Source organism: Limnohabitans sp. Rim8 (assembly GCF_943326455.1).
In the GTDB taxonomy this organism is placed as follows: Bacteria; Pseudomonadota; Gammaproteobacteria; order Burkholderiales; family Burkholderiaceae_C; genus Limnohabitans_A.
Genome location: NZ_CALPTI020000002.1, coordinates 54,098 through 110,251 on the forward strand (window position 1 = coordinate 54,098; position 56,154 = coordinate 110,251).

General features: G+C 58.2%; 53 protein-coding genes (2 of these 53 only partly in view). 39 read left to right on the top strand and 14 right to left on the bottom strand.

The features are described 5' to 3' along the window. From murD to lpxC, 9 genes are all read left to right on the top strand, one after another. Window positions 1–216, top strand: the 3' portion of a protein-coding gene (gene murD / locus Q1M54_RS01595; protein WP_300552965.1) for a UDP-N-acetylmuramoyl-L-alanine--D-glutamate ligase. The gene continues 1,437 nt to the left of window position 1, outside the view; only the last 216 of its 1,653 coding nucleotides appear in the window; its start codon lies off the left edge, out of view; it ends in the stop codon at window positions 214–216. 8 nt (window positions 217–224) lie between these two features. Next, a complete protein-coding gene (gene ftsW, locus Q1M54_RS01600) occupies window positions 225–1,514 on the top strand; it encodes a putative lipid II flippase FtsW (RefSeq protein ID WP_300552969.1) in 1,290 nt (429 codons plus the stop codon). Further along, window positions 1,511–2,581: an undecaprenyldiphospho-muramoylpentapeptide beta-N-acetylglucosaminyltransferase gene (gene murG, locus Q1M54_RS01605; protein ID WP_300552971.1), complete on the top strand. Its 1,071-nt coding sequence runs from the start codon at window positions 1,511–1,513 to the stop codon at window positions 2,579–2,581. Before ftsW ends, murG begins: the two co-directional genes overlap by 4 nt. Then, window positions 2,578–4,008: a UDP-N-acetylmuramate--L-alanine ligase gene (murC, locus tag Q1M54_RS01610; RefSeq protein WP_300552974.1), complete on the top strand. Its 1,431-nt coding sequence runs from the start codon at window positions 2,578–2,580 to the stop codon at window positions 4,006–4,008. The genes murG and murC overlap by 4 nt, the downstream gene beginning before the upstream one ends. After that, window positions 4,005–4,985, top strand: coding sequence for a D-alanine--D-alanine ligase (locus tag Q1M54_RS01615; protein ID WP_300552976.1), 981 nt, complete (start codon window positions 4,005–4,007; stop codon window positions 4,983–4,985). Before murC ends, Q1M54_RS01615 begins: the two co-directional genes overlap by 4 nt. Then, entirely contained in the window at window positions 4,982–5,785 is an 804-nt protein-coding gene (locus tag Q1M54_RS01620) for a cell division protein FtsQ/DivIB (RefSeq protein ID WP_300552979.1), read from the top strand. Before Q1M54_RS01615 ends, Q1M54_RS01620 begins: the two co-directional genes overlap by 4 nt. A gap of 24 nt (window positions 5,786–5,809) precedes the next feature. Beyond that, window positions 5,810–7,039, top strand: coding sequence for a cell division protein FtsA (ftsA, locus tag Q1M54_RS01625; RefSeq protein WP_019426610.1), 1,230 nt, complete (start codon window positions 5,810–5,812; stop codon window positions 7,037–7,039). Between the two features lie 144 nt (window positions 7,040–7,183). Continuing rightward, complete coding sequence (gene ftsZ, locus Q1M54_RS01630) at window positions 7,184–8,392, top strand: cell division protein FtsZ (protein WP_300552982.1); 1,209 nt, start codon at window positions 7,184–7,186, stop codon at window positions 8,390–8,392. A gap of 74 nt (window positions 8,393–8,466) precedes the next feature. Next, on the top strand, window positions 8,467–9,390 hold the full coding sequence (gene lpxC / locus Q1M54_RS01635) for a UDP-3-O-acyl-N-acetylglucosamine deacetylase (RefSeq protein ID WP_300552985.1): 924 nt from the start codon (window positions 8,467–8,469) through the stop codon (window positions 9,388–9,390). A 55-nt stretch (window positions 9,391–9,445) separates the two neighbouring features. Here lpxC and Q1M54_RS01640 read toward each other — a convergent pair whose 3' ends face one another. After that, entirely contained in the window at window positions 9,446–10,333 is an 888-nt protein-coding gene (locus Q1M54_RS01640; protein WP_300552987.1) for a DMT family transporter, read from the bottom strand. 77 nt (window positions 10,334–10,410) lie between these two features. Between Q1M54_RS01640 and pyrF the strand changes: the two genes are divergently transcribed. Together pyrF and Q1M54_RS01650 are read left to right on the top strand one after the other, a co-directional pair. Continuing rightward, window positions 10,411–11,253, top strand: a complete 843-nt coding sequence (gene pyrF / locus Q1M54_RS01645; RefSeq protein ID WP_300552989.1) for an orotidine-5'-phosphate decarboxylase — start codon at window positions 10,411–10,413, stop codon at window positions 11,251–11,253. Between the two features lie 8 nt (window positions 11,254–11,261). Next, on the top strand, window positions 11,262–12,620 hold the full coding sequence (locus Q1M54_RS01650; protein ID WP_300552992.1) for an MFS transporter: 1,359 nt from the start codon (window positions 11,262–11,264) through the stop codon (window positions 12,618–12,620). Window positions 12,621–12,637: 17 nt separating this feature from the next. On the opposite strand, the gene Q1M54_RS01655 is transcribed toward Q1M54_RS01650, so the two are convergent. Beyond that, window positions 12,638–13,816, bottom strand: coding sequence for an acyl-CoA dehydrogenase family protein (locus tag Q1M54_RS01655; protein WP_300552995.1), 1,179 nt, complete (start codon window positions 13,814–13,816; stop codon window positions 12,638–12,640). 229 nt (window positions 13,817–14,045) lie between these two features. Here Q1M54_RS01655 and Q1M54_RS01660 point away from each other — a divergent pair, with 229 nt between their 5' ends. Next, complete coding sequence (locus tag Q1M54_RS01660) at window positions 14,046–14,666, top strand: glutathione S-transferase family protein (protein ID WP_300552997.1); 621 nt, start codon at window positions 14,046–14,048, stop codon at window positions 14,664–14,666. 4 nt (window positions 14,667–14,670) lie between these two features. Here Q1M54_RS01660 and Q1M54_RS01665 read toward each other — a convergent pair whose 3' ends face one another. Both Q1M54_RS01665 and Q1M54_RS01670 read right to left on the bottom strand, forming a co-directional pair. Next, window positions 14,671–15,489 carry a CmcJ/NvfI family oxidoreductase gene (locus Q1M54_RS01665; protein ID WP_300553000.1) on the bottom strand — a complete coding sequence of 273 codons (819 nt, stop codon included), beginning with the start codon at window positions 15,487–15,489 and terminating at the stop codon, window positions 14,671–14,673. Beyond that, window positions 15,486–16,136: a glutathione S-transferase family protein gene (locus Q1M54_RS01670; RefSeq protein WP_300553002.1), complete on the bottom strand. Its 651-nt coding sequence runs from the start codon at window positions 16,134–16,136 to the stop codon at window positions 15,486–15,488. The genes Q1M54_RS01665 and Q1M54_RS01670 overlap by 4 nt, the downstream gene beginning before the upstream one ends. 182 nt (window positions 16,137–16,318) lie before the next feature. On the opposite strand from Q1M54_RS01670, the gene Q1M54_RS01675 reads away from it, so the two are divergent. After that, window positions 16,319–17,212 carry a LysR family transcriptional regulator gene (locus tag Q1M54_RS01675; RefSeq protein ID WP_300553004.1) on the top strand — a complete coding sequence of 298 codons (894 nt, stop codon included), beginning with the start codon at window positions 16,319–16,321 and terminating at the stop codon, window positions 17,210–17,212. Between the two features lie 81 nt (window positions 17,213–17,293). Here Q1M54_RS01675 and Q1M54_RS01680 read toward each other — a convergent pair whose 3' ends face one another. Then, a complete protein-coding gene (locus Q1M54_RS01680; protein ID WP_300553007.1) occupies window positions 17,294–18,913 on the bottom strand; it encodes a long-chain-fatty-acid--CoA ligase in 1,620 nt (539 codons plus the stop codon). Window positions 18,914–18,938: 25 nt separating this feature from the next. After that, a complete protein-coding gene (locus Q1M54_RS01685; RefSeq protein ID WP_300553009.1) occupies window positions 18,939–20,114 on the bottom strand; it encodes a serine hydrolase domain-containing protein in 1,176 nt (391 codons plus the stop codon). A gap of 142 nt (window positions 20,115–20,256) precedes the next feature. Here Q1M54_RS01685 and Q1M54_RS01690 point away from each other — a divergent pair, with 142 nt between their 5' ends. Together Q1M54_RS01690 and Q1M54_RS01695 are read left to right on the top strand one after the other, a co-directional pair. Continuing rightward, complete coding sequence (locus Q1M54_RS01690) at window positions 20,257–20,616, top strand: MerR family transcriptional regulator (RefSeq protein ID WP_300553012.1); 360 nt, start codon at window positions 20,257–20,259, stop codon at window positions 20,614–20,616. Continuing rightward, window positions 20,613–21,020, top strand: coding sequence for a PaaI family thioesterase (locus tag Q1M54_RS01695; RefSeq protein WP_300553015.1), 408 nt, complete (start codon window positions 20,613–20,615; stop codon window positions 21,018–21,020). Before Q1M54_RS01690 ends, Q1M54_RS01695 begins: the two co-directional genes overlap by 4 nt. A 24-nt stretch (window positions 21,021–21,044) precedes the next feature. Here Q1M54_RS01695 and Q1M54_RS01700 read toward each other — a convergent pair whose 3' ends face one another. Next, the gene (locus Q1M54_RS01700; RefSeq protein ID WP_300553017.1) at window positions 21,045–21,443 is read right to left on the bottom strand and encodes a glutaredoxin; all 399 of its coding nucleotides are present in this window, start codon (window positions 21,441–21,443) and stop codon (window positions 21,045–21,047) included. A 50-nt stretch (window positions 21,444–21,493) separates the two neighbouring features. Next, window positions 21,494–24,409, bottom strand: a complete 2,916-nt coding sequence (gene uvrA / locus Q1M54_RS01705; RefSeq protein ID WP_300553019.1) for an excinuclease ABC subunit UvrA — start codon at window positions 24,407–24,409, stop codon at window positions 21,494–21,496. Between the two features lie 182 nt (window positions 24,410–24,591). On the opposite strand from uvrA, the gene Q1M54_RS01710 reads away from it, so the two are divergent. The 7 genes from Q1M54_RS01710 (at window position 24,592) to tcuB (ending at window position 32,511) form a co-directional block, all read left to right on the top strand. Further along, window positions 24,592–25,779, top strand: coding sequence for an MFS transporter (locus tag Q1M54_RS01710; RefSeq protein ID WP_300553430.1), 1,188 nt, complete (start codon window positions 24,592–24,594; stop codon window positions 25,777–25,779). Between the two features lie 78 nt (window positions 25,780–25,857). Continuing rightward, complete coding sequence (gene ssb, locus Q1M54_RS01715; RefSeq protein ID WP_300553021.1) at window positions 25,858–26,358, top strand: single-stranded DNA-binding protein; 501 nt, start codon at window positions 25,858–25,860, stop codon at window positions 26,356–26,358. Window positions 26,359–26,639: 281 nt separating this feature from the next. Beyond that, window positions 26,640–27,974, top strand: coding sequence for a DUF3422 domain-containing protein (locus Q1M54_RS01720; protein ID WP_300553023.1), 1,335 nt, complete (start codon window positions 26,640–26,642; stop codon window positions 27,972–27,974). A gap of 3 nt (window positions 27,975–27,977) precedes the next feature. After that, window positions 27,978–29,018 carry a LysR substrate-binding domain-containing protein gene (locus Q1M54_RS01725; protein ID WP_300553025.1) on the top strand — a complete coding sequence of 347 codons (1,041 nt, stop codon included), beginning with the start codon at window positions 27,978–27,980 and terminating at the stop codon, window positions 29,016–29,018. Between the two features lie 96 nt (window positions 29,019–29,114). Continuing rightward, on the top strand, window positions 29,115–29,870 hold the full coding sequence (locus Q1M54_RS01730; RefSeq protein ID WP_300553027.1) for an SDR family oxidoreductase: 756 nt from the start codon (window positions 29,115–29,117) through the stop codon (window positions 29,868–29,870). 45 nt (window positions 29,871–29,915) lie between these two features. After that, entirely contained in the window at window positions 29,916–31,358 is a 1,443-nt protein-coding gene (gene tcuA / locus Q1M54_RS01735; protein ID WP_300553029.1) for an FAD-dependent tricarballylate dehydrogenase TcuA, read from the top strand. Then, on the top strand, window positions 31,345–32,511 hold the full coding sequence (gene tcuB, locus Q1M54_RS01740) for a tricarballylate utilization 4Fe-4S protein TcuB (RefSeq protein WP_300553032.1): 1,167 nt from the start codon (window positions 31,345–31,347) through the stop codon (window positions 32,509–32,511). Before tcuA ends, tcuB begins: the two co-directional genes overlap by 14 nt. A gap of 1 nt (window position 32,512) precedes the next feature. Here the strand turns inward: tcuB and mnmA are convergent, their stop codons facing one another. Then, window positions 32,513–33,685 (bottom strand): tRNA 2-thiouridine(34) synthase MnmA, encoded by a 1,173-nt coding sequence (gene mnmA, locus Q1M54_RS01745; protein ID WP_300553035.1) that lies wholly within the window; start codon window positions 33,683–33,685, stop codon window positions 32,513–32,515. On the opposite strand from mnmA, the gene Q1M54_RS01750 reads away from it, so the two are divergent. Beyond that, entirely contained in the window at window positions 33,684–34,514 is an 831-nt protein-coding gene (locus Q1M54_RS01750; RefSeq protein ID WP_300553037.1) for a lytic transglycosylase domain-containing protein, read from the top strand. The genes mnmA and Q1M54_RS01750 overlap by 2 nt on opposite strands. Window positions 34,515–34,560: 46 nt before the next feature. On the opposite strand, the gene Q1M54_RS01755 is transcribed toward Q1M54_RS01750, so the two are convergent. Then, window positions 34,561–35,319: a sulfite exporter TauE/SafE family protein gene (locus Q1M54_RS01755; protein WP_300553040.1), complete on the bottom strand. Its 759-nt coding sequence runs from the start codon at window positions 35,317–35,319 to the stop codon at window positions 34,561–34,563. Beyond that, complete coding sequence (locus Q1M54_RS01760; RefSeq protein ID WP_300553043.1) at window positions 35,316–35,810, bottom strand: NUDIX hydrolase; 495 nt, start codon at window positions 35,808–35,810, stop codon at window positions 35,316–35,318. The genes Q1M54_RS01755 and Q1M54_RS01760 overlap by 4 nt, the downstream gene beginning before the upstream one ends. Before the next feature lie 225 nt (window positions 35,811–36,035). Between Q1M54_RS01760 and Q1M54_RS01765 the strand changes: the two genes are divergently transcribed. The 4 genes from Q1M54_RS01765 to Q1M54_RS01780 all read left to right on the top strand — a co-directional run bounded on the left by Q1M54_RS01765 (window position 36,036) and on the right by Q1M54_RS01780 (window position 41,739). Beyond that, entirely contained in the window at window positions 36,036–37,637 is a 1,602-nt protein-coding gene (locus tag Q1M54_RS01765; RefSeq protein WP_300553047.1) for a Re/Si-specific NAD(P)(+) transhydrogenase subunit alpha, read from the top strand. A gap of 54 nt (window positions 37,638–37,691) precedes the next feature. Continuing rightward, entirely contained in the window at window positions 37,692–39,110 is a 1,419-nt protein-coding gene (pntB, locus tag Q1M54_RS01770) for a Re/Si-specific NAD(P)(+) transhydrogenase subunit beta (protein ID WP_300553050.1), read from the top strand. Window positions 39,111–39,250: 140 nt separating this feature from the next. Further along, a complete protein-coding gene (locus tag Q1M54_RS01775; protein WP_300553053.1) occupies window positions 39,251–40,930 on the top strand; it encodes a long-chain-fatty-acid--CoA ligase in 1,680 nt (559 codons plus the stop codon). A 50-nt stretch (window positions 40,931–40,980) separates the two neighbouring features. After that, entirely contained in the window at window positions 40,981–41,739 is a 759-nt protein-coding gene (locus Q1M54_RS01780; protein WP_300553056.1) for a 5'-methylthioadenosine/adenosylhomocysteine nucleosidase, read from the top strand. On the opposite strand, the gene corA is transcribed toward Q1M54_RS01780, so the two are convergent. Then, complete coding sequence (gene corA / locus Q1M54_RS01785; protein ID WP_300553059.1) at window positions 41,732–42,718, bottom strand: magnesium/cobalt transporter CorA; 987 nt, start codon at window positions 42,716–42,718, stop codon at window positions 41,732–41,734. The two genes, Q1M54_RS01780 and corA, sit on opposite strands and share 8 nt — an antisense overlap. A gap of 156 nt (window positions 42,719–42,874) precedes the next feature. Continuing rightward, window positions 42,875–44,089, bottom strand: a complete 1,215-nt coding sequence (locus Q1M54_RS01790; RefSeq protein WP_300553062.1) for a patatin-like phospholipase family protein — start codon at window positions 44,087–44,089, stop codon at window positions 42,875–42,877. A gap of 60 nt (window positions 44,090–44,149) precedes the next feature. Here Q1M54_RS01790 and Q1M54_RS01795 point away from each other — a divergent pair, with 60 nt between their 5' ends. From Q1M54_RS01795 to hprK, 4 genes are all read left to right on the top strand, one after another. Continuing rightward, entirely contained in the window at window positions 44,150–45,361 is a 1,212-nt protein-coding gene (locus Q1M54_RS01795) for an MFS transporter (RefSeq protein WP_300553064.1), read from the top strand. A 254-nt stretch (window positions 45,362–45,615) separates the two neighbouring features. Continuing rightward, window positions 45,616–45,945: a ribosome-associated translation inhibitor RaiA gene (gene raiA / locus Q1M54_RS01800; RefSeq protein WP_300553067.1), complete on the top strand. Its 330-nt coding sequence runs from the start codon at window positions 45,616–45,618 to the stop codon at window positions 45,943–45,945. Window positions 45,946–46,092: 147 nt separating this feature from the next. After that, window positions 46,093–46,560 (top strand): PTS sugar transporter subunit IIA, encoded by a 468-nt coding sequence (locus tag Q1M54_RS01805; RefSeq protein ID WP_300553070.1) that lies wholly within the window; start codon window positions 46,093–46,095, stop codon window positions 46,558–46,560. 23 nt (window positions 46,561–46,583) lie between these two features. Next, the gene (gene hprK / locus Q1M54_RS01810) at window positions 46,584–47,525 is read left to right on the top strand and encodes an HPr(Ser) kinase/phosphatase (protein ID WP_300553072.1); all 942 of its coding nucleotides are present in this window, start codon (window positions 46,584–46,586) and stop codon (window positions 47,523–47,525) included. Between the two features lie 13 nt (window positions 47,526–47,538). On the opposite strand, the gene fur is transcribed toward hprK, so the two are convergent. Beyond that, a complete protein-coding gene (gene fur, locus Q1M54_RS01815; protein ID WP_026039483.1) occupies window positions 47,539–47,970 on the bottom strand; it encodes a ferric iron uptake transcriptional regulator in 432 nt (143 codons plus the stop codon). An 87-nt stretch (window positions 47,971–48,057) separates the two neighbouring features. Between fur and Q1M54_RS01820 the strand changes: the two genes are divergently transcribed. The 8 genes from Q1M54_RS01820 to Q1M54_RS01855 form a co-directional block, all read left to right on the top strand. After that, on the top strand, window positions 48,058–48,600 hold the full coding sequence (locus Q1M54_RS01820) for an outer membrane protein assembly factor BamE (protein ID WP_300553075.1): 543 nt from the start codon (window positions 48,058–48,060) through the stop codon (window positions 48,598–48,600). A gap of 58 nt (window positions 48,601–48,658) precedes the next feature. Next, window positions 48,659–49,474, top strand: a complete 816-nt coding sequence (gene dapB, locus Q1M54_RS01825) for a 4-hydroxy-tetrahydrodipicolinate reductase (RefSeq protein WP_300553077.1) — start codon at window positions 48,659–48,661, stop codon at window positions 49,472–49,474. A 21-nt stretch (window positions 49,475–49,495) separates the two neighbouring features. After that, the gene (locus Q1M54_RS01830; RefSeq protein ID WP_300553080.1) at window positions 49,496–50,140 is read left to right on the top strand and encodes a MotA/TolQ/ExbB proton channel family protein; all 645 of its coding nucleotides are present in this window, start codon (window positions 49,496–49,498) and stop codon (window positions 50,138–50,140) included. A 6-nt stretch (window positions 50,141–50,146) separates the two neighbouring features. Further along, window positions 50,147–50,566, top strand: a complete 420-nt coding sequence (locus tag Q1M54_RS01835) for a biopolymer transporter ExbD (RefSeq protein ID WP_300553083.1) — start codon at window positions 50,147–50,149, stop codon at window positions 50,564–50,566. 66 nt (window positions 50,567–50,632) lie between these two features. Then, a complete protein-coding gene (leuS, locus tag Q1M54_RS01840) occupies window positions 50,633–53,422 on the top strand; it encodes a leucine--tRNA ligase (protein WP_300553086.1) in 2,790 nt (929 codons plus the stop codon). 12 nt (window positions 53,423–53,434) lie between these two features. Beyond that, window positions 53,435–53,983, top strand: coding sequence for an LPS assembly lipoprotein LptE (gene lptE / locus Q1M54_RS01845; RefSeq protein WP_300553088.1), 549 nt, complete (start codon window positions 53,435–53,437; stop codon window positions 53,981–53,983). A gap of 7 nt (window positions 53,984–53,990) precedes the next feature. Then, window positions 53,991–55,043, top strand: coding sequence for a DNA polymerase III subunit delta (holA, locus tag Q1M54_RS01850; RefSeq protein WP_300553090.1), 1,053 nt, complete (start codon window positions 53,991–53,993; stop codon window positions 55,041–55,043). A 41-nt stretch (window positions 55,044–55,084) separates the two neighbouring features. Further along, window positions 55,085–56,154: the 5' portion of a glutamate-5-semialdehyde dehydrogenase gene (locus Q1M54_RS01855; protein ID WP_300553093.1), read on the top strand. The gene runs 211 nt beyond the window's last position; only the first 1,070 of its 1,281 coding nucleotides appear in the window; the start codon lies at window positions 55,085–55,087; the stop codon falls past the right edge of the window.

Sequence of the window (56,154 nt, forward strand, 5' to 3'; positions counted from 1 at the left end):
CAAGACAGCGCAGCCCCACTGCACGATGCCGCCGACATGGCCTCAGCCGTCACCTTGGCTGCCGAGTTGGCCCAAAGCGGTGATGCGGTGTTGATGTCCCCCGCTTGCGCCAGCTTCGACATGTTTGACCACTATGTGCACCGGGCTGAGGTGTTTGTTCAAGCTGTCAGCGAATTGGCGGATGCCGCCGGTGTCGCCATGGAGGGCGGGCTGTGAGCGAAGTCATGTCTTTCACCCAGCGGCTGCAAGCCAGTGTTTCACGCACGGGCAGGGTGTTGACGGGCGGCGCTTGGGGTGGTCAGGCGGCGTCTCAGCAGGGGTTACCAGTCAATCTGGGTGACTACGACATGGCCGGCCATTCACGGGGCCAAGGCTCTCGCATGATGGGTGTTGACCAAAGCCTGGTTTGGGTGGTCGTGGCCTTGGTGTTGTGGGGCATGGTGATGGTGTATTCGGCCTCGATTGCGATGCCTGACAACCCGCGCTTTTCACGCTATGCCCACACACACTTTTTGATTCGCCATGTCATGGCCATCACGGTCGGTTGCGTCATGGCTTTGCTGGCTTTCCAAGTGCCCATGGAAACTTGGGAAAAAATGGCCAGACCGCTGTTTGTGTTGTCCTTGATCTTGTTGGCCTTGGTGTTGTTGCCCTTTATTGGCAAAGGCGTCAACGGCGCACGGCGCTGGATCTCTTTTGGCGTGATGAATTTTCAGCCCTCAGAGTTGGCCAAGTTGGCGACCATCATTTATGCCGCCAATTACATGGTGCGCAAAATGGAAGTGAAGGAAAACTTCTTCAAGGCCGTCTGGCCCATGGGCGCAGCGGTCGGTTTAGCAGGTGTGTTTTTGTTGGCGGAACCCGATATGGGCGCCTTCTTGGTCATTGCGACGATTGCCATGGGCATTTTGTTTTTGGGCGGCGTCAATGCGCGGATGTTTTTCCTGATCTTGGGTGTTTTGATCTTGGCATTTGTCGTCATGATCGCCGAGTCTCCGTGGCGCCGCGAGCGTATTTTTGCTTACCTAGACCCCTTCAGTGCCGAGCACGCCTTGGGCAAAGGCTATCAGTTGACACACTCATTGATCGCGATTGGCCGTGGCGAAGTGTGGGGCGTGGGTTTGGGCGGCAGCGTCGAAAAACTGCACTGGTTGCCCGAGGCGCATACCGATTTCTTGCTGGCCGTGATTGGCGAAGAGTTTGGCCTGATCGGCGTGTCCTTGGTGATCTTCATGTTCCTCTGGCTCAGCCGCAGAATCATGGTGATCGGGCGTCAGGCGATTGCCCTTGAGAAAGTGTTCTCAGGTTTGGTGGCGCAAGGCGTGGGCATTTGGATCGGCTTTCAGGCCTTCATCAACATGGGCGTGAACTTGGGTGCATTGCCCACCAAGGGCTTGACTTTGCCTTTCATGAGTTACGGCGGATCCGCCCTCATGATGAACCTGATTGCTGTCGCTGTGGTGTTGCGCATTGATGCCGAAAACAAACAAATGATGCGTGGAGGCCGATCATGACCACCCAGCAAAAAACAGCGCTGGTCATGGCCGGGGGCACAGGCGGCCATATTTTCCCGGGCTTGGCGGTGGCTGAAGCGCTGCGCGAGGCGGGCTGGCAAGTTCACTGGTTAGGAGCCCCCAACAGCATGGAGCACGACTTGGTGCCAGCACGTGGCTTTGCGTTCGAACCCGTGGCTTTTGGCGGTGTGCGTGGCAAAGGCATTCAGACCTTGGCTTTGTTGCCATTGCGCTTGTTGCGTGCATTTTGGCAAAGTCTGCAGGTGGTGCGGCGCGTCCAACCTGATGTGGTGTTGGGCTTGGGTGGCTACATCAGCTTCCCGGGGGGCATGATGGCCAGCCTGTGGGGCAAGCCCTTGGTTTTACACGAGCAAAATTCGGTCCCTGGTTTGGCCAACAAGATCTTGTCGCAGCTGGCAGATCGGGTATTCACGGCCTTCCCCGGGGTGTTCAAAACCGGACAGTGGGTGGGCAATCCCTTGCGACGCGCTTTCACCGCGCAAGCCTCGCCCGCAGAACGTTTTGCAGGTCGTACCGGACCGCTGCGCTTGCTGGTGGTGGGTGGCAGTTTGGGGGCCAAAGCCTTGAACGACTTCGTGCCGCAAGCCTTGGCCTTGATGAGCGCCGACAAGCGCCCCGTGGTCATTCACCAAAGTGGCGCCAAACAAATCGATGCACTGCGCAGCAACTACCAAGCTGCTGGCGTTGAGGCTGAATTGACCCCTTTCATCGACGACACGGCCAGCGCTTTTGCGCAGGCCGATGTGGTCATTTGCCGCGCTGGTGCCAGCACCGTGACCGAGCTGGCCGCAGTGGGTGCGGCCGCCTTGTTTGTGCCTTTCCCTTTTGCGGTGGACGATCACCAAACCACCAATGCCCAGTTCTTGGTGGCCGCAGGGGGCGGATGGCTCACGCCACAAGCCGAATTGAACGCGCAGGGCTTGGCCGATTGGTTGAGCAGCCTCGACAGAGCTCAGCTGTTGGCGGTCGCAGACAAGGCCAGTGCGCAGAAAAAAATTCAGGCAACCCGGGAGATCTTGATGGCCTGTGAGGAGTTGGCAGCATGAAACACGCCATCCGGAAAATTCACTTCATTGGTGTCGGCGGCTCGGGCATGAGCGGCATCGCCGAGGTCTTGCTCAATTTGGGCTACGAAATATCGGGCTCAGACTTGTCAGACAGCGCCACTTTGCGCCGATTGGCCGCGCTCGGCATCGATACCCATGTGGGCCACAGTGCTGAACATGTGAAAGATGCCGATGCAGTGGTGACTTCCACTGCCGTCAAGTCAGACAACCCCGAAGTGCTGGCAGCTCGCGCACGCCACATCCCGATCGTGCCGCGCGCGGTGATGTTGGCCGAGCTCATGCGCATGAAGCAAGGCGTGGCCATCGCCGGTACCCATGGCAAGACCACCACCACCAGTTTGGTGGCCAGTGTTTTGGCTGAGGCCGGTTTGGACCCGACTTTTGTGATCGGCGGGAGGCTCAATAGTGCCGGAGCCAACGCCAAATTGGGCACCGGTGATTACATCGTGGTTGAGGCCGACGAGTCCGACGCCTCGTTTTTGAATTTGCTGCCAGTGATGGCGGTGGTGACCAACATCGATGCCGACCACATGGAAACTTATGGCCATGATCTGGCCAAACTCAAAGGCGCTTTTGTCGAGTTTTTGCACCGGATGCCCTTTTACGGCACGGCGATCGTGTGTTCAGACGATCCAGGTGTGCAGTCCATTGTTGAGCGCATCGCTCGGCCCGTGACCACTTATGGTCTGCACGAAGGTGCGCAAGTGCGGGCCGTTAATGTGAAAGCCGACAACGGGCAAATGCATTTCACGGTGCAACGTCGCAACGGCGTCACGCTGCCTGACTTGCCCATCGTATTGAATTTGCCTGGCGAACACAATGTGCTCAATGCCTTGGCAGCCATCTCGGTGGCAGTGGAGTTGGGTGTTCAGGACGCGGCTGTGCAAAACGCATTGGCCCAATTCAAGGGTGTGGGCAGACGTTTCCAGCGTTATGGTGAGGTGGCCACTGCCGATGGCGCAGGCCGTTTCACGGTCATTGATGATTACGGTCACCACCCTGTGGAGATGGCGGCCACCTTGGCGGCAGCGCGCGGCGCGTTTCCAGGCCGTCGTTTGGTCTTGGCATTCCAGCCACACCGTTACAGCCGCACACGCGATTGCTTTGAAGACTTTGTCAAAGTCATCAGCCAAGGCTGTGACAGTGTGTTGTTGTCCGAGGTCTATGCCGCAGGTGAGGCCCCGATCGTGGCGGCAGATGGCCGCTCATTGGCGCGTGCCTTGCGTGTGGCGGGCAAGCTGGAACCCGTGTTTGTTGACCAAATCGCCGACATGCCACGCATGGTGATGGGCAACGCACGCGATGGCGATGTGCTCATTTGCATGGGTGCTGGCTCCATTGGTGCCACGCCAGCACAAGTGGTGGCTTTGGCCGGTTTGGTGGCCACTCAGGAGGCTTCGGTATGACCGGTACAAGTCTGCCATCCTGTGCACATTTGGGCAAAGTGGCGGTGCTGATGGGCGGGCGTTCAGCTGAGCGTGAGGTGTCCCTCATGTCGGGCCAGGGCGTGCTCAAAGCGCTGTTGGACAGCGGTGTCGATGCCCATGCCTTTGACCCTGCACAGCGCGACTTGACGGCTTTGAAGCAAGAAAGCTTTGACCGCTGCTTTATCGCCTTGCATGGCCGATTTGGTGAAGACGGCACCGTACAAGGTGCCTTGGAGTTGATGGGCATCCCTTACACCGGATCGGGCGTCATGGCGTCCAGCATGGCCATGGACAAGGTGATGACCAAGCGTGTCTGGCAAGCCGAAGGCCTGCCCACACCGCGCCACGTATTGGTGCATCCATCTCAGATCGACACCGTCTCGAGGGAAGCTCTGATTGCGGCCTTGGGCTTGCCCATGATCGTCAAGCCAGCCCAAGAAGGTTCATCCATCGGCGTGAGCAAGGTCACCCAAGCAGCCGATTTGACCGCAGCATTGCAAGCCGCTGCCGTTTGCAACAGCGATATTTTGTGTGAGCAATGCATCGTAGGGGACGAGGTGACTTGCCCAGTATTGGGCGATGGCGATCATGCCCAGGCCTTGCCCATGATCCGTATCGTCGCGCCAGACGGCAACTACGACTACCAAAACAAATATTTCACAGACGACACACAGTATCTGGTGCCCTGCGGATTGCCCGAGTCAGAGACGGCAGCCATCGACGCATTGGTCATCAAGGCCTACCAAGTTTTGGGCTGCAGGGGCTGGGGTCGCATCGACGTGATGATCGACGCTGCCACGCGCCAGCCTTATTTGCTGGAAATCAACACATCGCCAGGCATGACGGGCCACTCCTTGGTGCCCATGTCAGCGCGTGCGGCAGGCATGTCTTACGAGGCTTTGTGCTGCCATTTATTGGCCCATGCCGGCCTGGACTACAAAGGGGCTGCCAAGTGAGCACAAGCCTGCCTTTGCCCACCGATGTTCGGCTCATGAACCTTGCGGCAGGTTTGCTGTCGCTGGTATTCGTGGTGCTGGTTTTGGGCGGCGGGGCTTGGTGGGTGCTGCGTCATCCAAAATTTGCCATTCAATCGATCACTGTGCAGGGCGAGGTGGTTCGCAGCCACGCAGCGAGTTTTCGCAACCATGTGGTGCCGCAATTGAGTGGCAATTTTTTCACCCTCAATTTGGCGCAAGCGCAGCAAGCGTTTCAGTCGGTGCCCTGGGTGCGCGAGGCGGTGGTGCACCGCGTTTTCCCTGGACAACTGCGTTCGGTGGTGGTGGAGCATCAGCCAATGGCGACTTGGGGTGAAGAGGGCGGCAACTTCATGGTCAATGAGCAGGGCCAAGTGTTTGAGGCGCCTGTGGAAGACGTGGACATTGAGAAACTGCCGCGCATGCAAGGACCTGAGGGTACATCTCTGTTGGTCACGCGCATGTACCGGGTCATGACGCCTTTGTTTGAAACCCTGGACTTCAGACTTGAAAAAATCGAATTGACGGCCCGTGGCAGTTGGCGGGTTTGGACCGAAAGCGGCGCACTCGTGGAGTTGGGGCGGGGTACGGAAGCTGAGTTGATGCAACGGGTGGATTTGCTCTTGAGGACATTGCCCCAAGTCACGGGCCGGTACAACCGGACACCCATGGCTTTGATGGGCGCCGACCTCAGGCACAAAGATGGTTATGCCTTGCGTTTGCGGGGTGTGAGCACGTTGGCTGAGAACGACAAAAACGGTCTTGATGGGTCAAGACGATGACATTAAACGGAAACGGTGGTTGACATGGCAAAAGAGTACAAAGATCTGGTCATTGGCTTGGACATTGGCACCTCCAAGGTCATGGCGGTGGTGGCCGAGGTCATGCCTGATGGTCAACTCAAGATCGCAGGTCTTGGGATTGCGCCTGGCAATGGCCTCAAGCGGGGCGTGGTGGTCAACATCGACGCCACAGTTCAAAGCATTCAGCAGGCCTTGAAGGAAGCCGAGTTGATGGCCGATTGCAAGATCACCCGAGTCAATTGCGGCATCACTGGCAGCCATATTCGCGGTATCAATTCCAGCGGCATGGTGGCCATCAAGGACAAAGAGGTGACCCAAGCCGACTTGGCGCGCGTGATGGAGACGGCGCGTGCCATCAACATCTCCAGCGATCAACGTTTGCTGTTGGTCGCACCCCAGGAGTTCGTGATCGACGGTCAAGAAGTCAAAGAGCCGATCGGCATGAGTGGCATGCGCCTGGAGGCCAAAGTGCACATCGTGACCGGTGCCCAAAGTGCGGCAGAAAACATCATCAAGTGTGTCCGCCGCTGCGGCCTCGAAGTGGACCAACTGCTGCTCAACCCACAATCGTCCAGCTTGGCTGTGTTGTCCGAAGACGAGCGTGAACTGGGCGTAGTGTGCGTCGACATCGGTGCGGGTACGACAGATGTCGCGATTTTCGCCAACGGCTCCATTCGCCATACGGCGGTGATTCCGATTGCGGGCGACTTGATCACCAGCGACATCGCCATGGCTTTGCGAACGCCCACCAAAGATGCCGAAGACATCAAAGTCGAGAGCGGTTATGCCAAGCAAATGTTGGCGGATCCCAATGCGCAGGTCGAGGTGCCAGGCTTGGGTGACCGGGGCCCTCGCATGCTCAGCCGCCAGGCATTGGCCGGGGTCATCGAGCCACGCATTGAAGAGATTTTCTCACTCGTGCATCAAGTGATCCGTGAATCGGGCTACGAAGAGGTCTTGTCTTCGGGCATTGTTCTGACCGGTGGCAGCGCGGTGATGCCCGGCATGATTGAGTTGGGCGAAGACATTTTCCTCAAACCCGTGCGCAGGGGCCTGCCCAAATATTCGGGTGGGTTGGCCGACATGGTCAGCCAACCCCGTGCGGCCACAGTGATGGGCTTGCTAGAAGAGGCCCGACTGGCCCGTTTGCGTGGCTACAAAGTGACACAAAAGAAAAGCTCTGTGAACAACGCTTTCGGGCGTTTCAAAGACTTCATCGTGGGGACCTTCTGATGCGCTGGGTCCTCGCATTCACCATTCGTGGCAGCCCTCTTTGGTCCAGGCCTTGTCGATGTTGACAAGCCTTTGACCCCTCATCCATTGATTTCAAAAAAACGTTTACAAATTCCGGCAACTGCAGATATTTAGGAGAGCACCATGACCATTGAAATGATCCAAACCGAAGAATTCAACCAAGGCACCCAGATCAAGGTGATCGGCGTGGGCGGCGGCGGCGGCAATGCTGTTGAGCACATGATCGTGAGCGAGGTCCAAGGCGTTGAGTTCATTTGCGCCAACACCGACGCTCAAGCGTTGGCACGCAGCGCTGCACACCGCTTTGTGCAACTGGGTCAAACCGGTCTGGGCGCTGGCAGCAAGCCCGACAAAGGCCGCGAAGCCGCTGAAGCTGCTGAGGCGGAAATTCGTTCCGCCATCGAAGGCGCGCACATGTTGTTCATCACCGCCGGCATGGGCGGTGGCACCGGCACCGGCGCCGCCCCCGTGATTGCCAAGATCGCCAAAGACATGGGCATTCTGACGGTGGGTGTGGTGACCAAGCCCTTCGACTTCGAAGGCAAGCGCCGCATGACCAATGCCGACGAAGGCATGCGAGAACTGGAAGCCAATGTGGATTCCTTGATCGTGGTGTTGAACGAAAAACTGCTGGAGTTGCCCGGCGGTGAAGACATGACGCAAGACGAGGCTTTCTCGCACGCCAACGATGTGCTGAAAAACGCCGTCGGCGGCATTGCAGAAATCATCAATGTACCCGGCCATGTGAACGTCGACTTTGAGGACGTGCGCACTGTGATGGGCGAGCCCGGCAAAGCCATGATGGGTACGGCAGCGGCAAGCGGCCCAGACCGCGCCCGCATTGCGGCAGAACAAGCCGTGGCTTGTCCTTTGTTGGAAGGTGTGGACCTGAAAGGTGCACGCGGCGTTTTGGTGTTGATCAGCGCGGCCAAGGGCTCTTTGAAATTGTCCGAGTCCAAGCAAGCCATGAACACCATCCGCGACTGCGCTTCCGAAGAAGCCCACGTCATCTACGGCACGGCTTACGACGAAAGCTTGGGTGACCAGATCCGCGTGACTGTGGTCGCCACCGGTTTGGCCAAGGCCGGCACTGTGCGTCCGGAACTCAAGGTGCTGCGCACCGGTACCGACAACGTGCCTTTCATGATGGGTGGGCAAGATGCGGTGTCTGCGCCTTTGAACTCGGCAGCCAGCTTGGGCGCCAGCGGCATGAACACACCGGCCATCTGGCGCAGCAACCGCACCCACGCGGCTGCGCGAGTAGACGGTATGGCCAATGCCGGTATGGACGACATCGAGATCCCAGCCTTTTTGCGCAAACAAGCCGACTGATCTTCACATACTTGGTTACATCGCCTTAAAGGCCAGGCGGGCAGCAATGCCCTTCTGGCCTTTAAAATTGGCGCATGCTTGCACAACGCACACTCAAAACCTTGACCCAAGCCGTAGGCGTGGGTTTGCACAGTGGCCAGCGGGTCGAACTGACTTTGCGCCCTGCTGCACCCGACACGGGCATCGTGTTTCGCCGGGTCGATCTGCCGGAGCCTGTGGACATTCCTGTCCGAGCCGAATCGGTCACCGACACCCGCTTGGCCTCGACCATCTCGGTGGGCCAAGCCAAGGTTTTCACCGTCGAGCACCTGATGTCAGCTTGCGCTGGGCTGGGCATCGACAACCTGTATGTCGACATCACGGCCGAAGAAGTCCCCATCCTCGATGGCTCTGCCTCTTCTTTTGTCTTTTTGTTGCAAAGTGCGGGCATCGTCGAGCAAAACGCGCCCAAGCGGTTTTTGCGAGTGCTCAAGACGGTTCAGGTCAGCGAGGGCGAGGGCGCCAACATCAAGTGGGCCAAATTGGAGCCTTATCACGGCTACAAGCTCAGCTTCGAGATCGACTTTCGGCACCCTGCGGTGGACTCGACAGGCCAGCAGGTGATGTTTGACATGTCAGAGGGTGTGTATGCGCGCGACATTGCCCGTGCCCGCACGTTTGGCTTCACCAAAGATGTGGAGATGATGCGCGCCAACGGCTTGGCCTTGGGTGGTGGTTTGGACAACGCCATCGTCATGGACGATTACAAAGTCTTGAACGCCGACGGTTTGCGGTACGACGACGAGTTCGTCAAGCACAAAATCCTGGATGCCATGGGCGACCTCTATATCGTGGGCAAGCCCTTGTTGGCCGCCTACAGTGCCTTCCGTTCGGGTCACGCCATGAACAACCTGTTGCTTCGCGAGTTGCTGTCGCAGCCTGAAGCCTATGAGGTGGTGACTTTTGACAAAGCCAGTCAGGCCCCCAAAGGATTTGCGGCCCTTCAACCGGCTTGGTAAGCCGAAGGGTCGAGGTCAATCGACCTCATGCCAACCTCCAGATGAGTGTTCGGCTTCAGGCTTGACGGGCTTTTTGGGGCCAAAGCACGCAAGCGATGGAGGCCACCATCAAGCCCACAGCAGCCCAGTCTTGCCAATGCAGCAACTCATCGAGCCAAACCGCACCACTGAACACGCCCAGCACGGGAATCAGCATCACGCTCAGGGTCGACGCCACGGGCGGCAAACTGCGCGCCAGATAAAACCAGGCAGCGTGTGCAAAGCCAAACACCAACACCGCATTGAACACAATCGCAAACCAGTTGGATGGCGAGGGTGCCACCCATTGATCGGATTCAAACACCAGCGCCAGCACCGTCATCACACCGGTGGTCATCAAGGTCATCCAGAAAGAAATGGCCAAAGTGGGCACGGGCATGGAGGTGCGGCGTAGCATTTGCGTGCCCAACGCCCAAGTGCTCGCAGCTGCCAAAGCCAATAGCACGCCTGTGGGTTTGCCACTGAGATTGGCCAGTTCGTGCCACAACAGCAGCAGCACCCCCAGACTGGCGGCGGCAACACCTGCCCAAGAGCGCTTGGCCAGTTGGTCGCCAAAAAACCAAGCCCCCAACAAGGCCGAGAACATGGGCATGGTGTAACCCAAAATCGCCGCCCGGCCGCTCGACAAAGATTGCACCGCGATGATGATCAAGGCGTGCCAGATGAACATGTTGAACACCGCCAACACCAGCAGCTCACGCCAATGCGCACGGGGAATTCGAAACGGCACCTTCATGGCCACCAGGGCCAAACCCAAAACGGGTGTGCCCAGCCAAAGGCACAGGCTGCGAAACGTCAAGGGCGGAAAGCCGGTGACCCCCAACTTCATGATGGGCCAGTTGATGCCCCACACCAGGGTCAGCAAAACCAGCAGGGTCCATTGTGTGGAAGTCAATTTGTGCATGGTCCGCATCTTAGACGGCCCATGTCACAACAGGTGTCACCCAACCAGCTTCATGGCGCCCCCTTAAAATCATCGGCATGACCTTTTTAGACATGCTGCGCGCCGCTGAGCGCCAAAACGGCTCCATGCTCTGCGTGGGCCTGGACCCTGAACCCATCAAATTCCCGGACCGCTACAAAGGCGATGCCAACAAGATCTACGACTTTTGCGCCGCCATCGTAGACGCCACGGCCGACCTGGTCAGCAGTTTCAAGCCGCAAATCGCCTACTTTGCCGCGCACCGCGCCGAAGGCCAGCTCGAGCGCCTGATGGAACACATGCGCAGAGTGGCGCCCCATGTGCCCATCATTTTGGATGCCAAGCGCGGCGACATCGGTAGCACGGCCGAGCAATACGCCAAAGAAGCCTTTGAGCGCTATGGCGCCGATGCCGTGACCCTGTCGCCTTTCATGGGTTGGGATTCGGTGGCCCCCTACCTCAAGTACGAAGGCAAAGGCGCATTCTTGTTGTGCCGCACCTCCAACCCCGGCGGCGACGACCTGCAAAACCAGCGCCTGGCCTCTGTGGAGGGCCAGCCGCTGTTGTATGAACATGTGGCTCGTTTGGCCCAAGGCCCCTGGAACCTGAATGGCCAACTGGGTTTGGTGGTCGGTGCTACGTATCCCGCTGAGATTGAGCGCGTGCGCGAACTGGCCCCCTCCGTGCCTTTGCTGATTCCTGGTGTGGGTGCACAAGGCGGCGACGCCGTGGCCACCGTGAAAGCCGGCTGGCGGGCTCATGCCGACGGCAGCAGCGCTGGCGCGATCATCGTCAACTCATCGCGTGCGGTGCTGTATGCATCGAGTGCTAATGACTTTGCCGAGGCCGCACGCAAGGTGGCCATGCAGACCCGCGACACGCTCGAAGCGGCCAAGGCCTGAAGCCTTTGATGACCACCGCCGTCAAGCCAGCAACCGACGGCATGCATCGGATGGCCCTGCTGTCATTGCTGACCGCAGTCTTTCTCGGCTCTCTCGATCAGTCGGTGGCCAACACGGCCTTGCCTGCGATCGGTGCGGCCATGCAGCGCACGCCTGCCGAGTCGGTTTGGGTGGTCCATGCTTATCAGTTGGCCGTGGTGGCCGTGTTGTTGCCGCTGGCCACGTTGGGGGACCGCTGGGGCGCACGCAAGGTGTTTTTGCTGGGCATGTTGCTGTTCAATCTGGCGGCGCTGGGCAGCGCCTGTGCCACGAGCTTGGAGTGGTTGGCCTTTTTCCGTGCCATTCAGGGTGTGGGTGCGGCAGGGGTCATGAGTGTCAACTTGGCCCTGGTTCAGCGCATTTTCCCGCCTGAGAAGTTAGGGCGCGGTGCGGGGCTCAATGCCCTGATCGTGGGTTTGGGCTTCAGCTTGGGGCCGACAGTGGCCTCGTTGTTGCTGGCCGTCTTGCCTTGGCCCTGGTTGTTTGGTTTTCAGGCCCCGTTGGGCCTGATGGCCGGGTTGCTGGCGCGGCGTTACCTGCCTCGCACGGAAGCGGCAAAGACCGACGAGCCCTATGACCGTGTGCTGGCGCTGATGTCGGCTGTTTGCTTTGCTTCGCTGGTGTTCACGCTCAGTGCCATCGCGCAGCAAGAAGGTGTTGTCGTGGTGGTCGGCGCACTGTTGCTCATGTTGGGCAGCGGCTACTGCTTGTTGCGCCGCCAGCGAGGGCATGTGTCGCCTGTGCTGCCGATGGATTTGATGCGCAGGCCCTTGTTCAGCTTGTCGGTCTTCACCTCGTTCAGCGCTTTCACGACCCAAGGCTTGGCGTTCGTGGCTTTGCCTTTCTTTTTTCAACAGCAGCTGGGCCGCCCTCCCTTAGAAACGGGGGTGCTCATGTCGGTTTGGGCGCTGGTGGTGGCCATGATGGCACCCGTCGCAGGCACGCTGTCTGACCGATACCCACCCGCGATCCTGGGCGGTGTGGGCTTGAGCATTCTGAGCATGGGCATGGCCGGTTTGGGCGTGATGAGCGCCGATGTGCCGTTTGGCCTGATGGCGCTGTGCATGGCGCTGTGCGGTATGGGTTTTGGCTTGTTCCAGTCGCCGAATTTGCGCGCCATCATGACCAGTGCACCGGCCCACCGCACCAGTGGCGCCAGTGGCATGGTGGCCATGGCGCGGCTGATCGGACAGGCCAGCGGGGCGGCTTTGGTGGCCCTGTGTTTCAACTTGTTTGGGCCGCTGGGCGCGGGTCAAGCCATCCTATTGGGGGCCGTGGCGGCAGGCCTGGGGGCTGTGCTGAGCATGGCCCGACTGCGCGTTCGGTAAGGCGCGAGCTGGGATGCTCACCCCTGCGCCGCCTGCTGCACCTTGTAAACCAGCTTGCGCGCCATGCTCCAGCGGTGCACTTCGCTGGGGCCGTCGTACACCCGGAAGGCGCGCATGTCCAAGAAAATGCGCATGACCGGCGTTTCAGCCGTCACGCCTTGCCCTCCCAAAATCTGCACGCAGCGGTCCACCACGCGCCATTCGGCCTCGGAGCAAGCCACTTTGGCGCGGCTCGATTCAAAGCCGCCTTTGTGGCCTTGGTCGAGCAGCCAAGCCGTGTGCCAGATGTGCAGGCGGGCGGTGTGCAGGTCGATGTCGTTGTCGGCCAACATGAAGCCCACGCCTTCGTGTTCGGCCAGCGGTTTGCCAAAGGCTTGGCGGCGGCTGGCGTAGTCCAGTGCAATGTCGTGCGCACGGCGAGCCTGCCCCAGCCAGCGCATGCAGTGGGTCAGGCGTGCAGGGGCCAGCCGAATTTGGGCATAGCGAAAGCCTTGGCCAACTTCGCCCAGCACATCAGTGGCTGGCACGCGCAAGTTGTCAAAGCGCAGCACGCCATGCCCGCCGGTAAAGCAGTTGTCCATCGCGTCCATACTGCGTTCGTGCAAGATGCCGTCTTTCGCCATGTCGGTCAAGAACATGGTGGCGGTGCCGTCTTCCATGCGGGCCATGACGATGGCGTAGTCGGCCCCTTCGGCCCCGGTGATGAACCACTTGAGGCCGTTGATCACATAGTCATCACCATCACGCACAGCAGAGGTGGTGAGCATGGACGGGTCGGCCCCCGCGCCGGGTGCGGGTTCGGTCATGGCAAAGCATGAGCGCGTGAGGCCCGCTACTTGCGGGCGCAGCCAGCGTTCTTTTTGGGCTGGGGTGGCGACTTCTTCCATCAAATGGATGTTGCCTTCATCAGGGGCATGGATGTTGAGTGCGGTGGGCCCGAGGTTGGAATAGCCAGCTTCTTCAAAGACCACGGCTTTGGCCATGTGGCTCAGGCCCAGTCCACCCATTTCTTTGGACGCATGGGGCGTGAGCAAGCCCGCTGCGCGTGCGAGAGCCACCAGTTCTTCGCGCAGTTCTTTGGAGGGGCCATGCGGGCCGTGGCGTGGGTCGCCTTCTAGAGGGATGACCTGCTCTGCAATGAACTGCCGCGTGCGATCACGCAGGGCCGCAATGTCGGGTGGAATGTCGAAGTTCATGGGTCTGAGGTTTTTAGAAAAATCGTGAATAAAACGGTCATGCAATGATTGGAAGGCTTGGCGCTACCGTGTGCTGTCCGGCCTGTGACTTGCTGTCGCCCTTGTGTCTAAGGCTGGAGCTTTGAAGGCGGCTTGTCATTTGCGGGGCATGCCTGAAATCCAGCGGGTGCTAGTCTCTGCGAAACAACCTGCAAACCCGCCCATGCCCCCGCCAAAAGAAGGACACACCATGAAGCTTTACACCGCCTACCGCGCGCCCAGTCCCCGCCGGGTGTTGATGTTTTTGATCGAGAAAAACATCACCGGCATTGAGATGGTGAACATGGACTTGAATGGTGGCGAGCACCGCACACCGGCTTATTTGGCCAAAAGCCCCTTGGCCAAAGTGCCTGCGCTGGAGCTGGATGACGGCCGCGTGATCACCGAGACACGGGCCATCTGCACTTTGCTGGAGGGCCGCTTTCCCGAGCCCAACCTGATGGGCGTGGACGGCGACGAGCGCGGCTTCATCGAGATGGCCGACCGTCAGGTGGAGTTGTACTTGCTGGGCGGCATAGCGAATGCGATACGCCACAGCCACCCGGGCTTGGCTGCTTTGGAAAAGCCGCAGTTCCCCGAGTTCGGCCGCTCTCAGGCCGAGAAGGTGCGCGACGTGGCGCGCGGCTTTGACCGGCGCCTGCAAAGCCAGACCTTCATCGCCGGCGAGCGTTTCACCATTGCCGACATCACCGCATTTTGCGCGCTGGAGTTTGCGCGCGGCTTGATGAAGTTCGTACCCGGCGACGAGGGCATGCCAGCCCTGCAGGCTTGGCGCGACCGCATGAACGAGCGGCCCAGCGCCAAGGTTTGACGGTTCAAAAGAACGCCATCGTTCGAACTTCTATGCTTTCACGGGTGGCTGCATCTGGAAGCGTGTTGGGGTCTTCAAAGGCCGAGTGGCCCATGAAGCGGCAGCGACCGTCTGTGCTGGAATCGTAGGTCTTCAGCAGCAAAGCCTGGTGCGCTTGCATGTGCGGGAAATACACCCAACGGTGCTGTGGGTTGTGCCGCATGACGTAGATCTCCCCCGTGCGGTCACTGTATTTCAGGTCCATGCGCAACAGGTCTTCGGGGTCGTGGGTCTGTGCGTCGATCATGGCCAGAGGCAACTCTTCAACCCGTTGGTACAAAGGCTTCCACACGTTGTAAAAAGCCACACGGTTTTGCAGCAGGGTTTCGGCCCTGTCTTTCACCACGTCTCTGACACGCTGTGGGCCGCTCAAGACGGTGTAATCGCTGTGCACCAACAAGACAGCTGGACGCTGGGCTTCTGTCTGAACCTTCAGGTCGGCAGGCATTCGTTTGCGAATGGTGTGGTCAAAGACCACCACTTCGCGTGCGCCAGTATGGCGCTTGACGTAGTCGATGACCTGTAGATAAAACACCTGCCTGATCAGCTCCTCGTTGTCGAATTGGGTGTACTGCGCGCTGAACTCGTGCAGTTCAAAGCCTTGCTTATCGACTGAAAGCTGATCCACTTCATGCCATCCATCGTGGATCGATACGGCGTGTGTATCGGTTCCAGGTGGGTTGAGATCAGGTTTGTGCAGGGGTTCGTAAAAATAGTAATCAATCGGTCGACCGTTGTCGACCGAGTAATTCATGTCTGCTTGGACGACATTCATGGTCATCATGCATCAGCCTTTTGGGTGGTGAAGCCTTCACCGATCCAGGTATTTTCCCAGCAAGGCAGGGCTTCAATGTGGTCAAACATCCAGCGACGGATGTGGGGGAAATTGGCGAGTGGTAACTGTTGCCACCCGTGCAAGTGCATGGGCGATGCAATGGCGATGTCTGCGATGGTGGGTTGGGGTGTACCCGCTATCCATTGGTGCGACGCCAGACGCGCTTCCAGAATGCCAGCCAGTTTGTTGAAGTTTTGCAACTGCGCTTCCAGGATAGCGGGGTCAGCTGAACCGCCCAGCAATGGTTTGACGCAGTTTTCAACCAGGTAAACATAGCAGCTGGGGAACCAGCTGGATGACTCCCAAAGTAACCAACGCTGAATGTCTGCTCGGGTTTGAAGGTCGGTGGGGTAATGGGCGGCGGCTTGATGCTTGTCTGCCGCATACATGAGGATCGCATTCGATTCCCACAAAATGAAATCACCATCTTTCATGGCGGGCAAAGCAGCATTGGGGTTGAGGGCCATGAATGTGTCTGATTTTTGTTCGGCCTTGAAATAGTCCACATGGACCAGTTCGTAAGGCACTTTCATCAGTTGCAGTCCCGCGAGGACTTTGCGGCAATTGACGGTGATCGGGTCGGCGTAAATGTGCATGTTTGTCTCCTGTTGTGGGGTCTTGGATGGCGGTCAATGCTTGGACCGCCAAACAATTCTCAATTCGGCCAATGGTTTCCACAATATGATTGAAAAGAAACCGAGTGTCCTTAAAATGGAAACAATGAATGCACTTCAGGTGTTTTTCTGAGGGCGCATGATGGGTCAACAGGAGTGTCCGAATGATCAGCTCTGACATGCTGATGGCTTTTACCAAAGTGGCAGAAAACCTGAGCGTCAGCAAAGCCGCGCTGGCGTTGTCTGTCGGTAAAAGTGTGGTCAGCAAAAGGATTGCGCAACTCGAAACCCATTTGGGAGCCACCTTGTTCAGCCGAAGTACGCGCCATATTGCGCTGACCGCTGCTGGTGAGACCTACCTTGAACATGCCCAACAAGCCTTGCTGGAATTGAGTGCTGGTGAGGAACGGTTGACGGCCTTGCGTTCGGATTTGAGAGGTCGAATTCGGGTGACAGCGCCAGTCTCCTGGGGGCAGCGAATTCTGTGCAAAAAAATGCCGGAGTTTCTTCGCATGCATCCGGGTATTGAGCTCGAGTTGGTGTTGTCAGACCGGATGATGGACCTCGCTTACGAGCGGATGGATGTCGCTTTCAGGTGGAGTTCTTTGCAGGACAGCAAAGAGCTTTTTATGAAATCCGTCAGCACCATTGATTGGGTTCTGGTGTGCGCACCGCAATACATTGCGGCGCATGGTGAGCCTTCATCACCTCAAGAACTGGAAGAGCATTTGTGCTTGTTTTATTGGCGGGAACCTTCGGACGACTGGTGGGTCTTAAAGTCAGGCGATCAAGTGTCGCGCGTGAAAGTCAGTGGCCGTTACCACGTGGACAGTCCTGACGCCGTCCTGGAGGCGTGCTTGCAAGGCTTGGGGATAGCTTTGTTGCCTGATTACCTTTGCGCCGATGCAATTGGGGACCAGCGTTTGCTCAAGGTATTGCCTCAATGGATTCCGCAAACCCGGTTCGGCAACCAGATCACACTGATGTCCCCACCGGACAGGATGCGGGTGCGGCGCAAAGAGGTGTTCATTGATTTTGTTGTCAATGCCTTGGTTTGAAATGGTTTGAGCGGCCTTGCAGGCTTGGCGCGACCGCATGAACGAGCGGCCCAGCGCCAAGGTTTGATCGGCTGAAAACGATCAGCTGAACACGCCGCCGTAGTCCTTGCGCAGTTCGTTTTTCTGAACCTTGCCAGTGCCGCCCACGGGCAAGGATTCGAGGAAGACCACATCGTCGGGCACCCACCACTTGGCCACTTTGGTGGCCAAAAAGTCCAGAATCTCTTGCTTTTCGACGGTTTGCCCCGGCTTGCGCACGATGAACAGCAGCGGGCGCTCGTCCCACTTGGGATGCTTGACGCCAATCACGGCGGCCATGGCCACAGCGGGGTGCCCGATGGCGGCGTTTTCCAGATCGATCGAGCTGATCCACTCGCCGCCGGTCTTGATGACGTCCTTGGTGCGGTCGCGGATCTGCATGGTGCCTTGTGCATCGATGGTGGCGATATCGCCCGTGGGGAACCAGCCGTCTACCAATGCGGTTTTTTCGGCCTTGAAGTAGCGCTCCACGATCCATTGACCGCGCACCATCAGCTCGCCTTGGGATGTGCCGTCGCGCGGCAGGGTGCTGCCGTTTTCATCCACAATTTTGATCTCGATGCCCGAGACCGCGCGGCCTTGCTTGGCCACGATGGCGTGTTGTTCAGCTGCAGGTTTTTGGCGGTCGGTACGGGTCAGCAAGCTCATGGTGGCCACTGCGGTGGTTTCGGTCATGCCCCAGCCGTGGCGCACCTCCACGCCATAGACGTCCACGAACTTGGCGATCAGCGCCATGGGCATGGCCGAGCCGCCCACGCAGGTGCGCTTCATGTGGGCAAAGCGCAAGTTGTTTTGCTCCACATGCTGGATCAGGCCCATCCATATGGTGGGCACGCCTGCGCTGATGGTGACCTGCTCAGCGTCCATCAGCTCGTACAAGCTGGGGCCGTCGAGCTTGGGGCCAGGCAGGACCAGCTTGGTGCCCGCAACGAGTGCGGCGTAAGGGATACACCAGGCGTTGATGTGGAACATGGGCACCACGGGCAAGATGGTTTCTTGTGCAGACAGGCCCAGCACATCGGGCATGCAGCCGGTGGTGGCGTTCATGACGATGGCGCGGTGTGAATACAGCACGCCCTTGGGGTTGCCGGTGGTGCCCGAGGTGTAGCACAGCGCTGCGCCGGTGCTTTCATCGAGAGCGGGCCAGTCAAAGCGGTCAGACAGGCCTGCGATCAGGTCTTCGTAGTTCAACACGTCAACACCGTCAATGGCGGGTGTGTTGGCCGCATCGGCCAGGCACACCCAGGCGCGGACTTTGGGGCAATGCGCGGCAATGCCTTTGACCAATGGCGCAAAGGTGGCGTCAAACAGCACCACTTCGTCTTCGGCGTGGTTGATCACATAAATGAGTTGCTGCGGGTGCAGGCGCGGGTTGCAGGTGTGCATGACCATGCCACTGCCCGAGACCGCGTAATATGCCTCCAAGTGGCGGTGGTTGTTCCAGGCGATCGACCCGACGGCGCTGCCGGCTTTCAGGCCCATCTGCGCCAGGGCGTTGGCCAGTTGACGGGAGCGGCGGGCCACTTGGGCATAGGTGCTGCGGTGCAACGGGCCGTGCGTCTCGCGTGAGACGACTTCTTGCTCGCCAAACTGTGCAGCGCCGTGTTCAAGAATGCCCGAAATGAGCAGGGGGCGGTTCATCATGAGGCCGGTTTGAGGCATGTTTGTCTCCAGTGTTTTGATTGATTTACAGCAGCGCCGCGTACACCAGGTTGCGGAACAGGGGGCGATAGTAGTCCCTTTGGTTTGGCGCTTGAATCATCAGCATGGCATACATGTCGAGCGCCGGGTCTATGAAAAAAGTGGTGCCCGCGATGCCCCCCCAGTAATACAGGCCCACCGAGCCGGGCACAGGCGACATGCCCAAATGGGTGCGCACAGCAAATCCGAGGCCAAAACCGTGGCCCGGGGGCAGCAGGGTGCCATCGGCCGGGATGCTTCCTAAGTGGTCGGCGGTCATGAAGTCCACCGTGTGCGGCCCCAGCAGGCGCACGCCGTTCAGCTCGCCCCGGTTGCGCAGGCATTGCAAAAAGCGGGTGTAGTCCATCGCGGTGGACATGAGGCCACCACCACCGCCTTCCATGGCGGGCACTTCTCGGGGTTCGAGCACCTTCATGGGCACGCCGCCATCGGGGTCGTGGGCAAAGGGCTCGGCAATCCGGTGTTGCTGCGCGGGGGGCACGGCAAAGCCCGTGTCCACCATGCCCAATGGGCCAAAGATTTCAGTTTGCATGAATGCGCCTAAACCCTGCCCGCTGACCACTTCAACCAGCCTGCCCAGCACATCGGTGGCGCGGCTGTAGGCCCACACGCTGCGGGGTTGGAACTGCAGCGGCAAGGCAGCCAATGTTTCTGAGAACTCGGCATTGGTCCGTTCACGCGAGGCGATCATGACTTGGTCGTATTGCCTTTGCACGGGCGAATCTCCCAAAAATTCATAGGTCAGTCCCGCGGTGTGGCGCAACAGGTCTTGCACCGTGGCGGCTTGCTGCACCGGCTCTAGGCCGCTGGCCGTGGCCACTTGCTGGTTCGCAAACTCGGGCAACCAGCGGCTGACGGGGTCGCTCAAGAGTAACTGACCGCGCTCTACCAGCATCATCACCGCCACCGACACGACCGGCTTGGTCATCGAATAAATGCGGAAGATGCTGTCGGTTTGCATGGGCGTGCCCGTAGCGGGGTCTTGCTGGCCCACGGCCTCGAACAGGGCGATTTGGCCGCGCCGAGCGATCATGGCCACGGCACCGGGTAACCTGCCGCTGCCCACTTCGCGGCGCAGCACATCCATCAGGCGCTGCGTGCGCTCGGGGCAAAGGCCCACGTCGGTGGGTTGGACGTGGGGCAATGTGGGGTGTGTGGTCATCGGGTGCTCCGGTTGAGGGATGTTTTGTACACCAGCCTTGTGGCATGGGGTATCTCCTGCGGCGCAGCGGTTGCTTGGCCTTGTCGCCCATGCGTCAAAGGCCATAACCCTCGCGCTGTGCGAGCCTTGTTAGACTGAATTCATGCGCATTTCAGAACTCTCTGCCAAGACCCAAGTGTCGGTGCACCGCTTGCGTCGCTACGAGGCTGACGGCCTCATTGACAGTCTGCGATTGGCCAATGGTTACCGCGAGTATGACGCGAAGACCGTCAAGCACGTCATCTTCATTGCCATGTCTCGGGAGATGGGATTTTCGCTGCCCTTTATTGCCGAGTATTTGCCACGCTTCAAAGCGGGCAAGTTGTCACCGCAAGACATGATCGAGGCGATCCTGGCGCGTGTGGCCGAGATCGACCAGCTCATGAGTGAGCAAAAAGCACTTCGTCAAAAACTGATGGACCACATCGGTTGGTTCAAAACCCAAGCCAGGAGAAAACCATGAGTCCCATTGAGATGCTGAAAAAAATCAACACCATGGCCGAATTCAACCGCTGGTGTGGCATTGAAGTGACGGTGGCAGAGCCCGGCTTTGTGGAAATCCAGATGCCTTGGCGCCCTGAGGTCGGACAGTATTCAGGCTTTTTGCATGCGGGCCTGATTGGCACACTGATCGATACCGCGTGTGGTTTTGCAGCAGGTACTGTGGCGGGACCGAACTTGTTGGCCGCTAACTTTTCGGTCAACTGCTTGCGCCCTGCCGTGGGGCAAAAATTCATTGCCAGAGCGCGCGTGGTCAAACCCGGCAAAGCACAGGTGTTCACCAGCTGTGATTTGTTTGCGGTGGACGCAGAGGGAGAAAAGCTGGTGGCGAATGGTCAGACTTTGCTGACGGTGGTCGCCGCTTAAGCGGTGCAGCGCGGCCAATGGCCCTCAAGCAGCAGGTGCTGCAAACCGCTCGCGCAAATAGGCCACGATCTCGGTCGAGTCTTGCAGCCAACGGGTTTGACCATCGGCTTCAGTGATCTTCAGGCACGGCACCTTGGTCGCGCCACTGCCTTGCTGCAATTCATTTCGGTTGGCTGCATGGTGCTGCGCATCGCGCTTTTCTATGGGCAGCGACAAGCGGCGCATTTCCTGGCGTACTTTGATGCAAAAAGGGCAGGTGCTGAACTGGTACAGCGCCAGACTTTGGCATTGCTGGTCCACGTTGGCTTGCGCCGCAGGCTCGCGCACCACGCCAGCCGGTTGGGTCAGCCGTTCTTTAAGCAACATGACGGGGCCGAGCACCAAGCGCAGGGTTCGGAAAAAGGCACGGATGACGGTTTTCATAGGGGGTTCAACAGTTCAAAAGTGGGTGGAAGAAAGAACAGGCAGCGCCGTCACAACAACCGCGCCAAATAGTGGCCCGTGAAGCTCGTCTTGTTTTTGGCCAATTGTTCAGGCGTGCCTTCACCCAGCACCGTGCCACCGCCCGCGCCGCCTTCAGGCCCCATGTCGATCAGCCAGTCGGCGGTTTTGATCACGTCGAGGTTGTGTTCGATGATGACGATGGTATTGCCCGCGTCGCGCAGCTGGTGCAAGACTTTCAGCAACAGGGCAATGTCGGCAAAGTGCAGGCCGGTGGTGGGTTCGTCCAGGATGTAGAGCGTGCGGCCGGTATCGCGTTTGGACAGTTCCAGCGCGAGTTTGACGCGTTGCGCCTCACCGCCAGACAAGGTGGTGGCGCTTTGGCCCAGGCGGATGTAGGTCAGGCCCACATCGAGCAGAGTTTGCAGTTTGCGCGCGATGTTGGGTACAGCACTGAAGAACTGGTGCGCGGCTTCCACCGTCATGTTCAGAATCTGCGCGATGTTCTGGCCCTTGTATTGCACTTCGAGGGTTTCGCGGTTGTAGCGCATGCCGTGGCACACGTCGCAGGGCACATACACGTCGGGCAAAAAGTGCATCTCTACTTTGACCATGCCATCGCCTTGGCAGGCTTCACAGCGGCCGCCACCTGACGATGCACTCACATTGAAGCTGAAACGTCCCGGGCCGTAACCGCGCTCGCGCGCGGCAGGCACCTCGGCCATCAGCTCGCGAATGTGGGTGAACAGGCCGGTGTAGGTGGCCGGGTTGCTGCGCGGCGTGCGGCCAATCGGCGACTGGTCGACGTTGATGACCTTGTCGAAATGCTCCAAGCCTTTGATCTCTTCGTGGGCTGCTGCTTCGTCGTGCGCCCGGTGAATCTGGTGCGCCGCAGCGGTATAGAGCGTGTCATTGACCAAGGTGGATTTGCCTGAACCCGACACACCAGTCACGCAGGTGAGCAGACCCACGGGAAATTTCACATTCACGTTCTTCAGGTTGTTGCCCGAGGCCCCGACGATTTCGATGAAGTCTTTGCCTGGCTTGTGGCGTTTCGGAATCTCGATCTTCTTGCGGCCCGACATGTACTGGCCCGTGACCGAATCGGGTGCGGCCATGATGTCGGCGCAGCTGCCTTGCGCCATGACGCGCCCGCCGTGTAAGCCTGCGCCCGGTCCCATGTCGATGACGTGGTCGGCCACACGGATCATGTCTTCGTCGTGCTCGACCACCAGCACACTGTTGCCGATGTCGCGCAGGTGTTGCAGCGTGCCGATCAACCGGTCGTTGTCGCGCTGGTGCAGGCCAATGCTCGGTTCGTCCAGCACATACATCACGCCAGTCAGCCCTGAGCCAATCTGGCTGGCCAGGCGGATGCGTTGAGATTCACCGCCAGAAAGGGTGTCGGCACTGCGGTCCAGGCTCAAATAATTCAGACCCACGTCGTTGAGGAACTTCAAACGCAGCGCGATCTCGCGCACCACCTTGTCGGCGATCTCGGCCTTGGCTCCGTGCATTTTCAGGCCCTGAAAATACTGCTGCGATTCGCCCAGGGTGATGTGGCTGATCTCGTAAATGGCGCGGGCCTGATCGCCTTCGCCAATGCGTACATGGCGGGCTTCGCGCCGCAAGCGCGTGCCTTGGCAATCGTTGCAGGCCTGCATGTTGCGGTAACGCGCCAGGTCTTCGCGCACCACGGCCGAGTCTGTCTCGCGGTAGCGCCGCGTCATGTTGGGGATGATCCCTTCAAACGGGTGCTTTTTGCTGACCTTTTTGCCTTGCGAGGCCCCGGACTCCATGGTGTAACTGAACTTGATCTCTTCATCGCCTGAGCCGTGCAGCAACACCTGTTGATGGGTGGGTGCGAGTTTTTCAAACGGCGCCTCGATGTCAAACTGGTAATGTTTGGCCAGGCTTTCGAGCATGCTGAAGTAAAAACCGTTGCGCCTGTCCCAACCCTTGATGGCGCCACTGGCCAAGCTGAGCGAGGGGAAGGCCACCACGCGTTCGGGATCAAAAAACGCCATGCTGCCAATGCCGTCGCAAGTGGGGCAAGCGCCCATGGGCGAGTTGAACGAGAACAACCTCGGCTCCAGCTCGCTGATGGAATAGGTACACACAGGGCACGAAAACTTGGCGTTGAACAGGTGTTCTTTGCCGGTGTCCATTTCCAGCGCCACCGCGCGGTGTTCGGCCAGATGCAGCGCTGCTTCAAAGCTCTCGGCCAGGCGCTGGCGCAGGGCGTCGCGGGCTTTTGCATCCTCCTCAGAGCGGACTTTGATCCGATCCACCACCACGTCGATGTTGTGTTTTTCGGTTTTCTTCAGCGTGGGCAAGTCTTCCACTTCAAAGGTCTGTCCATTGATGCGAAAACGCACATAACCCAGCGCCTGCATCTGCTCGAAGACTTTTTCAAACTCGCCTTTTTTCTCGCGCGCAATGGGCGCCAGGATCATCAGCTTGGTGTCTTCGGGCAAGGCCAGCACCGTGTCCACCATCTGGCTCACGGTCTGCGCCTGCAGGGGCAGCATGTGGTCGGGGCAGTAGGGTGTTCCGGCGCGGGCAAACAGCAGGCGCAGGTAGTCGTGGATTTCGGTCACCGTGCCCACGGTGGAGCGTGGGTTGTGGCTGGTGGCTTTTTGTTCGATGGATATCGCAGGCGAGAGGCCCTCGATCAGGTCCACATCGGGCTTGTCCATCAATTGCAAAAACTGCCGTGCATAGGCCGACAGGCTTTCCACATAGCGGCGCTGACCTTCGGCATACAACGTGTCAAAGGCCAAGCTGGACTTGCCCGAGCCCGACAGCCCGGTGATCACCACCAGCTGGTTGCGCGGGATGTCCAGGTCGATATTTTTCAGGTTGTGGGTGCGCGCCCCCCGCACGCTGATGTGGCTTTGCCGCAGCGCTGAGGCCAAATACCGCGCTGCATCGGGTTCATCGGGCATGAGAGGGGAATCTACAAGGTTCACAGTGGGCGGCCAAATCAGCAAAACCTTCGATTATCCCTGCTGGCGCTTTGGTGGGCGGAGCCTGTGTTTGATCAGGGACAATGGCGTTTTGGTTTTTGCCTTTTGATTTGCCTGCTGTGGCCGTTTTTGTGCACCCTCAATTTTCAGATGCTTTGGACATGACATCCAACGAGCGCCGCGCCACCGCCTCGTTGGCCAGCATTTTTGCGCTGCGCATGCTGGGTTTGTTTCTGGTTTTGCCGGTCTTTGCTCTGGAGGCTCGCCGTTACCCCGGCGGCGAAGACCCGGTCTGGCTGGGCTTGGCCATGGGCATTTATGGCTTGACGCAGGGCCTTTTGCAGTTGCCGTTTGGCATGGCCTCAGACCGTTTCGGCCGTAAGCGCGTCATTGTGCTGGGCTTGCTGATCTTCGCTTTGGGCAGTTTTTGGGCGGCTGCGGCCACCGACCTGATGGGTTTGATGCTCGGGCGCAGCTTGCAAGGTGCAGGGGCAGTGTCGGCTGCTGTCACAGCTTTGCTGGCCGATTTGACGCGTGATGAAGTGCGGACCAGGGCCATGGCTTTTGTGGGTGGAAGCATCGGCTTGATGTTCGCTTTGTCTTTGGTGGTGTCGCCTTTGCTGACGGCCTGGATCGGTCTGTCTGGGCTTTTTGGGCTCACGGGCTTGCTGGCTTTGCTGGGTATCGGGGTGGTTGTTTGGTGTGTGCCTCCTGCACCCTTGCCTTTGACTGGGCAGGGTCGCAGCCGGTTGCGAGATGTGCTGGCCCATGCCGATCTGATGCGTTTGAATGTCGGTGTATTTGTCTTGCATGCCGTGCAGTTGGCCATGTGGGTGTCGGTGCCGGCCTTGCTTGTGCAAGCGGGATTGCCGACTGCGCGGCACTGGCAGGTGTATTTGCCAGCAGTTTCTTTGTCTTTTTTGTTTTTGGGGGTGGTATTTGCCGCCGAACGGCGCGGGTATCTGAAAAAAGTCTTTCTTTTTTCGATCTTTCTGATCGCTTTGGTGGAGGTTGGCTTGCTGGTGCAGTCGGCAGGCTCCACCAGTTTGAGCGGTATGGCGCTCTTACTGCTCGTGTTTTTCTGTGGTTTCAATGCGCTGGAGGCCACCCAGCCCAGTTTGGCCTCGCGCATCGCGCCCCCTGCCATGCGGGGCACGGCCATGGGGGTTTACAACACGCTGCAGTCGCGGGGGTTTTTTATCGGCGGTCTGGGTGGCGGCTGGCTGGTCAAGTCTTGGGGCACCCCGGTGCTTTTTTTGTGCTGTGGTGTGGCCATCTTGGTCTGGCTGCTGGTGGCTTGGCCCATGCAAATGCCGGGCCGTGGGCGGACGGTCGGGCCAGCGCCCTGAGAGAAGGCTTGGGCGGCTGTAACCCACGCCAAGGGGTCGGATTGGCCCCATAATTGCTGCATCTTTTGAGGAGTTTTCATGGCATCCGTCAACAAAGTCATCATCGTCGGCAACTTGGGTGCCGACCCCGAAACCCGCTACTTGCCCTCTGGCGATGCGGTCACCAGTATCCGCGTGGCCACCACGGACCGCTACAAAGACAAACAGACCGGCGAGATGAAAGAGGCCACCGAGTGGCACAGCATCAGCTTTTTTGCCAAGTTGGCCGAGATCGCAGGCCAGTACCTGCGTAAAGGCAGTCAGGTGTATGTCGAGGGTAGCCTGCGCACCCGCAAGTACACCGACAAAAACGGCGTTGAGAAATACGCGACCGACATCCGTGCCGACAGCATGCAAATGCTGGGCAGCCGTCAAGGCATGGGCGGCCCATCTGAAGACGGTGGCGGCAGCGGTGGTGGCTATGCGCCTCGCGCAGCTGCACCCAACCGTCCCGCTGCTGCACCTGCGAGCCGACCTGCCGCAGCTACCAAGCCTGCTGCCAGCAATTTTGACGACATGGATGACGACATTCCTTTCTAATCAAAGCGCTCTTGGCGCACTGCCTCAACCCGTGGCCAAGCCCACGGGTTTTTTTATGGACTGACCCAGTACCGAGCCGCTGCCCTGTGGGATGAAGTTGCGGGACTGGTGTCTGCGTTGATGGCTTGGCTATTTGCGGCCACTTTGACCAGTATTTGGCAGGGTCAATTGCTTGTGCCGGAACCGCCTGCTGCTTGAGGTTGAGAAAGCGTTTTGGCCTTTGAGAGCAATTTCTTGTGGCCCCTTTGGCGGTTGCGGCCCAGCTCGGTCAGAATAGGCGCATGAACGAAATCACCTCCAGGTTCTTACCGCCAGAAGACGCCCAAAGGCGCGAGTTGCACAACGAAGTGCATGCGCGTCCGCCAGCCCGGGTCAGGTTGCCAGCGCTGATCGTTTATGTGGCGCTGCTCAACGAGGGCGTTTCGAGGGAGCAAGAATGGGCCCATTTGCGGCTTTTGCCGGGTCATGCTGATTTGGGGCTGGACCAATTGCAGGGCAATTTTTTACGTTTGCGCTGCGACCACTTCACCGTCAAATGGGAGCGGCATACCGAGTTCACCCGTTACTCCATTGTGCAAAATTTACCGGCGAATGCGCAATGGGGCGCCGACTTGCCCGAGTTGGCGCCGCATGTGGCCGTTGGCACCTACTGGCTGCGCGGTTTGCCTGGCCAAACCATGGCCGCCATTGAACTGGGCATGTTGCCGGTCGACATCGAGTCGCCCGATTTGATCGCCAAGGCCCAAAGCTGGTTGGGTGAGGGGACGGTTTTGGCGTCTCGGATGGGCAATACGGCCGAGGGCCTTTCCCATTCGTGCATCCTGACCCATTTCCGGATTGGGTCCGATGGTTTCGAGCGCATGTTGGTGGTGGCCCCAGAGAACACCAGTGAGGCCAGGGCCGGACGCATTTCTCAGCGCTTGCTCGAGTTGGAAACTTACCGCTTGATGGCTTTGAGGGGCTTGCCGGTGGCCAAAAACTTGTCGACCATGTTGTCAGCGGCCGAAGCGCAATTGGCCGACATCACGGGTTTGCTGGAGCGCAAGGGCGAGACCGATCAGGCTTTGCTGGATTTGTTGGTGTCTTTGGCGGCGCGCATCGAACGCGCCACGGCCGAACATGGCTTCAGGTTTTCTGCCACACGCGCTTACGACACCCTGGTCGGCCAACGCCTGACCGAATTGCGTGAGCGGCCCATTTCGGGCACGCAAACGCTGGGTGAGTTCATGCAGCGGCGTTTGTCGCCTGCCATGGCCACTGTGATGGCCACCGAAAAGCGGTTGGCGTCTTTGGCAGAGCGGGTTTCCCGCACCAGTGCCTTGCTGCGTACCCGGGTGGACATTGCGACCGAGGCCCAAAATCAGGTCTTGCTGGAAAAACTCACCCGGGGTCAAGAACTGCAACTGCGCTTGCAAGTCACAGTGGAAGGCCTGTCCATGGCCGCTATTTCTTATTACGTGGTGAGTTTGTTGCTATACGCCTTCAAGGGCTTGAAAGCTTATGGCTTGCCGTTCAATCCAGAGATCGCCGTGGCCATGCTGCTGCCTTTGGTGTTGTGGAGCGTGTGGCGCAGCCGCCAGAAAATCCACGAAAAACTGCAGCGATCGGACACTTGATTCATGGAGTTGAGGCAACTTCGGTATTTTGTGCGGGTGGTGGAGATGGGCAGCATCAGCCGGGCCGCCTTGGATCTGAACCTGGTGCAATCGGCATTGAGCCAGCAAATCACCCGCTTGGAGAGTGAGCTGAGTACGCGCCTTTTGCAGCGCAGCCCCCAAGGCGTTACGCCCACCGAGGCGGGCGTGGCGTTTTTCCGGGAGGCGCAATTGACCTTGCGTCACGCCGAGCAGGCCATACGCGCTGCCCAGCAGGCGCGTCTGACGGGGACGGTGAGCGTGGGTTTGGCGCCGACCACTGCGGCAGTGCTGGGTTTGCCGCTGATGCAGGCCATGCGCGAGCGTTACCCGGATGTGCGCTTGCACATGGTCGAGAGTTTGTCGGGCCACTTGTCGACCATGCTCAATGCCCGGCAGCTGGATCTGGCAGTCCTGTTTGACTTGCCGATGGCAGGTGGCCAATCCTTGCAGGCAGCCAGGCGCTGGAGTGTTTTGCCGCTGATTGAAGAAGATATTTTTCTCATTTCTGCACGATCGACCAGAGCCAAAAAATTTCCTCAAAGCCTGCGCATGTCTCAGCTGTGTGATGAGCCGCTGATTTTGCCGACGGGGCCGCATGGCTTGCGCAGTGGTCTGAATGCAGCATTTTCTCGAGCCAAGGTGGATCCGCTTGTGGTCATGGAAATGGACTCCTTGGCCATGCTGATGGATGCCGTGAGCGCAGGCCTGGGCTCTACTCTGCAACCTTGGGCAGCCGTAGCGCGGCTGCAAGGGGCTACCGAGAGCCTTTGCATGACGCGCATTACCGATCATCAAGTCAAACGTGTTAATTTTTTATGCGGTTTGTCGGATGATGAATTGTCGCCTGCAGCCTTGGCAACCCGCGTCGTTATGGCGGATTGTGTGCGCACTCTGGTTCGGTCAGGTGTCTGGTTGGGCGCGAGCCTGAGTGTTCCAGCATCCCATGTTGAGGGGGGCCAAGTGCAGGCGGGTGGTTCAGCAGGCCAAACTCTCCGCGGATTGAAACGGTCCATCAGCCAGTAGTCATCACTTTTCATGATACCCCCATCCTTTGGCGCTGGTGCACAGCCCAGTGTTCAGGGAATACATTTGAAAATTAATTTTCAAATGGGAGTTTTCATGGACTTGCAACTCAAAGACAAAACCGCCCTTGTGACTGGGGCCAGCGTGGGCATTGGGCGTGGCATTGCCAAAGCTCTGGCCGTCGAAGGCGTGCGTGTAGCGGTGTCAGCCCGTCGCGTGGACAAGTTGCGCGAGCTGGCGGATGAAATTGTGGCCGCTGGTGGACATGCACCTGTGATCATCGAGTCGGACCTGTATGCGGACGACGCAGCCAAGCGCTTGGCAGAGGCGGCTTTGGCGGGTCTGGGCAGCGTGGACATTTTGGTGAACAACGCTGGCGGCTCGCGCAGTTTCAAGGAGTTGCATGTGAGCGAAGAGGCTTGGCAAGAAGCCATCACCTTGAACTTTCACCGTCCACGCCAAGTGGCCGATGCTTTGATCGACCAAATGATTGAACGCAAGTGGGGCCGCATCATCAACATCACCGGCAAGAGCGAACCCGAACACACCAACGGTGCGTTTTGCGCCAAGGCGGGCATGCACAGCTGGGCCAAGGGTTTGTCACGCATGGTCGGCAAGCATGGGGTCACGGTGAACTGCGTGCCACCGGGGCGCATCCATTCCGAGCAGATTTTCCGCAACTACACACCCGAGTACCGCCAGTGGCAGTGCGACAACGAAATTCCTGTAGGCCGCTATGGCGAGCCAGAAGACATGGCCAACCTGGTCACCTTCCTGGCCTCGCCTTTGGCCAGTTACATCACGGGAGCTGTGATCCCAGTTGACGGTGGTTTGCGCAAATACCAGTTCTGATCTGATTTGGGCTTCGTGCCCTGTGCCTTTGCCCTGAAAGTGTTTATGACGGTCGATGTTTTGGTGATTGGCGGCGGTAACGCGGCCTTGTGTGCGGCGCTCATGGCCCGCGAAGCCGGTGCCAGTGTGATGCTGCTCGAATCGGCGCCGCGCGAGTGGCGCGGCGGCAATTCTGGCCACACACGCAATTTGCGCTGCATGCACGATGCACCGCAAGATGTCTTGGTCGATGCCTACCCGGAAGAAGAGTTCTGGCAAGACCTGCTCAAGGTCACCGGCGGCCTGACCAACGAGCATCTGGCCCGCTTGGCAATTCGCCACTCAGCCACCTGCCGCCCTTGGATGGTCAAGCATGGCGTGCGCTTTCAGCCTTCGCTGTCTGGGGCTTTGCACACAGCCCGCACCAATGCTTTTTTCATGGGTGGCGGCAAGGCGCTCGTCAATGCTTTTTACCGCAGCGCCGAAAATTTGGGTGTGAAAATTCACTACAACGCAGAGGTTGATGCGGTTGAGCTGGATGAAGGACGGTTTGTGGCAGCGTCCGTCATGCACAAGCAAGCCGATGGCAGCGTGCGGCGCGAACGCATTGAGGCCCGCTCTTGCGTGCTGGCGGCGGGTGGTTTTGAGTCCAACCGCGAGTGGTTGCGTGAGGCCTGGGGTCAAAACGAGCGCGGCGAATACCCAGCAGATCAGTTTTTGATTCGGGGCACGCGATTTAACCAAGGCGTGCTGCTCAAGCACATGCTGGACCAAGGCGCTGACCGCATTGGGGACCCGACGCAGGCGCACATGGTGGCCATCGATGCCCGTGCACCCTTGTACGACGGCGGTATTTGCACCCGCATCGACTGCGTGTCTTTGGGCGTGGTCGTGAACCGCGAAGCGCGGCGCTTTTACGACGAAGGCGAAGATTTTTGGCCCAAGCGCTACGCGATCTGGGGCCGTTTGGTGGCGCAGCAGCCGGGGCAGGTGGCGTATTCCATCATCGATGCCAAGGCGGTGGGCCGTTTCATGCCGCCCGTGTTTGAAGGCACCCAGGCGGATAGCCTGCCTGAGTTGGCCCGCAAGCTGGGCTTGGACGAGGCCACGTTCATGCAAACCCTGAACGATTACAACGCCGCTTGCCGCGAAGGCAAGTTTGACCACACGGCGTTGGACGATTGCCACACCGAAGGGGTCACGCCCGCCAAAACCCACTGGGCCAGGCCGTTGGACACTGCGCCTTACTACGCTTACGCCGTCAGGCCCGGCGTGACTTTCACCTATTTGGGATTGAAAACCGATGAGACCACCGCTGTGCGATTCAACGACCAGCCCAGCCCCAATTTGTTTGTGGCAGGGGAAATGATGGCGGGCAATGTTCTGGGCAAGGGCTACACCGCTGGCGTGGGCATGACGATTGGCACGGCCTTTGGCCGCATCGCGGGTGAGCAAGCGGCCCAAGCTGTGCAAGCCCAAAAGGAAGGAGCTTCCCATGCAAACGCTTGAACTCCTGACGCGTGACGCCCGTGCCCTGGCGCTTGGTGAGTTGACAGCCCCGGAAGCCGAAGTGGCGCGGCAGATGCAAATTTGCAATGGCTGCCGTTATTGCGAAGGTTTTTGTGCCGTGTTCCCAGCCATGACTCGGCGCTTGGAGTTTGGCAAGGCCGATATCCATTACATGGCCAACCTGTGCCACAACTGCGGCGCATGTTTGCATGCTTGCCAGTACGCACCGCCGCACGACTTTGCCATCAATGTGCCCAAAGCCATGGCCCAGGTTCGCGGCCAGACCTATGCCGATTACGCCTGGCCACCGGCCTTGGGCAGTTTGTACCAGCGCAATGGCTTGACCCTGTCGGTGGCGCTCGCTTTGGGCTTGGCACTCTTTTTGGCGCTGGCCATGCTGCGCCAAGGCACCTTGTGGGGGGCGCCAGTGGCAGGTGGCTTTTACGCGGTGTTTCCTCACAATTTGATGGTGAGCCTGTTTGCGCCCATCTTCTTGTTTGCGGTGTTGGCGCTGGCCCTCGGTGTTCGGCGCTTTTGGCGCGACGTGACGCCTGCCACCAGCGGTGCCGACCTGACGCCGCCTGCTGCTGCCGAGGCTGCGCACGACGCTTTGCGCCTGAAGTACTTGGACGGCGGCCACGGCGAAGGTTGCCACAACGAAGACGATGCGTGGACCCACGCCCGCAGGCGTTACCACCACCTGACGTTTTACGGTTTCATGTTGTGTTTTGCCGCCACCAGCGTGGCCACGCTGTACCACTATGTGTTGGGCTGGCCCGCACCGTATGACCTGACCACCTTGCCCAAGTTGCTGGGTGTCATTGGCGGGGTGAGCCTGACAGTGGGCACGGCTGGTTTGTGGCGATTGAACCTGCGCCGCCACCCAGAGCATGGTGACGCCGCACAAAAGCCCATGGACAGGGGCTTCATCGCCTTGTTGTTCTTGGTCAGCGTGACGGGTTTGCTCTTGTGGCTGCTCGGTCAAACAGCGGCCATGCCCTCGATGTTGGCGGTGCACTTGGGTGCGGTGATGGCCTTGTTCTTGACCTTGCCGTATGGCAAGTTTGCGCACGGTGTTTTCCGCACAGCGGCTTTGCTGCGCTTTGCCATCGAAAAGCGTCAACCCAACCGCTTGGGGCTGGGCGGGGAATAAATCAATCTGTTGTGGACGGGCAGGCGCTGGCCGAATGGATCACGCCGCCGCCCAAACACACTTCGCCGTCGTACAGCACAGCGCTTTGGCCGGGCGTGACGGCCCATTGGTCTTCGTTGAATGACAAATCAAAGCCAGCACCCCCATCTGGCATGGTGAGTGATTGCAGGGTGCACGGTGCATCGGTTTGTCGGTAGCGGGTTTTGGCGGCATAGGCACCGGGCTTGGGTGCCAAGCCCGCGCACCAGCTCACGTCTGTGGCTTGCAGTTGAGGCGACAGCAACCAAGGGTGGTCATGGCCTTGCACCACCCACAAGGTGTTGTTGGGGATGTCCTTGCGGGCCACAAACCAGGGTGTGTGTTCGCCCGCGCCTCGCAAACCTTGCGCCTGCAGGGCTTTCATTTCAGCGCCTTTGGCCTTGATGCCGCCTATTCCTAAGCCTTGGCGTTGGCCCAAGGTGTAAAAGCTCAGGCCCACATGCTTGCCGATCGTGCGACCTGACGGGTCTTTAATGGGGCCGGGTTCTTTGCTGATGTAGCGGTTCAAAAACTCGCGAAAAGGCCGCTCACCAATGAAGCAGATGCCGGTGGAGTCTTTCTTTTTGGCATTGGGCAGGCCGATCTCTTGGGCGATGCGGCGCACCTCGGTTTTGTGCAATTCGCCCACCGGGAAAAGCGTCTTACTCAATTGCGCTTGGTTCAGGCGGTGTAAGAAGTAGCTTTGGTCTTTGCTCGGGTCCAAGCCCTTGAGCAGTTCAAACAGGCCGCTGGCCGTGTTTTGTCGCACACGGGCGTAGTGGCCAGTGGCGATTTTTTCAGCCCCCACGCGCATGGCGTGGTCTAAAAAAGACTTGAATTTGATCTCGGCGTTGCACAGGATGTCCGGGTTGGGTGTCCGACCAGCTTGGTATTCGCGCACAAACTCTGAAAAAACCCGGTCTTTGTAATCGGCCGCAAAGTTGACATGTTCGATGTCGATGCCCAGCACATCGGCCACGGCGGCAGCATCGACAAAGTCGACGTTGGATGAGCAGTACTCGCTGTCATCGTCGTCTTCCCAGTTTTTCATGAAGATGCCAATGACTTCATGGCCTTGCTGCTTGAGCAGGTGTGCCGTCACGGCCGAATCAACGCCGCCGGACAGGCCGACGACCACACGTTTCAATTTGGACATGCTGCCATTATCCTTTGCGCCGTTGGGGCATGAGCTTGTGCACAAAGGCACTGGTTTGGCGGATCGGCGGGATAATGTCCAGCCTTATCGCTTGGAAGCCATGTTCAATCCTTGGTCGCAAGACCCCGACAGTCGGGCGCGTTGTCGCAACGCGTTGGCACGCCTTGTAGCGTTCACCCACCGTGGCTTGGCCTTGGTGGGTGCGCTGGTGGCCGCCTTGTTGTTGTTGATATGGTTGCAGCCGCTGTGGTTGCAGCCGGTGGAGCAACGCTTGGCCACCTGGTTGCGAGAGCGTGATGTGTTGACTGTTTTTTGGCCCCAGAACACAGCCGAGCGAGCCACGGCTGTGCATCTGCAGGATTTGCCGCCTCCTCAGGCTTCGGTGGCCATTTGGTTGGCACGCAAGTACAAGGTGGCGCCTGAGCCTTTGGCGGCCTTGGTGGCCGAGGCCCATGTGCTGGCCAAATCGTCCAAATTGCCCGCTCACCTGATTTTGGCCGTGATGGCCTCAGAATCGAGTTTTCATCCCTACGTTCAAAGTCAGGCCGGTGCGCAAGGATTGATGCAAGTCATGACGGGTATTCATGCCCAACGCTACGAGGCTTATGGCGGGCCTTTGGCGGCTTTTGATCCGGTGACCAACTTGCGAGTGGGTGTTGCGGTTCTGGCCGATGCGATCAAACTGCGTGGCGGATCACTCGAGGAAGGTCTGCTGTTTTACTTGGGGGGCTACGCCATGACCGAGGACAACGGGTATGTGGCCAAGGTCTTGGCTGAAAAATCACGCTTGGATGCCGTTGCCGCAGGTCAAAAACTCCCAACGGATTGATCTTGAGGGTTAATTGTCGGTTGTTGGGTTTGATGCACGGACAGCGTCACAAGCGGCTGAAGAAAACGGCACTCATCACCAAGCCAGTGGCGATGACAAACCAGCGCACCCCATGAACAGGCAAGCGTTTGGCCAAACGTGCACCGATCCAACCCCCAGCGGTCGCCAAGGCCATCATCCAGACCGCTTGTGGCCAAACAATGGCGCCCGCCAGCGCAAAGGCCAGCACCGAGAGCAACGACAAAACAAATGAGTTGAGGTTCTTGAGCGCATTGACGGTATTCAGCCTGGATTCACCGGTCAGGGTGTAAAGCGCCATCAGCAAAATGCCCAGTCCTCCGTTGAAATAGCCCCCGTAAATGGCGACAAGCATGAGACCGGGCTGGCGCCAAGAAAGTTGAGCTTGTCCGAAATTGCGCTTGGCCAGCCAAGGGCCTGCTGCAAACAGCGCAGTGGCCAACAGCAAAAGCCACGGCACCAAACCTGAAAAGACTTTGGCAGGCGTCACCAGCAACAAGCCGGCACCGATCAGACCGCCCAATGCGGCAATGATGACTTCCCTTTTCAGCAAACTTTTGGGCAATGCCTTGAGCTCTGAGCGAAATCCCCATGTGCTGCCCAAGTAGCCCGGGCTCACGGCCATGGCACTGGTGGCGTTTGCGGCAAGAGGGGGGACTCCAGCAAACACCAAGGCTGGAAAAGTGAGAAAACTACCGCCCCCAGCGATGGCATTGAGCACACCTGCTGCAAAAGCTGCGCCACCCGTGAGCAGCCAAAGGGCTTCACTGGACCAGGGAGCGCTCATGATGCCAAAGGAGGCAAGTTGGCCACTGCTGAATCGGTATGGATCACGCCCAGAGGAAATCGTTGCCCAGCCAGGTGGTCTTCTATACAGCGCAGAACCAAGGGGCTGCGATGACGATCGGCGCTGTCGCGCACTTCCTGTGGCGTCATCCAAATGGTTCGGACAATGCCTTCGTCCAAACTCAGGTCAGGCCTCACCTCGCCAATGTCACCGCAAAAGGCCATGCGCACGTAGGTGATGTCTTCGCCTGTTTGTGGTCTCTGAAAGCGAGATAAGTAAATACCTACTAACTCTGTAGGCCAGAAATCTCTTGCAGTTTCCTCCAAGGCCTCGCGAGCACAGCCTTCAGCAGGTGACTCGCCGGGGTCGAGGTGGCCCGCCGGGTTGTTCAACCGAAGGCCTTCTTGGGTGTGTTCTTCGATCAGCAAGTAGCGGCCTTCTTTTTCAATGATGGCGGCGACGGTGACATTGGGTTTCCAGCGTGTGTCCATGGGTGGGATTATCGGTCCCCCGAAACCCTTAGGCTGACCTGGAGCGATCACTGGGTCCGGTGGAGGCCCGGCAATGCACAATATTGGTGTGCACTGATGTTTTGATTTGTTCAGGGCTCGGGGCCCATGGCCATGCCACTTGGAAGATCTTGGTGAAAGGGGGGACACATTGACTTCGGTTAAGCTGTTTTCCTTTGGTTTTCTGGACAAAGTGAGGAGACAGACATGCAAACAGGCGATTCAGCCGCCACGCCCCAGCGTATTGGCGTGCCCAAAGAGGTTTTTCCTGGTGAAAAACGGGTGGCCACAGTTCCCGATGCGGTGACCAAGTTGGTCAAATTGGGCTTTGCCGTGGTGGTGGAGCAGGGTGCGGGCGATCTCGCTGACCTGTCGGATGCTGCTTACATCGAAGCTGGTGCCACCATTGCCCCGAATGCTGCGGCGCTGTGGAGTGGCTGCGATATCGTTTTCAAAGTCCGTGCGCCTACGCCGGACGAAGTGGCGCTGATGCACGAAGGCCAGACCTTGATCGGTTTCTTGTGGCCCGCACAAAACCCTGATTTGATGCAGCAGCTCGTGGCCAAAAAGGTCACAGCGCTGTCCATTGATGCTCTGCCCCGCACCTTGAGCCGCGCCCAGAAAATGGACGCGCTGACCTCGATGGCGGGTGTGAGCGGCTACCGCGCGGTGGTCGAGGCGGCCAATGCGTTTGGTCGTTTTTTCAACGGCCAGATCACGGCCGCGGGCAAAGTACCCCCCGCTAAGGTGTTCATTGCCGGTGCCGGTGTAGCAGGTCTGGCCGCCATTGGCGCGGCCGCCAGCTTGGGTGCCATCGTGCGCGCCAACGACACCCGCGCCGAAGTGGCCGACCAAGTCGTGTCGCTTGGCGGTGAGTTCGTCAAAGTCGATTATGAAGAAGAAGGCTCGGGCGGCGGCGGTTACGCCAAGGTCATGAGCGAAGGCTTCCAGGCCGCGCAGCGCGAGATGTACGCCAAACAAGCTAAAGAGTGCGACATCATCATCACCACTGCGTTGATCCCTGGCAAACCCGCGCCCAAGCTGATCACCGCCGAGATGGTGCAAAGCATGAAGCCCGGCAGCGTGATTGTGGACATGGCCGCAGAACAAGGCGGTAACTGCGAACTGACTGAGCCCGGCAAAGCGGTGGTCAAGCACGGCGTGACCATCGTGGGCTACACCGACTTGGCCTCGCGCATGGCGCGCCAGTCGTCCACGTTGTATGGCACCAATCTGTTCCGTTTGACCGAAGAGCTGTGCAAGACCAAAGACGGCGTGATCAATGTCAACATGGAAGACGACGCGATTCGTGGTCTTACCGTGGTCAAAGATGGTGCAATCACTTGGCCCGCGCCGCCCCTGGTGGCGGCACCCAAGCCCGCCCCCAAGCCAGCTGCAGCACCCAGCGCCAAAAAAGGCCATGGCCACGGCGAGCCCTCGGGCCCGATGCCTGTGGGCCAACTGCTCATCGTTTCTGCGGTCGCTGCTGTGCTGCTGGTACTGGTGGGCGCGTATGCGCCAGCGGCCTTCCTGTCGCACTTCACGGTGTTTGTGTTGGCCTGCTTTGTGGGCTACATGGTGGTTTGGAACGTCAAGCCTGCACTGCACACCCCACTCATGAGTGTGACCAACGCGATCAGCTCCATCATCGCCATCGGTGCGCTGGTGCAGATCTCGCCTTTGGCTGCGGCTGGGCGGCCCAACACGCTGATCGCCATCTTGGCGGCTTTGGCGCTGGTGCTGACAGCCATCAACATGTTTGGCGGCTTTGCCGTCACCCAGCGCATGCTGGCGATGTTTCGAAAGTAAAAAACTTTGGGGACAGATCTTTAGCTCTGTCCCCAACTGATTAAAGAGACACTTATGAACTCAAGTCTGGCCACGGTCGCCTACATTGGCGCGACCATTCTCTTCATCCTCAGCCTGGGTGGTTTGTCCAACCAGGAAACCGCACGGCGCGGCAACCTTTACGGCATGATCGGCATGAGCTTGGCCGTGCTGGCCACCATCTTTGGCCCGCAAGTCACAGCCGAAGGCATTCCCATGATCGTGGGCTCGGTGCTGGTGGGCGCCATCATTGGCTTGTACGCTGCGCGCAAAGTGCAGATGACGCAAATGCCCGAACTCGTGGCGCTCATGCACAGCATGGTCGGCATGGCCGCGGCGTTGGTGGGTTACGCTACTTATGTGGACCCAGAAGCTTCCAAGAATTTGGAAGGCGCGGCGCATGCCATCCACGCCGGTGAAATCTACATCGGTATCTTCATTGGTGCTGTGACCTTCTCGGGTTCTGTGGCGGCATTTGGCAAGTTGTCTGGTCGCATTGGCGGCAGTCCCTTGTTGCTGCCTGCGCGCCACTGGCTCAACTTGGCGGGCTTGATCGCGGTCATTTATTTTGGCCGTGAGTTCATGTTGGCCGAAACGCTGGAAGAAGGCATGGTGCCTTTGTTCATCATGACGGCCATCGCTTTGCTGTTTGGTATCCACATGGTCATGGCCATTGGTGGTGCGGACATGCCTGTGGTCGTGTCCATGCTCAACAGCTATTCGGGTTGGGCCGCAGCGGCTACCGGATTCATGCTGAGCAACGATTTGTTGATCGTGATCGGCGCGTTGGTCGGCTCAAGTGGCGCGATTTTGTCCTACATCATGTGCAACGCGATGAACCGCAGTTTCATCAGCGTGATCGCTGGTGGCTTCGGTACCACGGCTGCAGCACCCAAGGCCGCTGGTGAAGCGTCTGAGCCTGTGGGCGAGGTGAGCCCGATCTTGGCCGCTGAAACTGCTGAGATGTTGCGCGATGCCAAGAATGTGATCATTGTTCCTGGTTACGGCATGGCGGTGGCGCAGGCCCAGCACACGGTGTTTGAAATCACCAAGACACTGCGCGACAAAGGCGTGAACGTGCGCTTTGGCATCCACCCGGTGGCCGGTCGCATGCCCGGCCACATGAACGTGCTGTTGGCCGAAGCCAAAGTGCCCTACGACATCGTGTTTGAGATGGATGAGCTCAACGATGACTTCCCGGACACCGATGTGGCTATTGTGATTGGTGCCAACGACATCGTGAACCCGGCTGCGCAAGATGACCCCACCAGCCCGATTGCTGGCATGCCGGTGCTCGAAGTTTGGAAGGCCCGCACCAGCATCGTGATGAAGCGCTCTATGGCCAGCGGTTATGCCGGTGTGGACAATCCACTGTTTTATAAAGAGAACAACCGCATGTTGTTTGGCGATGCCAAAAAAATGCTGGATGAGGTGTTGGTGGCCTTGAAGTCATAAAAAGCCTCTTTGTCGTCGCAACCCAAGAAGGGGGGTGAACATTGTTCATCTCCCTTTCATTTTTTTGGGCGTAAACCCCGATGTTTTTCAGTCAGGTCGCTGTCAGATATCAGTTAGACTGAATTTCAGGAGACCACGACATGTTGAACCCCGTTTGGTTGAAAAGTTACCCTGCTGGCATTCCCGCTGAAATAGCTTCTGACCCCTACAGCTCCTTGGTCGGTTTGCTCGAAGACAGTTTTGCCAAATACGCTGACCGTTGTGCCTACAGCTTCATGGGCAAGGACATCAGCTTTGCCCAAACCAACGAGGAAAGCTTGGCAATGGCTGCGTATTTGCAGTCCTTGGGATTGAGCCAAGGCGATCGCGTGGCCATCATGATGCCCAACGTACCGCAGTATCCGGTGGCTGTGGCGGCCATCTTGCGTGCCGGTTTTGTGGTGGTCAACGTCAACCCTTTGTATACCGCCCGCGAGCTGGAGCATCAACTCAAGGACTCGGGTGCCAAAGCGATCGTGATCATCGAGAACTTTGCTGCGACGCTTGAAAAATGTATCCCTCAAACACCTGTACAGCATGTTGTCGTGGCTGCTATGGGCGACCGTTTGGGTGTGCTCAAAGGCAGTTTGGTCAACTACGTGGTGCGCAACGTTAAAAAAATGGTGCCTGTTTTTCACCTGCCTCAAGCGGTCAGGTTCAATGATGCGCTGAGCAAAGGTCGGCAGCTGGCTTTTCGAAAGCCCAATTTAACGGCCGACGACATCGCTGTGTTGCAGTACACCGGTGGCACCACCGGGGTGTCCAAGGGCGCCGTACTTTTGCACCGCAACGTGATCGCCAATGTGTTGCAGTCTGAGGCTTGGAATGAACCGGTCATGAAGCGCATTCCGGCTGGCGAGCAACCTACCTCGGTGTGCGCTTTGCCGCTGTACCACATCTTCGCCTTCACGGTGAACATGATGCTGGGATTGCGCATGGGCGGAAAAACCATCTTGATTCCCAATCCTCGTGATTTGCCTGCTGTTCTCAAAGAGTTGTCCAAGCACACGTTTCACAGCTTCCCGGCCGTCAATACCTTGTTCAACGGCTTGGCCAACCATCCCGATTTCGGCACGGTGAACTGGTCTAACCTCAAGGTGTCCTTGGGCGGTGGCACGGCTGTGACGCCCAATGTGGCCCAGCTTTGGCTGGAGAAAACCGGGTGTCCAATTTGCGAAGGCTATGGTTTGTCCGAAACCAGCCCTTCCGCCAGCTGCAACCCGACCACCAGCACCGAATTCACGGGGACCATTGGTGTGCCTTTGCCCAGCACCTGGATGAAATTGCTCGATGACGATGGTCACGAGGTGACGGAGCCCGGACAGCCTGGGGAAATCGCCATCAAGGGGCCGCAGGTCATGGCCGGTTACTGGCAGCGCCCCGATGAAACGGCCAAAGTCATGACGGCCGATGGGTTCTTCAAATCGGGTGATGTGGGAACTTTGGACGCGCGGGGTTTCTTCAAGATCATTGACCGCAAAAAGGACATGATCTTGGTCAGTGGCTTCAATGTCTATCCCAATGAGGTGGAAGAGGTGGCTTCAACTTGTCCCGGGGTGCTCGAGTGTGCGGCGATTGGTGTGCCCGATGAAAAAACGGGCGAAACTGTCAAGTTGGTGGTGGTCAAAAAAGACCCGACTTTGACAGAAGCCAAGATCATGGCCCACTGTCGTGAGCACATGACCGCCTACAAACAACCCAGGGTGATCGAGTTCCGTACCGAGTTGCCCAAAACACCGGTGGGGAAGATTTTGCGGCGTGAGCTGCGCAGTCCAGCTTGATGCCCTGGAACCTGTCGAATGGGGCCTGAGGGGTGGCCATGATCGGCATCATGAGTGCCATGCACGAGGAGCTGTCTGCTGTTCTGGCTGAAATGGCAGACCAGCAGCGTGTCACGGTCGCAGGCAGGGATTTCTGGGTCGGCCATTGGCAAGGCCATTCGGTGGTGGCGGTGTTGTCGCGCATTGGCAAAGTGGCAGCCTCAACAACAGCCAGCATTTTGCTCGACCGCTTTCAGGCAGGGAGTGTGGTCTTTACAGGGGTTGCAGGCGGCTTGGCCCCAGAAGTTCGCGTAGGTGATGTGGTGGTGGCCCAAGGCTTTATTCAGCATGACATGGATGCATCCCCCTTGTGTCCAAAATACGAAGTGCCTTTTTATGGGCGTGCCTGTTTCGATGCAGCCCCCAGTTTGTCTGCTCAATTGGCACGCGCCAGCGCCCAAGTTCTGGCTTCAGCCTCTGAGCATTTGGGGCATGAGGCGATGGGTCAATTCAAGGTGTCGTCGCCCCGCGTGCACCAAGGCTTGCTGATCAGTGGGGACCGCTTTGTATCGACCTCTGCTGAAAGCCGGATTTTGTCCAAGGCATTTCCATCCGCTATGGCCGTGGAGATGGAGGGCGCCGCAGTTGCCCAAGTTTGCTGGGATTACAAAGCTGCTTTTGCGGCGGTGCGCACGGTGTCTGATCGCGCCGACGACGCTGCCCACATGGATTTTCAAAGCTTTGTCAGCGGTGTCGCCAGCCGTTACAGTTTGGCAATTTTGTCCCATTGGCTGAAAGAACTGCCAAAAGAAGGCCCCAGCATCACTTGAGCCAGCCGCGGCGGCGGAAGTACCACATGGGCACCACCGCACTGGCGACCATCAAGCAAAGGGCGAATGGGTAGCCCCATTTCTGAGACAGCTCCGGCATGTACTGAAAATTCATGCCGTACAAGCTGGCAATCAAAGTAGGTGGCAGTAAAGCCACGCTGGCCACAGAGAAGATCTTGATGATTTTGTTTTGGTTGATGTTGATGAAACCCACGGTGGCATCCATCAAAAAGTTGATCTTGTCAAACAAAAATTCAGTATGCGAATCAAGGGAATCGATGTCGCGCAAAATTTGACGCGCTTCTTCGAACTGCTCGGCATTCAACATTTTGGAACGCATCATGAAACTGACAGCGCGTCGGGTGTCCATGGCGTTGCGGCGAATGCGACCGTTCAAGTCTTCTTGGCGGGCGATCGCACCCAATACTTCACCTGCCATGGCATCGGTCACATCGCCTGAAAGCACTTTTTTGCCAGCGCTTTCCAGTTGGTCGTAAATGCCTTCCAATGTATCGGCCGAATATTCGGCGTCAGCGTCAAACAGTTTGAGCAGCACATCCTTGGCGTCTTCGATCAAGCCAGGGGCTCGGCGCGCGCGCATGCGCAGCAGGCGAAATACCGGGACGTCTTCATCGTGGATGGAAAACAGCACACCTTGACTTTTCAGTTCGGCGTTGTGTTGATTCAAGATAAAGGCGCATCGCACCGTGCTGGGTTGCTCTTCATTGGCGACCAAGAAGTCGGAGCGGATGTGTAATTCGCCGTTGTCTTCTTCATAAAAACGGGCGGATTCTTCGATGTCCTCGTCCATCGCATCTTCCGGGATGGACAGGCCAAAGTACTGCTTGATCCAGCGCTTTTCTTCCAGCGTGGGCGACTCCAGGTCGACCCAGATGGGTTGAAAGCGGGAGAGTTCTTCCAGCGACTCGATCTCTTCCTGAAAGAGGCGGCCGTTGACAAGGGTGAAGATGTTGAGCATGGCGAATCCAAAAAATGGCCAGATGCCAAAAGTTCAAAGGGGCGGCGAAGGGTTCTTGGCAGCTTTCGAACGATGGGCATGGTGCTCAGCGCGTTCGAAAGCTACCAACTCGGGGTAGTTTCCACAGCAATGTGTCTCCAGAATGAATGGATTGAATTATCGCACTTGATAAGTCGATTCGGCGGTCAAGAAATCAAGGATTTCCGCGGACCTGGTGGTCACGTCCGCTTGCCCCAAGGCCATCAAGGCCCTGATAAACCCTGGCTCAAACAGCAAGTAACTGGCCAATGCCGCCCCGCTGCCTTGTAATGCACCCAAGCCCTCGAGTACCCGCAAGATGGGCTTTGGCAGTGTGTGAACATGAGCCTGAGCCAACTCATCCAGCGAGGCGCTGGGTTGAAGTGTGAGCACCTCAACCGACCGAAAAGGCAATTCGGCAAGTACCGAGTCAGGCAGTTTGCGCAAGGATTGGTTGATGCGGCTGATTTGCTCCACGTCGGCTTCCAAGGTGTCATGGAAGACGCTGGCCATCGCATGTCCTGCGATCGTGCCCAAAGAGGGCCGTCCGTTGTTGCGACAGGGCGTGCCCAAACCGGCACGCTGGGGTTGGCTCACGCCGATGGCCAAAATCCGATCAGCGCCCAGCTGCACGGCAGCTGACAAGGGGGATATTTGCCGCATCGACCCATCTCCAAAAAACTCCATGCCACCGTCTACCCAAAGCGGTGTGGCCGGAAAGATGAAGGGAATGGCGCTTGACGCCATCAGATGCTCGATCGTGATGGGTTGTTGTTCGGCACGACGGCCAGGACGGCTCCAAGGAATCGGCAAACCGTCCTCGGTTTGACAAAAAGTCCAGTGCTCACCGCTGGAGTAACTGGAGGCGGTCACAGCCAAGGCGTGCAACACCCCTTTTTGCAGCGCCGTGTCGATGCGGCTCAGTTCGATCGCTTTGTGCAAAGTGTTGACCAAGGCCAAGCTGTCCATGGCTGCAGCTTGTTGGCGAGCCGATAAAACCAAACCCAAGGCTGTGGCCCATCGGCTAAAGCGCGCCAGGGGTGTCTGAGGCAGGTGATAAACCGCATCGGTGCGTATGCCCTGCCAAAAATGGGCCAAATCGTCCAGCGCGCCCAGCCCTTCCATGGCCCGGCTGGCCAAAAAAGTCGCATTCAGAGCGCCAGCAGAAGTGCCCGTGAGCACTTGAAAAGGAAAACAAGGGGCATCTTTGGATGCGCCCAGCAGTCGACCTATCGCCTGTAAAGCGCCGGCTTGGTAGGCCGTGCGAGCGCCGCCGCCCATCAAAACCAGACCATTCAACCGGGGTGCTGCCGCAAGCGGGGGACTGGTTGCGTTCAGAGTGTCAATGTGCATGGTGTTCAAGGGGGCAGTCCGTGGGTGTTAGATTCTCAACCAACGCGAAGGCATTGTTTCATGATCCCCCACTTGACCCCACGGCGTGAGCGCTGGCTGCTGTTGACATTGGCGGGCATCCAATTCACGCACATCCTGGATTTCATGATCATGATGCCGCTGGGGCCGCAGTTCACAGCCCTGTTTGGGATCAGCAACGCCCAGTTCGGTTTGTTGGTTTCGGCTTACACCCTGTCAGCCGGTTTGTCTGGGCTCATGGCTGCCACCTATATTGACCGTTTTAGCCGCAAGCAGTTGCTGCTGACCATGTACACCTTGTTTGGTTTGGCCACCTTGGCCTGTGGTCTTGCGCCTGATTACTTTTGGTTGATGGTGGCGCGCATTGCCGCAGGTTTGTTTGGGGGCGTTTTATCGGCCTTGGCTCAGACCATCGTGGGCGACGTCATTCCGTTTGAGCGTCGTGGCAGGGCCATGAGTGTGGTCATGACATCTTTCTCGGTGTCTACGGTGGCGGGAGTGCCCTTGGGCCTGTTTTTGGCAGCGCATTTCAATTGGCATGCTCCATTTTTTGGGATTGCCTTCTTGGTGGGGCTGCTGGCACTGGGCGCTTGGCAGACCTTGCCCCGCTTGGATGCGCACTTGCACCACCCTGAGCGGGTGAACGTGTGGCGCGGGATCGGTCAGGTGTTGGCCGAGCCAAACCATCTCAAGGCTTTTGGCGTCACGGGTTTGATGATGTTTGCGGGCTTCACAGTCATTCCCTACATCACGATTTACCTTCAGTCCAATGCTGGCATGAAAAACGATGAGGTGCCTTGGATCTATTTGTGTGGCGGTCTAACGACCTTGTTGACGGCGCGCTACTTTGGTCGATTGACCGATCGGGTCGGCAAAGTCAAGGTGTTTCAGCGCTTAGCGGTGGCGGTGGCTTTCCCCTTGATGGCGACCACGCTGTCGGAGGGCTTGCCATTGTGGGGGTTGTTGCTGATTTCGACTTGGCTGTTCACCATGATGAGTGGTCGGATGATTCCCGGAATGGCCATGATTTCATCTTCCGTAGAGCCTCGTTTGCGCGGTACCTTCATGACGCTCAATTCGGCGGTCCAATCCGCTGCCATGGGGTCTGCTGCTTTGGTGGGAGGGCTCATTATTGGGCGCGATGCACAGGGACACCTCACACTTTACTGGGTTGCAGGATTGTTAGGGGTGGTGGCAAGCTGCCTCAGCGCTTGGTTGGCAGGGCGTTTGCACTTGCATGGCGCGCCAGCTTGAATTGCTGAGGCCCTTATGGGGACTGAAACTCGTTTGGGTGGCAGAAAAAACACCACCACGAATTGTTTCAAGTCGGACAATAGCACCGAAACGAGGCCTTGTGGCCATTGAGGGCTGACTTTTTAGGTTTAGTTGGGGATGTATTGCTTTTCGGTGATGTGGGGCGCATAGTGGGGTTGAACCACCTGAAAAGTGGTTTCTGAGCCCCGCCTCGGTGGGGCTTTTTCTACCCTGCATCTATGGAGGCGACACTCATGAATTTAATCATCAGCGGACACCATTTGGAAGTGACCCCTGCCTTGCGCCAGTACGTCACGGGGAAACTCGATCGCATCACCCGACATTTTGACCAAGTGGTGGATGTGAAAGTGCTGCTGACTGTCGAAAAGCAGAAAGAGAAAGAAAAGCGTCAAAGGGCCGAGTGCAACATACATGTCAAAGGCAATGACTTGTTTGCCGAGAGCGCACATGAAGATCTTTATGCCGCAGTGGATGAGCTGGTGGACAAACTCGATCGTCAGGTGGTCAAACACAAAGACCGGATCACCGATCACCATCACGCAGCGCCCAAACGCATGATGTGACCCATCCTCTTGAGCCCAAGGCCGCTGCAGAGCGGCCTTTTTCATGGCGCATGTCGTCTCTAAATGGCAACAAACTCGTAAAAATGGCTTCGGTTCCTTGGCCGGCCAGAGCTTGGGGCCGTTCGGGTGCATAATCCGGCCTCGACCATGAACCGACTCTCATCCATACTGCCTGTTGCACAAGTTCTTGTAGGAGTGGAAGCCACCAGCAAGAAACGCGCATTCGAAGAAGCCGGACTTCTCTTTGAGAATCTCCACGGTTTGTCTCGTGCTTTGGTCACGGACAGCTTGTTTGCACGTGAGAGGTTGGGGTCGACAGGTTTGGGTCATGGCGTGGCCATCCCGCATGGCCGCATCAAGGGCCTTAAGGCGCCTATGGCCGCCGTATTCCAGTTGGCCGAGCCGATCGGTTTTGATGCCCCCGATGAGCAGCCTGTTAATTTGCTGATTTTTTTGCTGGTGCCCGAGGCTGCTACGCAAAAGCACCTTGAAATCCTTTCTGAAATCGCTGAGTTGCTGAGCGATACCGTGCTGCGTGAAAGCATCAAGTCCAGTACGGCCCAAATCGGTTTGCACCAATTGATTGCCCAATGGCAGTCGGCCCAAACGGCCTGACTGCTCTGCGCTGAAACTCTGCGATGAAGCCTTCCGTCATCAGCGCCGATGTTTTGTTTGAAGACCATCGGCAGCAACTCAAATGGCAGTGGTTGGCGGGACTTGGCGCCTCCGAACGACGCTTTGACGAAGTCGCTGTGCGCGAAGCCCGCTCAGGTGCCGACTTGGTGGGGTACCTCAATTACATCCATCCTTATCGCGTACAAATTTTGGGCCCACGCGAAGTGGCTTACCTGACCAGCGGTTCGGATGAAGACTGTGCCCGTCGTACGGCCCGCATCGTGACCCTGGAGCCTCCTGTTTTGGTGTTGGCCGATGGTCAGACTGCCCCAGATGCACTTTTGGCCATGTGTGAACGGGCTCAGATCCCTATGTTTTTGACCGAGCAGTCGTCGGCGTTTGTGATCGATGTGCTGCGGGCTTATTTGTCCAAACATTTTGCCGACCGCACCACGATGCACGGTGTGTTCATGGACATCTTGGGCATGGGTGTGCTGATCACCGGCGAGTCTGGCTTGGGCAAAAGTGAGTTGGGTTTGGAGCTGATTTCCCGCGGTAACGGCTTGGTGGCCGACGATGCCGTCGATCTGTACCGCATCAACCAGACCACCATTGAGGCGCGTTGCCCTGATCTGTTGCAAAACCTGTTGGAAGTGCGCGGCATTGGCTTGCTCGACATTCGGGCCATTTTTGGTGAAACCGCGGTTCGCCGCAAGATGCGCTTAAAGTTGATCGTTCATTTGGTGCGGCGCGAAACTTTGGAGCGCGATTACGAACGATTGCCTTCAGAGCCTTTGCGCCAGGATGTGCTGGGGATTCCTGTGCAAAAAGTGGTGATTCAAGTGATGGCGGGCCGCAACATCGCGGTTTTGGTGGAGGCGGCTGTGCGCAATACGATTTTGCAGATGCGCGGCATTGACACTTACCAGGAATTCATCGAGCGGCAGCGCCGTGCCATGGAGTAACCCACTCAGTTGTTCAGCGTGCGTTCCGGTGGGGACACGGATTTTGAGTGCAGTGGGCGTACAAGCTCAGAGCATGGTCGGCAATCTCAAACCCTTTCGCTTTGGCGACAGCATGTTGGCGTGATTCGATCTCTGCATCGTAGAATTCTTCAACCCGGCCGCAATCGAGACAGACCATGTGATCATGGTGCTGCCCCTCGTTCAACTCGTAAACCGATTTGCCGCTTTCAAAGTGGTTGCGACTCAAGATGCCTGCTTGTTCAAATTGGGTCAAAACCCGGTAAACAGTGGCCAATCCAATGTCTGCGTTTTCCAGAAGCAGGTGACGAAAAACATCTTCTGCTGTCATGTGACGCATGGAGCCGCTTTGGAAAACTTCCAAAATTTTCAGTCGCGGTAAAGTGGCCTTGAGCCCGTTGTTTTTCAGTTCATCAATCTGACGCATGGGATGGGGTAGTCCTGTCGTTGGGTAGCGGTTTGTTTGCAAAGCTGCCGCTACAATGGACATGATCATATCGGCACCCATCCAACCATGACCGCATCCCCGACATTTCGCTCGTCCTGCCGTTATCTGGCTGTGGCACTCCTGCTTTTTGGATTGGCGGGTTGCAGCGGCTTAGCCGGTGTGAATCGAGACACATTCAGGCCCTATGTGCCCGAGGTGGTGCAAGGCAACTTCATTTCCAAGGAGCAAAGACAAGTCTTGCGCCTTGGCATGGCGCGGGTGCAGGTGCGCGAAGTGTTGGGCACACCCTTGGTCGCCAGTTTGTTCCATGGAGACCGGTGGGATTACGCATTCAGCATCCAACGGCAAGGCGTTGCACCTCAAAATTTCAGGCTCACGGTTCATTTCAAGGACGATCTGTTGGACCGCATTGAAGGTGACGATTTGCCCAGCGAATCCGAGTTTGCCGGACGCCTGATCAAGCCTCGAGCTCCAGGCAAATTGCCTGTCTTGCAAGCCAGTGAAGAAGACCTCAAGAAGTTCTCCACCACGCCGGCTTCCAGGCCCGTCAACCCGCCGGCACCCGCAGCCCCCCGAACTTATCCACCCTTGGAGCCCGTTTCGCGCTGAGCGCGTCGGTCGCTTGTGTCCAGCTCGGCGGTTGAGCCCCCATTTCATTCAAATCCAAATGACCACTTTGAAACAACTGCCCATCACCGTCGCGGGTGCCTCTGGCCGCATGGGTCACATGCTCATTGAAGCCATTTTGGCCACTGACGACTGCCGTCTGTCAGGTGCCCTTGACATCGCCGCCAGCCTTGCTTTGGGCCAAGATGCCGGAGCAGCCTTGGGCCGGATCACAGGAGCGCTGGTCACAGCTGACCTGCACGCAGGCTTGCAAGGATCGGCATGTTTGATCGATTTCACCCGTCCAGAAGGCACACTGGCCCATTTGAAAGTCTGCCGCGAATTGGGGGTCAAAGCGGTCATAGGGACCACGGGTTTCACGGATGCCCAAAAAGCCGAAATCGCCCAGATTGCCCGTGACATTGCCATCGTCATGGCGCCGAACATGAGCGTAGGCGTCAACGTCACTCTCAAGCTTTTGCAAATGGCCGCGCAGGCCATGCCTACCGGCTACGACATTGAAATCATCGAAGCCCATCATCGGCACAAAGTCGATGCACCGTCGGGTACAGCACTCAAGATGGGTGAAGTGATTGCCGAAGCGATTGGGCGTGATTTGAACGAATGCGCCGTTTACGAACGTTATGGCCATACCGGCGAACGCGACCCATCCACCATTGGGTTTTCCACCATTCGGGGCGGTGACATTGTGGGCGACCACACGGTGCTCTTTGCCGGCATAGGCGAGCGCATTGAGATAACGCACAAGTCATCCAGTCGCTCAACTTACGCTCAAGGCAGCCTTCGAGCGGCACGCTTTTTGTCAACGAGAGAGCATGGCTTGTTTGACATGTTTGATGTGTTGAGTCTGCGCTGAGGCGCTTTCACCCACAACACCATGAACTTGCACGACTTTTGGCTGCACAGCGACGCCGTGAGTCAGTTTTTGGCGGTGTTGCTCTTGGCCCTGTCTGTGGGCTCATGGGTGGTGATGGCTTGGAAATGGCGTTTGTTATCGCGTGTGAGTCAAGACGTGCCCCGCAGTGTGGCCGCTTTTTGGCAGGCACCAGGCTTTGAAGATGCACGCCAGCGGGTGGCCCAATTTGACCGTGATGCCTGCGTTTTGCCCATGTTGGATGCGACTTTGTTGCCCTTGGGCGGCACTTTGGCGTCATCTGGCGACCGACACCACCAACTGACGCGGGTGCTGCGCGATGCGATGCAATCGGGGATTCGCCGAATGCAGTGGGGGCAAACATGGTTGGCCACTGCGGGAACGATTTCACCCTTCATCGGCTTGTTGGGAACGGTCTGGGGTATTTTCAACGCTTTAGCGGGGCTGGCAGAGGGCGGGGCCATTCGCATCGAAGAGATTGCCGGGCCCGTGGGCGAGGCCTTGGTCATGACCGCTGCTGGTTTGGCGGTGGCGATTCCGGCAGTCTTGGGCTACAACCTGTTGGGGCGGCGCATTGGCCAAATCGAGGCGGAGCTTGAGGGCTTTGCGCACGATGTGCGAGCGCTTTTGTCCAAACCTGCGGACTGATGCAACATGCCCTTTGGTCGATTGTCCAGCCGTCGCTCCGATGCGCCTATGGGTGACATCAATGTGACCCCATTGGTGGACGTGATGTTGGTCTTGTTGGTGATTTTCATGGTCACAGCCCCTTTGATGACCAGCGCCATTCGGCTGGATTTGCCCCAAAGTCAAGGCGCAGATACAGGTGCATTGGCTTCTTCAGTGGTCTTGGTGGTGGATGCCCAAGGGGTTTTGTACTTGAACGATCAAGTCATATCGGAGAACGCCTTGAAAGCGCATCTTTCCCGTGTGGCCCTTCGCGATCCGCAAACCGAGTTGGAGCTCAGAGCCGATGCCACGGTGCCCTATGGTCGGGTGGTCGAAGCCATGGGTTTGGCTCAAAAAGCGGGCCTGACAAGAATTGGCTTTGTCGCCCAGTTGGCGAATCCTTGATAGACCTGGGCTTGGTGCGTCCCGAGCGCCCAGATCGCCGAGTCCCAAGCCCTACAATTTAGCCCTATGCAAGACAAGTACAACCACCTTGAAGTCGAACCCGCAGCGCAGTCGCGATGGACGGCCCGCGATGCCTACCGTGTCACCGAAGACGCCAGCAAAAAGAAGTTTTACGCCTGTTCCATGCTGCCTTACCCCAGCGGTAAGCTGCACATGGGCCATGTGCGCAACTACACCATCAACGACATGCTCACGCGCAGTCTGCGCATGAAGGGCCACAACGTCCTCATGCCCATGGGCTGGGACGCGTTTGGCCTGCCGGCCGAGAATGCCGCCTTGAAAAACGGCGTGCCCCCGGCCAAATGGACGTACGAGAACATCGCGTACATGAAAAAACAGATGCAGGCCATGGGCCTGGCCATCGACTGGTCGCGCGAAGTTGCCACCTGCGACCCAACCTACTACAAGTGGAACCAGTGGCTGTTTTTAAAGATGCTGGAAAAAGGCATTGCTTACCGCAAGACCCAAGTCGTGAACTGGGATCCGGTGGACCAGACGGTGTTGGCCAATGAGCAGGTGATTGACGGCAAAGGCTGGCGCACGGGCGCTCCGGTCGAAAAGCGTGAAATTCCGGGCTACTACCTGAACATCACCCAGTATGCGCAAGAGCTTTTGGACCATGTGCAGATCGGCAACGACAAGGCCACACTCAACGGCTGGCCTGACAAAGTGCGGCTGATGCAGGAAAACTGGATTGGCAAGAGCGAAGGAGTGCGCTTTGCCTTCCCCCACGACATCAAGGGCGCTGACGGTCAGCTGATTGGTGACGGCAAGATGTACGTCTTCACCACCCGCGCTGACACCATCATGGGCGTGACCTTTTGCGCTGTGGCGGCTGAGCATGCTTTGGCTTTGCATGCTGCAGTATCGAATCCCGCTCTGGCGGCATTTTTGGAAGAGTGCAAGAGCGGCGGGACGACCGAGGCCGAAATGGCCACCCAAGAGAAAAAAGGCATGGCTACCGGTCTGTTTGTCATGCATCCTTTGACGGGTGCACAGGTCGAGGTGTGGGTGGGCAACTACGTGCTGATGTCTTACGGCGATGGCGCTGTGATGGGCGTGCCCGCGCACGATGAGCGCGACTTTGCGTTTGCTTTGAAGTACGCCTTGCCGATCCAGCAAGTGGTGGCACAGCGTGGGGCGGCCTTGTCGTCGCCTGCGTCGGGCGCCTCAGACGCAAGCTCAACATCGTTGCCCAACGCAGGCAACACCAAGACCGCTTTTGATGATTCCACTTGGGCCGAGTGGTACGCGACCAAAGATGGCGTGTGCATCAATTCGGGAGATCTCGATGGCCTGAGCTTCAAGGCCGCCGCCAACAAAGTGGCCGAGTTGCTGGCCGCCAAAGGCCTCGGCGAAAAGAAAACCACTTGGCGTTTGCGCGACTGGGGTATCAGCCGCCAGCGCTACTGGGGAACACCGATCCCGATCATCCACTGCGAAGAGCATGGTGCGGTGCCTGTACCCGAAAAAGACCTGCCTGTGGTGCTGCCGCAAGACTGCATCCCTGACGGTTCGGGCAACCCGCTCCTCAAGCACGAAGGTTTCCACGCGGGTGTGACCTGTCCGGTGTGCGGCAAGCCTGCCCGCCGCGAGACAGACACCATGGACACCTTCGTGGATTCGTCATGGTATTTCATGCGCTATTGCGACCCGACCAAAGCCGACGGCATGGTGGGCGAGGGTGCAGATTATTGGATGCGTGACCAACAACTGGCAGCGGGCGGCAGCGGCATGGACCAGTACATCGGCGGCATCGAGCACGCGATCTTGCATTTGCTTTACGCGCGCTTCTGGACCAAGGTCATGCGCGATCTGGGCCTGGTTAAAGTGGATGAACCCTTCAGCAAACTGCTCACGCAGGGCATGGTGCTCAACCACATTTACTCACGCCGCACCGCCAAGGGGGGCAAGGACTATTTTTGGCCGCACGATGTCGAACATGTGCTCGACGAGACGGGCAAAGTGGTGGGTGCCAAGCTCAAGAACGAAGCCGACAGTGGCGACGGTCGCTTGCCCGTGGGCACCGCCATTGACTACGAAGGCGTGGGCACCATGTCCAAGTCGAAAAACAATGGTGTGGACCCTCAAGACCTGATTGAAAAATACGGCGCCGATACCGCGCGTCTGTACACCATGTTCACCGCGCCACCCGAGGTGACGCTGGAGTGGAACGACTCGGCCGTGGAGGGCAGTTACCGCTTTTTGCGCCGGGTCTGGAACTTCGCCTTCAAGCACCACGCTTTGCTGCGCACGGCCACGGGCCAAGACTTGAGTCAAGCCGCTTTGGGCGATTCGGCCAAAGCCTTGCGCCGCGAAATGCATTTGGTGCTCAAGCAAGTGGGCTACGACTACGAGCGCATGCAATACAACACGGTGGTGTCCGGTTGCATGAAGCTGCTCAATGCACTGGAAGACTTCAAGCCCGATGCCAGCTCAGGTGACACTGCTGCCCTGTGCGAAGGCGTGTCCATTCTGATGCGCATGCTCTACCCCGCTTGCCCACACATCACCGATGAAATTTGGCAGCAATTGGGGTATGCCCAAGCAGTGGGTGAGTTGCTCGATGCCCCTTGGCCGGCCTTGGATGAATCGGCCTTGGAGCGAGACCAGATCGAGATGATGCTGCAAATCAACGGCAAGCTGCGTGGCGCCATTTGGGTGGCCGCCAGCGCCGACAAGGCCCAGATCGAAGCCGCTGCTTTGGCGGCGGAGGCCTTTGTCAAGCAAGCTGCAGGCGCTGCCCCTAAAAAGGTGATCGTGGTGCCTGGGCGCTTGGTCAACATCGTGGTCTGAATCGGCTGGCCCATGAGCATCCCGCGCCGCTACTTTTTGCAAGGTTTATGGGCCATGCCTTTGACCGCAGGGCTGTCGGCGTGTGGTTTTCAGTTGCGCAGCGTGGGGGACTACCCCTTCAAAACGCTGTACGCCAATTTCGCGATCAACTCGCCTTTGGGTGTGGAATTGCGTCGGAATTTATTGGGCACCGGCCGCATTGACGTGTGGAGTGAACCAGCGCAAATGCTCAAAGCCGATGCCATTTTGGACATTTTGAGTGAAGAGCGACAGCAGGTGGTGGTGGGCATCAATGCTTTGGGCCAAGTGCGCGAATTGCAACTGCGTTTGCGGGTCAGGTTTCGCTTGCGAACGCCCGACGGCGTGATTTGGATCGATGCGGTGGAGTTGGCCCAGCAGCGCGATTTGAGTTTCACTGAGACCGCCGCTTTGTCCAAGGAAATCGAGCAAGGCATGCTTTACCGCGACATGCAAACCGACATCGTGCAGCAGATCATGCGGCGTTTGGCGATGGTCAAGCCGCCATCCAAGGCGCCGCTTGTGCCTGCGCCCAAGCCCTGATCCGCTCATGCAATTGGCCTCATCTCAGCTGTCGTCTCATTTGCAAAAAGGCTTGCGCAACCTGTATGTGCTGCATGGCGATGAGCCGCTGATGCAACAAGAAGCCGCTGACGCCATCCGTGCGGCAGCTCGGCTTCAAGGTTATACCGAGCGCAGCGTACACACCGTGTCAGGCGCGCATTTTGATTGGAGCGAGGTCTTGGCCGCGGGCGGTTCGCTCAGCTTGTTTGCCGACAAACAAATCGTGGAAGTGCGCATCCCCTCGGGCAAGCCCGGCAAGGAGGGCAGTGCCGCCCTGCAGCAATTGGCTGCTTCCACCCAAGGCAATGACAGCACGCTGACCCTGGTCAGTCTGCCCCGTCTGGATGCTGCCACCCGTAAAGGGGCTTGGTTTGGCGCACTCGAAAATTTTGGCGTTTCGGTTCAGATCGACCCGATTGAACGCAACGCCTTGCCCCAATGGATTGCTCAGCGCTTGCAAATGCAGGGTCAAAATGTGGCTGCTGGCGATGAGGGACAGCGCACCCTGCAATTTTTTGCAGACCGGGTAGAAGGTAATTTGTTGGCCGCATTTCAGGAAATTCAAAAATTGGGGCTGCTTTATCCGCAGGGGGACATCAGCCAAGCCCAAGTGGAAGCTGCAGTGGTCAATGTGGCTCGCTATGATGTTTTCAAGCTGTCTGAATCGGTGCTGTCTGGGCAAGTCGCCCGCGTCCAACGCATGCTGGACGGTCTGCAAGCCGAGGGCGAGGCGGCTGTGCTGGTGCACTACACCATCGCCGAAGATATCCGTGCCCTGAAACGCGTAAAAGCTGCCATGGCCGCAGGCAAGCCCCTGCCCATGGCGCTGCGTGAGCAGCGCGTTTGGGGACCGCGTGAGCGCTTGTTTGAGCGCGTGTTGCCCCGAATGACAGAAGCCCGCCTGAACGGCCTGCTGCAGTCAGCCCACCAAGTGGACGGCATTGTCAAAGGCCTGAAAGTCCCGGACTGGCCCACCGATCCTTGGCAAGCTTTGCAACGATTGGCCCTGAGATTTTCGCGTTTTTGCATGGTGCGCTGAGACCCATCCCCATCTGTATCAGCATCTGCGAAAATGTTTCCATGACCGAATTGAACACCGCTGCACACATGCAGGCCTTGGGCCAGCAAGCCAAAAAAGCGTCGGCTCTGATGGCCAAGGCCTCCGCAGCCACCAAGAACGCGGCTCTGCGCCGTTTGGCTGCTTTGTTGCGCAACAACACCGATGCCCTGCAAATGGACAACGCCAAAGACCTGGACCGCGCTCGCGCTGCCGGTTTGGCCGAACCCATGGTGGACCGTCTGAAACTCACGCCCAAGGTCTTGGAGACCTGTGCCCAAGGCTGCGAGCAATTGGCCGCGATGCCCGACGTGATCGGCGAGATCATTGGCATGAAGCAGGTGCCCAGTGGTATCCGTGTGGGCCAGATGCGGGTGCCGATTGGCGTGTTCGGCATGATTTTCGAAAGCCGCCCCAACGTGACCATCGAAGCGGCCAGCCTGTCGATCAAGAGCGGCAATGCCTGTATCTTGCGCGGTGGCTCTGAGGCCATCGAGTCAAACAAAGCCCTTGCCCAGTTGGTGCAGCAAGCCCTCACCGACAGCGGCCTGCCGTTAGACGCGGTTCAACTGGTGCAAACCACCGACCGCGCAGCTGTGGGTCAACTCATCACCATGCCCCAGTTTGTGGATGTGGTCATTCCGCGAGGCGGCAAGGGTCTGATCGAGCGCATCAGCGCCGAAGCCAAAGTGCCCGTGATCAAGCACCTGGACGGCAATTGCCACACCTATGTGGACGAGCCTTGTGACATTGACATGGCCGTGCGGGTGGCCGATAACGCCAAAACCCACAAATACAGCCCCTGCAATGCCAGTGAGAGCTTGTTGGTGGCGCAGGGCGTGGCGGCCGATTTCTTGCCCAAAATTGGTGCGGTGTACGCCGCCAAAGGCGTGGAGATGCGTTGCTGCCCAGAATCCAAGGCCATTTTGAGCCAGGTGAATGGGGCCCATTTGGCAGACGCCACCGAGCAAGATTGGTTCGAAGAATACCTTGCGCCCATCATCAGCATCAAGGTGGTCGCAGGCTTGGACGAAGCCATTGCCCACATCAACCACTACAGCAGCCACCACACCGACGCCATCTTGACCCGCGA

Excerpts from the sequence above, each read along its gene's own strand:
- ftsW (WP_300552969.1), top strand. The coding sequence starts at position 225 with ATGTCTTTCACCCAGCGGCTGCAAGCCAGTGTTTCACGCACGGGCAGG.
- murG (WP_300552971.1), top strand. The coding sequence starts at position 1,511 with ATGACCACCCAGCAAAAAACAGCGCTGGTCATGGCCGGGGGCACAGGC.
- murC (WP_300552974.1), top strand. The coding sequence starts at position 2,578 with ATGAAACACGCCATCCGGAAAATTCACTTCATTGGTGTCGGCGGCTCG.
- Q1M54_RS01615 (WP_300552976.1), top strand. The coding sequence starts at position 4,005 with ATGACCGGTACAAGTCTGCCATCCTGTGCACATTTGGGCAAAGTGGCG.
- ftsA (WP_019426610.1), top strand. The coding sequence starts at position 5,810 with ATGGCAAAAGAGTACAAAGATCTGGTCATTGGCTTGGACATTGGCACC.
- ftsZ (WP_300552982.1), top strand. The coding sequence starts at position 7,184 with ATGACCATTGAAATGATCCAAACCGAAGAATTCAACCAAGGCACCCAG.
- lpxC (WP_300552985.1), top strand. The coding sequence starts at position 8,467 with ATGCTTGCACAACGCACACTCAAAACCTTGACCCAAGCCGTAGGCGTG.
- Q1M54_RS01640 (WP_300552987.1), bottom strand. The coding sequence starts at position 10,333 with ATGCACAAATTGACTTCCACACAATGGACCCTGCTGGTTTTGCTGACC.
- pyrF (WP_300552989.1), top strand. The coding sequence starts at position 10,411 with ATGACCTTTTTAGACATGCTGCGCGCCGCTGAGCGCCAAAACGGCTCC.
- Q1M54_RS01650 (WP_300552992.1), top strand. The coding sequence starts at position 11,262 with ATGACCACCGCCGTCAAGCCAGCAACCGACGGCATGCATCGGATGGCC.
- Q1M54_RS01655 (WP_300552995.1), bottom strand. The coding sequence starts at position 13,816 with ATGAACTTCGACATTCCACCCGACATTGCGGCCCTGCGTGATCGCACG.
- Q1M54_RS01660 (WP_300552997.1), top strand. The coding sequence starts at position 14,046 with ATGAAGCTTTACACCGCCTACCGCGCGCCCAGTCCCCGCCGGGTGTTG.
- Q1M54_RS01665 (WP_300553000.1), bottom strand. The coding sequence starts at position 15,489 with ATGATGACCATGAATGTCGTCCAAGCAGACATGAATTACTCGGTCGAC.
- Q1M54_RS01670 (WP_300553002.1), bottom strand. The coding sequence starts at position 16,136 with ATGCACATTTACGCCGACCCGATCACCGTCAATTGCCGCAAAGTCCTC.
- Q1M54_RS01675 (WP_300553004.1), top strand. The coding sequence starts at position 16,319 with ATGATCAGCTCTGACATGCTGATGGCTTTTACCAAAGTGGCAGAAAAC.
- Q1M54_RS01680 (WP_300553007.1), bottom strand. The coding sequence starts at position 18,913 with ATGCCTCAAACCGGCCTCATGATGAACCGCCCCCTGCTCATTTCGGGC.
- Q1M54_RS01685 (WP_300553009.1), bottom strand. The coding sequence starts at position 20,114 with ATGACCACACACCCCACATTGCCCCACGTCCAACCCACCGACGTGGGC.
- Q1M54_RS01690 (WP_300553012.1), top strand. The coding sequence starts at position 20,257 with ATGCGCATTTCAGAACTCTCTGCCAAGACCCAAGTGTCGGTGCACCGC.
- Q1M54_RS01695 (WP_300553015.1), top strand. The coding sequence starts at position 20,613 with ATGAGTCCCATTGAGATGCTGAAAAAAATCAACACCATGGCCGAATTC.
- Q1M54_RS01700 (WP_300553017.1), bottom strand. The coding sequence starts at position 21,443 with ATGAAAACCGTCATCCGTGCCTTTTTCCGAACCCTGCGCTTGGTGCTC.
- uvrA (WP_300553019.1), bottom strand. The coding sequence starts at position 24,409 with ATGCCCGATGAACCCGATGCAGCGCGGTATTTGGCCTCAGCGCTGCGG.
- Q1M54_RS01710 (WP_300553430.1), top strand. The coding sequence starts at position 24,592 with ATGACATCCAACGAGCGCCGCGCCACCGCCTCGTTGGCCAGCATTTTT.
- ssb (WP_300553021.1), top strand. The coding sequence starts at position 25,858 with ATGGCATCCGTCAACAAAGTCATCATCGTCGGCAACTTGGGTGCCGAC.
- Q1M54_RS01720 (WP_300553023.1), top strand. The coding sequence starts at position 26,640 with ATGAACGAAATCACCTCCAGGTTCTTACCGCCAGAAGACGCCCAAAGG.
- Q1M54_RS01725 (WP_300553025.1), top strand. The coding sequence starts at position 27,978 with ATGGAGTTGAGGCAACTTCGGTATTTTGTGCGGGTGGTGGAGATGGGC.
- Q1M54_RS01730 (WP_300553027.1), top strand. The coding sequence starts at position 29,115 with ATGGACTTGCAACTCAAAGACAAAACCGCCCTTGTGACTGGGGCCAGC.
- tcuA (WP_300553029.1), top strand. The coding sequence starts at position 29,916 with ATGACGGTCGATGTTTTGGTGATTGGCGGCGGTAACGCGGCCTTGTGT.
- tcuB (WP_300553032.1), top strand. The coding sequence starts at position 31,345 with ATGCAAACGCTTGAACTCCTGACGCGTGACGCCCGTGCCCTGGCGCTT.
- Q1M54_RS01750 (WP_300553037.1), top strand. The coding sequence starts at position 33,684 with ATGCTGCCATTATCCTTTGCGCCGTTGGGGCATGAGCTTGTGCACAAA.
- mnmA (WP_300553035.1), bottom strand. The coding sequence starts at position 33,685 with ATGTCCAAATTGAAACGTGTGGTCGTCGGCCTGTCCGGCGGCGTTGAT.
- Q1M54_RS01755 (WP_300553040.1), bottom strand. The coding sequence starts at position 35,319 with ATGAGCGCTCCCTGGTCCAGTGAAGCCCTTTGGCTGCTCACGGGTGGC.
- Q1M54_RS01760 (WP_300553043.1), bottom strand. The coding sequence starts at position 35,810 with ATGGACACACGCTGGAAACCCAATGTCACCGTCGCCGCCATCATTGAA.
- Q1M54_RS01765 (WP_300553047.1), top strand. The coding sequence starts at position 36,036 with ATGCAAACAGGCGATTCAGCCGCCACGCCCCAGCGTATTGGCGTGCCC.
- pntB (WP_300553050.1), top strand. The coding sequence starts at position 37,692 with ATGAACTCAAGTCTGGCCACGGTCGCCTACATTGGCGCGACCATTCTC.
- Q1M54_RS01775 (WP_300553053.1), top strand. The coding sequence starts at position 39,251 with ATGTTGAACCCCGTTTGGTTGAAAAGTTACCCTGCTGGCATTCCCGCT.
- Q1M54_RS01780 (WP_300553056.1), top strand. The coding sequence starts at position 40,981 with ATGAGTGCCATGCACGAGGAGCTGTCTGCTGTTCTGGCTGAAATGGCA.
- corA (WP_300553059.1), bottom strand. The coding sequence starts at position 42,718 with ATGCTCAACATCTTCACCCTTGTCAACGGCCGCCTCTTTCAGGAAGAG.
- Q1M54_RS01790 (WP_300553062.1), bottom strand. The coding sequence starts at position 44,089 with ATGCACATTGACACTCTGAACGCAACCAGTCCCCCGCTTGCGGCAGCA.
- Q1M54_RS01795 (WP_300553064.1), top strand. The coding sequence starts at position 44,150 with ATGATCCCCCACTTGACCCCACGGCGTGAGCGCTGGCTGCTGTTGACA.
- raiA (WP_300553067.1), top strand. The coding sequence starts at position 45,616 with ATGAATTTAATCATCAGCGGACACCATTTGGAAGTGACCCCTGCCTTG.
- Q1M54_RS01805 (WP_300553070.1), top strand. The coding sequence starts at position 46,093 with ATGAACCGACTCTCATCCATACTGCCTGTTGCACAAGTTCTTGTAGGA.
- hprK (WP_300553072.1), top strand. The coding sequence starts at position 46,584 with ATGAAGCCTTCCGTCATCAGCGCCGATGTTTTGTTTGAAGACCATCGG.
- fur (WP_026039483.1), bottom strand. The coding sequence starts at position 47,970 with ATGCGTCAGATTGATGAACTGAAAAACAACGGGCTCAAGGCCACTTTA.
- Q1M54_RS01820 (WP_300553075.1), top strand. The coding sequence starts at position 48,058 with ATGACCGCATCCCCGACATTTCGCTCGTCCTGCCGTTATCTGGCTGTG.
- dapB (WP_300553077.1), top strand. The coding sequence starts at position 48,659 with ATGACCACTTTGAAACAACTGCCCATCACCGTCGCGGGTGCCTCTGGC.
- Q1M54_RS01830 (WP_300553080.1), top strand. The coding sequence starts at position 49,496 with ATGAACTTGCACGACTTTTGGCTGCACAGCGACGCCGTGAGTCAGTTT.
- Q1M54_RS01835 (WP_300553083.1), top strand. The coding sequence starts at position 50,147 with ATGCCCTTTGGTCGATTGTCCAGCCGTCGCTCCGATGCGCCTATGGGT.
- leuS (WP_300553086.1), top strand. The coding sequence starts at position 50,633 with ATGCAAGACAAGTACAACCACCTTGAAGTCGAACCCGCAGCGCAGTCG.
- lptE (WP_300553088.1), top strand. The coding sequence starts at position 53,435 with ATGAGCATCCCGCGCCGCTACTTTTTGCAAGGTTTATGGGCCATGCCT.
- holA (WP_300553090.1), top strand. The coding sequence starts at position 53,991 with ATGCAATTGGCCTCATCTCAGCTGTCGTCTCATTTGCAAAAAGGCTTG.